51 protein-coding genes and 1 tRNA gene (2 of these 52 running past the window's edge) are annotated in these 56,385 nt (G+C 64.6%); 18 read left to right on the forward strand and 34 right to left on the reverse strand.

Features of this window, described 5'->3' with window-relative positions; translation table 11 throughout:
• From AC0QDI_RS03265 to AC0QDI_RS03285, 5 genes are all read right to left on the reverse strand, one after another.
• Positions 1-210: the beginning of a hypothetical protein gene (locus tag AC0QDI_RS03265; RefSeq protein WP_474665186.1), read on the reverse strand. It extends 687 nt beyond the left edge of the window; 210 of the gene's 897 nt are visible here — the first part of the coding sequence; it begins with the start codon at positions 208-210; the stop codon falls past the left edge of the window.
• Positions 200-1,633, reverse strand: a complete 1,434-nt coding sequence (locus AC0QDI_RS03270; RefSeq protein WP_474665188.1) for a signal peptidase I — start codon at positions 1,631-1,633, stop codon at positions 200-202. The genes AC0QDI_RS03265 and AC0QDI_RS03270 overlap by 11 nt, the downstream gene beginning before the upstream one ends.
• A 1-nt stretch (position 1,634) precedes the next feature.
• Complete coding sequence (locus tag AC0QDI_RS03275; protein ID WP_474665190.1) at positions 1,635-2,843, reverse strand: hypothetical protein; 1,209 nt, start codon at positions 2,841-2,843, stop codon at positions 1,635-1,637.
• Positions 2,844-3,195: 352 nt separating this feature from the next.
• Positions 3,196-4,665: a vWA domain-containing protein gene (locus AC0QDI_RS03280; protein WP_474665192.1), complete on the reverse strand. Its 1,470-nt coding sequence runs from the start codon at positions 4,663-4,665 to the stop codon at positions 3,196-3,198.
• Positions 4,666-4,805: 140 nt separating this feature from the next.
• The gene (locus AC0QDI_RS03285; RefSeq protein ID WP_474665194.1) at positions 4,806-5,618 is read right to left on the reverse strand and encodes a SipW-dependent-type signal peptide-containing protein; all 813 of its coding nucleotides are present in this window, start codon (positions 5,616-5,618) and stop codon (positions 4,806-4,808) included.
• A 444-nt stretch (positions 5,619-6,062) separates the two neighbouring features.
• Between AC0QDI_RS03285 and AC0QDI_RS03290 the strand changes: the two genes are divergently transcribed.
• A complete protein-coding gene (locus tag AC0QDI_RS03290; protein ID WP_474665196.1) occupies positions 6,063-6,545 on the forward strand; it encodes a DUF7344 domain-containing protein in 483 nt (160 codons plus the stop codon).
• Between the two features lie 486 nt (positions 6,546-7,031).
• Here AC0QDI_RS03290 and AC0QDI_RS03295 read toward each other — a convergent pair whose 3' ends face one another.
• Both AC0QDI_RS03295 and AC0QDI_RS03300 read right to left on the reverse strand, forming a co-directional pair.
• Positions 7,032-7,673: a DUF7344 domain-containing protein gene (locus AC0QDI_RS03295; RefSeq protein ID WP_474665197.1), complete on the reverse strand. Its 642-nt coding sequence runs from the start codon at positions 7,671-7,673 to the stop codon at positions 7,032-7,034.
• Positions 7,674-7,923: 250 nt separating this feature from the next.
• On the reverse strand, positions 7,924-8,745 hold the full coding sequence (locus AC0QDI_RS03300) for a winged helix-turn-helix transcriptional regulator (protein ID WP_474665199.1): 822 nt from the start codon (positions 8,743-8,745) through the stop codon (positions 7,924-7,926).
• Between the two features lie 174 nt (positions 8,746-8,919).
• Here AC0QDI_RS03300 and AC0QDI_RS03305 point away from each other — a divergent pair, with 174 nt between their 5' ends.
• Positions 8,920-10,038: a response regulator gene (locus AC0QDI_RS03305; protein WP_474665201.1), complete on the forward strand. Its 1,119-nt coding sequence runs from the start codon at positions 8,920-8,922 to the stop codon at positions 10,036-10,038.
• 53 nt (positions 10,039-10,091) lie between these two features.
• On the opposite strand, the gene AC0QDI_RS03310 is transcribed toward AC0QDI_RS03305, so the two are convergent.
• From AC0QDI_RS03310 to AC0QDI_RS03320, 3 genes are all read right to left on the reverse strand, one after another.
• Positions 10,092-11,819 carry a sensor histidine kinase gene (locus tag AC0QDI_RS03310; RefSeq protein ID WP_474665203.1) on the reverse strand — a complete coding sequence of 576 codons (1,728 nt, stop codon included), beginning with the start codon at positions 11,817-11,819 and terminating at the stop codon, positions 10,092-10,094.
• Positions 11,820-13,071: 1,252 nt separating this feature from the next.
• A tRNA-Val gene (locus AC0QDI_RS03315) sits at positions 13,072-13,145 on the reverse strand.
• Between the two features lie 40 nt (positions 13,146-13,185).
• Complete coding sequence (locus AC0QDI_RS03320) at positions 13,186-13,452, reverse strand: DUF7553 family protein (protein WP_474665205.1); 267 nt, start codon at positions 13,450-13,452, stop codon at positions 13,186-13,188.
• Positions 13,453-13,950: 498 nt separating this feature from the next.
• Here AC0QDI_RS03320 and AC0QDI_RS03325 point away from each other — a divergent pair, with 498 nt between their 5' ends.
• On the forward strand, positions 13,951-14,145 hold the full coding sequence (locus AC0QDI_RS03325; protein ID WP_474665206.1) for a hypothetical protein: 195 nt from the start codon (positions 13,951-13,953) through the stop codon (positions 14,143-14,145).
• A gap of 200 nt (positions 14,146-14,345) precedes the next feature.
• Here AC0QDI_RS03325 and AC0QDI_RS03330 read toward each other — a convergent pair whose 3' ends face one another.
• Entirely contained in the window at positions 14,346-14,891 is a 546-nt protein-coding gene (locus AC0QDI_RS03330) for a cob(I)yrinic acid a,c-diamide adenosyltransferase (RefSeq protein WP_474665208.1), read from the reverse strand.
• Positions 14,892-15,020: 129 nt separating this feature from the next.
• Between AC0QDI_RS03330 and AC0QDI_RS03335 the strand changes: the two genes are divergently transcribed.
• A complete protein-coding gene (locus AC0QDI_RS03335) occupies positions 15,021-15,197 on the forward strand; it encodes a DUF7838 family putative zinc beta-ribbon protein (protein ID WP_474665210.1) in 177 nt (58 codons plus the stop codon).
• Positions 15,198-15,369: 172 nt separating this feature from the next.
• Here the strand turns inward: AC0QDI_RS03335 and gcvPB are convergent, their stop codons facing one another.
• Both gcvPB and gcvPA read right to left on the reverse strand, forming a co-directional pair.
• Complete coding sequence (gene gcvPB / locus AC0QDI_RS03340) at positions 15,370-16,902, reverse strand: aminomethyl-transferring glycine dehydrogenase subunit GcvPB (RefSeq protein ID WP_474665212.1); 1,533 nt, start codon at positions 16,900-16,902, stop codon at positions 15,370-15,372.
• Complete coding sequence (gene gcvPA / locus AC0QDI_RS03345; protein WP_474665214.1) at positions 16,899-18,236, reverse strand: aminomethyl-transferring glycine dehydrogenase subunit GcvPA; 1,338 nt, start codon at positions 18,234-18,236, stop codon at positions 16,899-16,901. The genes gcvPB and gcvPA overlap by 4 nt, the downstream gene beginning before the upstream one ends.
• A 232-nt stretch (positions 18,237-18,468) precedes the next feature.
• Between gcvPA and AC0QDI_RS03350 the strand changes: the two genes are divergently transcribed.
• Complete coding sequence (locus AC0QDI_RS03350) at positions 18,469-19,248, forward strand: DUF2270 domain-containing protein (RefSeq protein ID WP_474665216.1); 780 nt, start codon at positions 18,469-18,471, stop codon at positions 19,246-19,248.
• Positions 19,249-19,264: 16 nt separating this feature from the next.
• Here AC0QDI_RS03350 and AC0QDI_RS03355 read toward each other — a convergent pair whose 3' ends face one another.
• From AC0QDI_RS03355 to AC0QDI_RS03375, 5 genes are all read right to left on the reverse strand, one after another.
• A complete protein-coding gene (locus AC0QDI_RS03355) occupies positions 19,265-20,437 on the reverse strand; it encodes an AI-2E family transporter (protein WP_474665218.1) in 1,173 nt (390 codons plus the stop codon).
• Between the two features lie 232 nt (positions 20,438-20,669).
• Positions 20,670-22,007: a hydroxymethylglutaryl-CoA synthase gene (gene hmgB / locus AC0QDI_RS03360; protein WP_474665220.1), complete on the reverse strand. Its 1,338-nt coding sequence runs from the start codon at positions 22,005-22,007 to the stop codon at positions 20,670-20,672.
• Between the two features lie 110 nt (positions 22,008-22,117).
• Entirely contained in the window at positions 22,118-24,013 is a 1,896-nt protein-coding gene (locus AC0QDI_RS03365; protein WP_474665222.1) for a COG1361 family protein, read from the reverse strand.
• 126 nt (positions 24,014-24,139) lie between these two features.
• Positions 24,140-24,718, reverse strand: coding sequence for a DUF2150 family protein (locus AC0QDI_RS03370; protein WP_474665224.1), 579 nt, complete (start codon positions 24,716-24,718; stop codon positions 24,140-24,142).
• A 169-nt stretch (positions 24,719-24,887) separates the two neighbouring features.
• Positions 24,888-25,739 (reverse strand): TatD family hydrolase, encoded by an 852-nt coding sequence (locus AC0QDI_RS03375; RefSeq protein WP_474665226.1) that lies wholly within the window; start codon positions 25,737-25,739, stop codon positions 24,888-24,890.
• 223 nt (positions 25,740-25,962) lie between these two features.
• Here AC0QDI_RS03375 and AC0QDI_RS03380 point away from each other — a divergent pair, with 223 nt between their 5' ends.
• Complete coding sequence (locus tag AC0QDI_RS03380; RefSeq protein WP_474665228.1) at positions 25,963-27,534, forward strand: Na+/H+ antiporter NhaC family protein; 1,572 nt, start codon at positions 25,963-25,965, stop codon at positions 27,532-27,534.
• Positions 27,531-27,803: a DUF7513 family protein gene (locus AC0QDI_RS03385; RefSeq protein ID WP_474665230.1), complete on the forward strand. Its 273-nt coding sequence runs from the start codon at positions 27,531-27,533 to the stop codon at positions 27,801-27,803. Before AC0QDI_RS03380 ends, AC0QDI_RS03385 begins: the two co-directional genes overlap by 4 nt.
• A 19-nt stretch (positions 27,804-27,822) precedes the next feature.
• On the opposite strand, the gene AC0QDI_RS03390 is transcribed toward AC0QDI_RS03385, so the two are convergent.
• Positions 27,823-28,293 carry an NYN domain-containing protein gene (locus AC0QDI_RS03390; RefSeq protein WP_474665231.1) on the reverse strand — a complete coding sequence of 157 codons (471 nt, stop codon included), beginning with the start codon at positions 28,291-28,293 and terminating at the stop codon, positions 27,823-27,825.
• 293 nt (positions 28,294-28,586) lie between these two features.
• The gene (locus AC0QDI_RS03395) at positions 28,587-30,068 is read right to left on the reverse strand and encodes an aldehyde dehydrogenase family protein (protein WP_474665233.1); all 1,482 of its coding nucleotides are present in this window, start codon (positions 30,066-30,068) and stop codon (positions 28,587-28,589) included.
• A 211-nt stretch (positions 30,069-30,279) separates the two neighbouring features.
• Here AC0QDI_RS03395 and gcvT point away from each other — a divergent pair, with 211 nt between their 5' ends.
• Together gcvT and gcvH are read left to right on the forward strand one after the other, a co-directional pair.
• On the forward strand, positions 30,280-31,377 hold the full coding sequence (gcvT, locus tag AC0QDI_RS03400) for a glycine cleavage system aminomethyltransferase GcvT (RefSeq protein ID WP_474665235.1): 1,098 nt from the start codon (positions 30,280-30,282) through the stop codon (positions 31,375-31,377).
• A complete protein-coding gene (gene gcvH / locus AC0QDI_RS03405; RefSeq protein WP_474665237.1) occupies positions 31,377-31,760 on the forward strand; it encodes a glycine cleavage system protein GcvH in 384 nt (127 codons plus the stop codon). Before gcvT ends, gcvH begins: the two co-directional genes overlap by 1 nt.
• A 112-nt stretch (positions 31,761-31,872) precedes the next feature.
• Here the strand turns inward: gcvH and AC0QDI_RS03410 are convergent, their stop codons facing one another.
• Complete coding sequence (locus tag AC0QDI_RS03410; protein ID WP_098726969.1) at positions 31,873-32,583, reverse strand: helix-turn-helix domain-containing protein; 711 nt, start codon at positions 32,581-32,583, stop codon at positions 31,873-31,875.
• A 152-nt stretch (positions 32,584-32,735) separates the two neighbouring features.
• Here AC0QDI_RS03410 and AC0QDI_RS03415 point away from each other — a divergent pair, with 152 nt between their 5' ends.
• Complete coding sequence (locus tag AC0QDI_RS03415; RefSeq protein ID WP_474665239.1) at positions 32,736-33,380, forward strand: metal-dependent hydrolase; 645 nt, start codon at positions 32,736-32,738, stop codon at positions 33,378-33,380.
• A 37-nt stretch (positions 33,381-33,417) separates the two neighbouring features.
• Here AC0QDI_RS03415 and AC0QDI_RS03420 read toward each other — a convergent pair whose 3' ends face one another.
• Positions 33,418-34,179 (reverse strand): competence/damage-inducible protein A, encoded by a 762-nt coding sequence (locus AC0QDI_RS03420; protein WP_474665241.1) that lies wholly within the window; start codon positions 34,177-34,179, stop codon positions 33,418-33,420.
• A gap of 351 nt (positions 34,180-34,530) precedes the next feature.
• On the opposite strand from AC0QDI_RS03420, the gene AC0QDI_RS03425 reads away from it, so the two are divergent.
• Both AC0QDI_RS03425 and AC0QDI_RS03430 read left to right on the forward strand, forming a co-directional pair.
• Positions 34,531-35,904: a hemolysin family protein gene (locus AC0QDI_RS03425; RefSeq protein ID WP_474665243.1), complete on the forward strand. Its 1,374-nt coding sequence runs from the start codon at positions 34,531-34,533 to the stop codon at positions 35,902-35,904.
• 210 nt (positions 35,905-36,114) lie between these two features.
• The gene (locus AC0QDI_RS03430; protein WP_474665245.1) at positions 36,115-37,116 is read left to right on the forward strand and encodes a hypothetical protein; all 1,002 of its coding nucleotides are present in this window, start codon (positions 36,115-36,117) and stop codon (positions 37,114-37,116) included.
• A gap of 99 nt (positions 37,117-37,215) precedes the next feature.
• Here AC0QDI_RS03430 and AC0QDI_RS03435 read toward each other — a convergent pair whose 3' ends face one another.
• Positions 37,216-38,730 carry a glutamate-cysteine ligase family protein gene (locus AC0QDI_RS03435; RefSeq protein WP_474665247.1) on the reverse strand — a complete coding sequence of 505 codons (1,515 nt, stop codon included), beginning with the start codon at positions 38,728-38,730 and terminating at the stop codon, positions 37,216-37,218.
• Between the two features lie 172 nt (positions 38,731-38,902).
• On the opposite strand from AC0QDI_RS03435, the gene AC0QDI_RS03440 reads away from it, so the two are divergent.
• Positions 38,903-40,408 (forward strand): replication factor C large subunit, encoded by a 1,506-nt coding sequence (locus AC0QDI_RS03440; protein WP_474665249.1) that lies wholly within the window; start codon positions 38,903-38,905, stop codon positions 40,406-40,408.
• Between the two features lie 185 nt (positions 40,409-40,593).
• Positions 40,594-40,791: a hypothetical protein gene (locus AC0QDI_RS03445; protein WP_474665250.1), complete on the forward strand. Its 198-nt coding sequence runs from the start codon at positions 40,594-40,596 to the stop codon at positions 40,789-40,791.
• Between the two features lie 13 nt (positions 40,792-40,804).
• Here the strand turns inward: AC0QDI_RS03445 and bioD are convergent, their stop codons facing one another.
• The 4 genes from bioD to bioB form a co-directional block, all read right to left on the reverse strand.
• A complete protein-coding gene (gene bioD, locus AC0QDI_RS03450; protein ID WP_474665252.1) occupies positions 40,805-41,512 on the reverse strand; it encodes a dethiobiotin synthase in 708 nt (235 codons plus the stop codon).
• A complete protein-coding gene (locus AC0QDI_RS03455) occupies positions 41,509-42,723 on the reverse strand; it encodes an aminotransferase class I/II-fold pyridoxal phosphate-dependent enzyme (protein WP_474665254.1) in 1,215 nt (404 codons plus the stop codon). Before AC0QDI_RS03455 ends, bioD begins: the two co-directional genes overlap by 4 nt.
• Positions 42,724-42,875: 152 nt before the next feature.
• Positions 42,876-44,048 (reverse strand): transcriptional regulator, encoded by a 1,173-nt coding sequence (locus AC0QDI_RS03460; protein ID WP_474665256.1) that lies wholly within the window; start codon positions 44,046-44,048, stop codon positions 42,876-42,878.
• 29 nt (positions 44,049-44,077) lie between these two features.
• Positions 44,078-45,181 carry a biotin synthase BioB gene (gene bioB / locus AC0QDI_RS03465; RefSeq protein ID WP_474665258.1) on the reverse strand — a complete coding sequence of 368 codons (1,104 nt, stop codon included), beginning with the start codon at positions 45,179-45,181 and terminating at the stop codon, positions 44,078-44,080.
• Between the two features lie 200 nt (positions 45,182-45,381).
• On the opposite strand from bioB, the gene AC0QDI_RS03470 reads away from it, so the two are divergent.
• Positions 45,382-46,281, forward strand: a complete 900-nt coding sequence (locus AC0QDI_RS03470; RefSeq protein WP_474665260.1) for a haloalkane dehalogenase — start codon at positions 45,382-45,384, stop codon at positions 46,279-46,281.
• A 21-nt stretch (positions 46,282-46,302) separates the two neighbouring features.
• Here the strand turns inward: AC0QDI_RS03470 and AC0QDI_RS03475 are convergent, their stop codons facing one another.
• The gene (locus AC0QDI_RS03475; RefSeq protein WP_474665262.1) at positions 46,303-46,434 is read right to left on the reverse strand and encodes a hypothetical protein; all 132 of its coding nucleotides are present in this window, start codon (positions 46,432-46,434) and stop codon (positions 46,303-46,305) included.
• Between the two features lie 219 nt (positions 46,435-46,653).
• Between AC0QDI_RS03475 and AC0QDI_RS03480 the strand changes: the two genes are divergently transcribed.
• A complete protein-coding gene (locus tag AC0QDI_RS03480; protein ID WP_474665264.1) occupies positions 46,654-47,478 on the forward strand; it encodes a hypothetical protein in 825 nt (274 codons plus the stop codon).
• A 101-nt stretch (positions 47,479-47,579) separates the two neighbouring features.
• Here AC0QDI_RS03480 and AC0QDI_RS03485 read toward each other — a convergent pair whose 3' ends face one another.
• The 3 genes from AC0QDI_RS03485 to sucC all read right to left on the reverse strand — a co-directional run bounded on the left by AC0QDI_RS03485 (position 47,580) and on the right by sucC (position 49,952).
• Positions 47,580-47,732, reverse strand: coding sequence for a hypothetical protein (locus tag AC0QDI_RS03485; protein WP_474665266.1), 153 nt, complete (start codon positions 47,730-47,732; stop codon positions 47,580-47,582).
• A 199-nt stretch (positions 47,733-47,931) separates the two neighbouring features.
• Positions 47,932-48,804 carry a succinate--CoA ligase subunit alpha gene (gene sucD, locus AC0QDI_RS03490; protein ID WP_474665268.1) on the reverse strand — a complete coding sequence of 291 codons (873 nt, stop codon included), beginning with the start codon at positions 48,802-48,804 and terminating at the stop codon, positions 47,932-47,934.
• On the reverse strand, positions 48,801-49,952 hold the full coding sequence (gene sucC / locus AC0QDI_RS03495; RefSeq protein ID WP_474665269.1) for an ADP-forming succinate--CoA ligase subunit beta: 1,152 nt from the start codon (positions 49,950-49,952) through the stop codon (positions 48,801-48,803). The genes sucD and sucC overlap by 4 nt, the downstream gene beginning before the upstream one ends.
• Positions 49,953-50,372: 420 nt before the next feature.
• Between sucC and AC0QDI_RS03500 the strand changes: the two genes are divergently transcribed.
• Positions 50,373-51,245, forward strand: a complete 873-nt coding sequence (locus AC0QDI_RS03500; RefSeq protein ID WP_474665271.1) for a UbiA family prenyltransferase — start codon at positions 50,373-50,375, stop codon at positions 51,243-51,245.
• Positions 51,246-51,258: 13 nt separating this feature from the next.
• On the opposite strand, the gene AC0QDI_RS03505 is transcribed toward AC0QDI_RS03500, so the two are convergent.
• Positions 51,259-51,948: an RNA ligase partner protein gene (locus AC0QDI_RS03505; protein ID WP_474665273.1), complete on the reverse strand. Its 690-nt coding sequence runs from the start codon at positions 51,946-51,948 to the stop codon at positions 51,259-51,261.
• A 127-nt stretch (positions 51,949-52,075) separates the two neighbouring features.
• Here AC0QDI_RS03505 and AC0QDI_RS03510 point away from each other — a divergent pair, with 127 nt between their 5' ends.
• Entirely contained in the window at positions 52,076-53,215 is a 1,140-nt protein-coding gene (locus AC0QDI_RS03510; protein ID WP_474665274.1) for an RNA ligase, read from the forward strand.
• A gap of 140 nt (positions 53,216-53,355) precedes the next feature.
• Here AC0QDI_RS03510 and AC0QDI_RS03515 read toward each other — a convergent pair whose 3' ends face one another.
• Both AC0QDI_RS03515 and AC0QDI_RS03520 read right to left on the reverse strand, forming a co-directional pair.
• Complete coding sequence (locus tag AC0QDI_RS03515; RefSeq protein ID WP_474665276.1) at positions 53,356-55,119, reverse strand: sensor histidine kinase; 1,764 nt, start codon at positions 55,117-55,119, stop codon at positions 53,356-53,358.
• Positions 55,120-55,203: 84 nt separating this feature from the next.
• A protein-coding gene (locus tag AC0QDI_RS03520; protein WP_474665278.1) for a sensor histidine kinase crosses the window boundary here: on the reverse strand, positions 55,204-56,385 show its 3' portion. It continues 648 nt past the right edge of the window; the window shows 1,182 of its 1,830 coding nt (coding positions 649-1,830); its start codon lies beyond the right edge, outside the window; it ends in the stop codon at positions 55,204-55,206.

The raw sequence follows: 56,385 nt of genomic DNA on the forward strand, positions 1-56,385 counted from the left end.
CTCTGCGTCGTGAGGGCCGCGGTCGTCAGGGGGACCACGAGCGTCACCGCCGGGCGGGCCACCCGCGTACTCGTCAATTGAAACGTTGCCGGCGACGGTGACCTCGAGTTCTTCGGTGTCGGTGAACGCGCCCGTGGTGTAGCCGACGCTCAGAGCGCTGCCGACGAACACGATCGCAACCAGCGTCGCAACGATGGGCTTACTCGTCATCGGTATCACCGCTAGGTCCGCCGCCGTCGATCGCATCGCCGCGGACGGCCGTCCCCGTCCCGGGGCTCGGTGCGTCAGCCTCGATCTGGTTCGAGGAATCGACTCGCGTGACTGCCGATGATTCGTCCGTATCGGGCCATTCGAACGTCGACGGGGACGGTCCGTTCTGCGGTCTCTCCCCAGCCGTGGCGACGTCGTGATCGTCTGCTTCACCGCGAGTCGCAACCGGTTCGACCACGTCGTCCGAGTCGGACGCGTCCGAATCAGTCGAGGTCGACGGTCCCGAGTCGTTCGGGTCCGTCCCGTCCAGGTCCGACCCGTCGGGGAGCCTCGAGCGCGCCGCGAGTGCGAGGACGAGCGTCGTCGCCGAACCGGTGAACACCGTCATCGAGACGACCCCGGGCGCTCCGGTTCGAAGGACGGTCGTATAGATCGTCCACCCGCTGTACCCCACGAGAACCGCCAGAACACCGACCGAATACAGTAGGTCCGATTTCGTGACGACGTATCGGTCCGTCGACTGCGACGCCGGTGGCGGATCCGTCGGCTGGGTCGAATTGCCACCTTCCGTCGCGGTCGATCCGCCCTCTCGAGAGCCGTCGATCCCGGTTTCGGACGGTTCGACCCTGCCGTCCGATCGGGGACCGGCCGACGCTTCTGGTTCGTCCGAGTCGTCGCTCCGACGCTTCGAACGAAGTTCCCAGGCCTCGGAGAGGACGAACGAGACGAGCGGGAGCGCGACGAGCAATCCGAATCCGACCGGCGTGTTGACGAAGGTGATCACGTGACCGATCGCGGGGATCGTAACGGTCACCCGACCGATGAGTTGGTCGCCGGCAATCGCGGTCTGGTCTGGATCCTCGTTCGCGTCTCCTTTCGTTCGGAACTGCACGTCGTTGCCGGAGTCGTCGACCTCGATCACACGGTGGGTCGTGGGACTTTCGCCCTCGGAGCGCTGGTAGGTGATCACGTCGCCCTCTTCGACCGCGTCCGGTTCGACGCCGGCGACGAGGACGACGTCTCCGGTTGAGATCGAGGGCTCCATACTGCCGGAGAGCACGACGAAGCTGTGCTCAGCGCCGGCGACCTGCGGAACGGCGTACGCGACGAACGGCAAAACGAGCGCGACGAGGAGAATCAGACCGCCGATCCGCGCCGCCGGCCAGATCATCGATCGAAGCTCTCCGAGTCCTCGAGGTGTGGCCGAGTCGGCCGATCCGTCGGTTTCGGTCGGTTCATCGGCCTCGATCTCGGTCGCCCCGTCGACACCGGACGGCCGCGGCCCATCGGTCGACCCCTCCGGCGGATCCGCACTCGCCTCGGCGGTGTCGACCGGCAGCGGTTCGTCGATCGATCCCACACCGTTCGCCGTTGATCGGCTCCCGTCTCGAGTCGATCCGTCGGTCGTGTCGTTGTCGTTCATGTCAGTCGCACCTCCCGTCGGCCGCACAGACCGCGACCGTCACGTGGCTGATCGCGTGGTAATCGTTCGGGGCGTCACCGGTTCCGGTCCAGCGTCGGGCGAACAGCAGTCCGCCGGACGCATCCGTCAGGTCACCCGTCGAGGCCCCGAACGGACCCCCGCCCGGGTGCCTGTACGTTTCCGTTCCGGGGCCGGGACCCGACCCCGGACCGCCGGCGATGTCGACGCGACAGAGATCGGGAGCCGACGCACCGTCGTCGGAGACGAGTTCGAACGCCACCGCAACCGTCTCGTCGCTCCCCGTCGATTCGGTGTCCGTCACTCGCAGCTCGTATTCGGCGGTTCCCTCGGTAAACGAGTAGGTGCCCGGTTCGATCGCGTTCTCCCCGATCCCCGATGGGCCGCCCGCCTCGAGTTCGAGTTTCCCGACGTCGAGACAGCACGGACACGAATCTGCGGGCGGGCAACCGGAGCCCGCCGAAAACGGCGGGGAGGACCGTCCGTCGTGTCGGCATTGATTACCGATCGCCGCGAGCGAGACGGTCGCCGACTCACCGCCGACGTAGCCCTCGAGGTCCCACTCGAGGCGAAGACACACCGGCGCGTCCGGCTGCAAGCAGTCCGTCCCGTCGGATTCGGGAGCCCCGTCGAGGGCGAGCCCGGTCGTGAGATCCTCGAAGACGTCGCGCATGGATCCGCTCGTCAGGAGTCGAGTCGGCTCACCGGTGTCGCAGTCGGCGACCGAAAGCGTGACCGTCGCGACTTCTCCGAGCGTTCCGAGCGATTCCGGACACGACCCCCGAAGCCAGATCGCCGCCGGGTTGTTCCCGTCGACGGCCGCGTGAGCCACGCGGAGTCGGACGGCACCGCGCCGGTGATCGGCGTCGTACTCGATCGGAATCCGGACCGCTCCGTCGCTGCGACCACTGTGCCCCGTCCTGGGCCCCTCGAGGACGTCCCACTGGACCTGCAAGTCGAAGGCTCCGGCCTCGAGGCCGATCCCGGCCCGCTCGGTATCGCCCAGAAACTGCTCCGCGGCGACTCCGGTTCCGATTCCGGTCGCTCCGGCGGCGCCGAGCGCGGAAAGCAGTCGCCTGCGGGAAACGAATCCCCGATTTCCGGTACCGTCGCTTCCTCGATCGGCAGCCTCGTCGTTCCCCCGATCGTCGGCTCCGTCGGTATCGGAATCGGACGCTCGCTTATCCGTCATCGTTCACCGTTCTCAGTCCGTCGCGGCGACTACCGACCGCGTTACGATTGTTCGAAATCGATTCGGATCGCTCCCGTTTCGTCCCGATCGGCTGGAGAGCGGCCTCGTCGGCGCTCAGCAGACGACGTCGTCTCCGCCGTTCGATCGTTTCGTACATGGATCCCCTTTCCATCGATTCGGTGTCGCTCTCGTCGGGTCTCTGGGTACCACTACCCGATATGTATGATCCCTATACGGGCTCGCACATCGAGTATACTGGCCCGTATACCGAGTATACCGGTTCGGAACCGGAATCTGACTGTCGGGGCCGTCGACCCAGAACGGCCGCTCATCGAGCCGTCCTCACCGTCGGTCAGTCCGCCGTCGATCCGGCGCCGTCGTTGTGCCGGCACTGCTCGCCGTAGAATCCGACGTCGAACGCGATCGAATCCGTCTGGACCTCGTTTCCGACGTCGACCGGCAGTTCCCACTCGAGACTTATACACGTCGTCACGCCCGGTTCGAAGCACGCACGTCCCTCGCCGTCGCCGGCCGCGGGCGCGCCCGCCTCGAGCTCGTCGTACTCCGTTTCCCGGTCGCCGTCGAGCGGGATCCCGAGGTCCGTCTCGAGGATTCCCGCGAGTTCCGCGAGCGTCCCTTCGAAGATGACTCGTTCGCCGGCGATGGCCTGACCGATCCGACTGAAGGCATCGATCAGTTCGTCGTCGTCTGCAGCATCGAAGTAGTGGACGTCCCACGGATTGCTCGCCATGGACTGTAACGTCGAGGCGTCCGCCGACCCGAATCCGACGGTGTAGAGTTCGGTGCCGTCGCTTTTCGCGTCGTCCGCAGCGACGACGGGATCGCCGCTCTGGTTGTGTTCTCCGTCGGACATCACGACCATGATCTTGTCGGCACCGCTCCGAGCGTTCGAACCGTTGAACAGCTCGTTTCGGGCAGTCTCCACTCCGTCCACGATGTGCGTCTGCCCGCCTCCCGACAGCCCGTTGATCGCCGATTGGACGTCGCCGTGGCTGCCGGTCAACTCCTGATCGAGCGACGCGCTGGTCGAGTAACTGACGAGACCGACGTTCGCACTGCTCCCCAGTTCGTCGATGAGCCCGTTCGCCGCGTTCGTCATCGCGCTCATCGATCCGGACATCGATCCGGACCGGTCGAGGACCAGGACGACGTCGATCTCGCCGCCGTCCGCTCCCTCACGATCCAGCTCGCAGTCGCAGTTTTCGTCGTACCAGACGCGGGTTTCGACGGCGTCGGCGAGGTCGCCCTCACCCTCGCCGCCGGTGTCGTCGACCGCCGATTCCGGTTCGGTCACCCCGTTGTCGTCGTTTGCCACCAGTTCGCCGTTCATCCAGATGTAACCCGGATTGGAACAGAGGTGGAGGCTCGTCGACAGGCAACCGGAGTCTCCGGGTTTGACGTCCTCGAGGCGGATCGGTGCGACCTCCTCGCCGTTGACCAGCATCTCACGGGCGTCTTCCCCACAGAACCCGTTCTCCAGGACGTACTCGTCCCAGTTCTCGATATCGCCGGTGTCGGGAACCTCCTCGAGGAGGTACGTCCCGGCTTCGTCCTCGAGTTCCTCCGCATCGTCGTACCCCATCTCCCGAATGTCCTCCAGACGGCCCGGGCCACCGTGGTAGGTGGTCTTGTAGTCGAGCAGGAGATCGAGCTCTCCCGATGCGAGACTGTTGTTTCCGAACATTTCATCGTCGCTAAAGTACGCGGTCGTGCCGAGGCCGACGCCGGCCGATGTGACGCCGATCGCGCCGAGTCCGCCCAGGAGCTGGCGCCGCGACAGACCGTACTTGTCTTCTGTCATGATTTGTCGCTCCCCGTCAGGGGAAAGCCCACCGGCGGAGTCGAACCGCCGCAACGGCCGGTATCGGCCGACGCAGCCTGCCGGGCAGGCGCTCGGTCCGTCACGTGGGTGAAGTGGTGCGTGATTGGGACGCGGTTCGATCAGCTACTGTACGGGTTGTTCGTGCCGTCGTTGTGACGCGACTGCTCCGCGTAGAAGCTGAATTCGAACTCGACCAGGTCGGTCTGGATTTCGTTGCCGACCTCGACCGGAATCTCCCAGTCGACGTACAGGCAGGGGTTCTCCGCGTCTTCGCCGCCGTCGAACGGTGCTTGCTCCCCCGCTTCGACGCCGTAGGCACCGTCGCCGTCGAGCAAGACGCCGTTCGACGCCGCGGCGAGCACCTCGGTGAGCGTTCCCTCGACGATCGCGTCGGTGGCCGGATCGTCGCCCTCGTAGTAGAGCGCGACTTCGATGCTGTCCGCGAGTTCGCCGGTTCCGTCCGGTTCGCCGGGATCGTTGACGTCCCCGTCGCTATCGGTCTCGGGTTCCGGTTCCGTGTACCCGTTCTCGTCGTTGGCAGTCAGCTCGCCATTGAGCCACAGGTACGCGGGGTTATCGATGATCCGGAAACAGAATTCCGCCCCGCCGCTGTCACCGGGCTTGACGTCGTCGAGCGTGAGTGAGACCGCATCGCCCTCCGCGACGTCGTCGCCGTTTTCGTCGACGACCTGCACGTCGCCGTTGATCGTTCCGCTCGTCCCGCCGGAACCGGCGCTTCCCTGATCGTAGGACAGTTCGTAGTCGACGAGCAAGTCGAGTTCGCCGGCGGTGAGCGTGTTGTCATCGAACGATTCCTCGTCGCTGAAGTACGCGGTCGTGCCGAGGCCGGCCCCCGCGGATGCGACGCCGATCACGCCGACGCCACCGAGGAGTTGCCGCCTGGACAGCGAGTGTATCTGTTTATCCGTCATGGTTGGTTCCCCGCCCGGTGTCCGCGATCGATTCCGTCGATTCGGCCCGGAGGGGCTGATTTATTCCACAGCCGTACACTCCTTATCTATGAGGTGCTTCGATGCCACTCAACGACCGATTCGAAGCGTTCTATCCCGGGTTCGGCGTCGCGAACGGGCGGTTTGATGGATCTAATCGGTCGTTATCCGGGGATAGTCGGACCGAACCGGGCGACGACCGACGGCGACGGCGCCGGTTTCGTCCCGGCCGACGGCCGACCGACTCAGTGAGGTATACCAGGTATACTCGAGCGCAGGTGCGCGGTCACGACCGGCAACACAGTCCTGCGATCCGGTATATCGCTCATACATACGGATCCCGGATCCACTCTCCCCACTAGCGGGGAGGGATACCGACAGATGTTATCGAGAACACTCGCAGTTCCGGAACGAGAGATTCATCAAGTGTTGAGCAGCGCACGCCGACGAGAAGCGCTCGAACAACTCAGAGGGGCGGGCGGTTCGATCACGGTTCGCGAACTCTCGGAACGGGTCGCGTCGGCGGAATCGGGCACGTCACCCGCCCCGCGAAACGTCCGCGAGAGCGTCTACAACTCGCTCCATCAAACGCACCTCCCGCGGCTGGACGAGCTCGGGGTCGTCGAGTACGACGACGATCGAAAGGTCGTCACGGCTCGAGACGGGGCGCGTCACATCTCGCTGTATATGGAAGTCGAGACCCCGGTCGGCCTCAGCTGGGCCGAATACTATCGGTCGCTCGGCGTCGTCGGTCTCTTCGCCGTCGTCGCGTCCCTGGGGGAGTTACCCGGCGTGGCGATCGTGGATCCGCTCCTCTGGGGGGTCGCGTTTCTCGTTCTCTTCGGATTCTCGACGGGCTATCAACTCTGGCAAAAACGCGGATCGCTACTGCGAATCCTTCGATCGTAGGCCCCTCTGATACGGACCGTTGTCAGTCCGTCCCGGAGCAACCGCGAACCGTCTCGCGATAGCACCGGGACATCGTTCCAACAGACCGTATAACTCGCCCGGCGGATCTCACTACCTCCCGCTGGACAGATCCTCGAGCAACGCCGTCCCGAAGTTATAGTACCGACTGCGGCGATGCACTCCCGTTCACCTCGCGGTTTTCGCTCCCGGCGATCGCTCACTCCGTTCGTTCACGGGTCACTTCGTTCTCCGTCTGCTCACGGGCACTCCGTGCTCGTTCGCACGGTTCGCGGGATCGAAGATCCCGCGATTCGCCGCGCGGTTCCCGCTCCCGACGGTCGCTCACGGCTCGCTTCGCTCACCGTTCGCCTCGCGGTTCTCGCTCACTCTGTTCGCTCCGAACCGCGCCGCTCCGAACCGCGCTCCAGCCGTGCGATCAGGTGTACAGGTAATTGCAGCGACCACGATACGAGTGAGCCTCGTTCGTCACCGGTCTCGACGCGCGTCGACGGCGTGGGCGCTCGAGACGAGTGCGAAGACGACCGCGACGAAGAACGCGACGGCGAATCCGGACCGGGAAACGATCGGTACCACTCCGGACCAGGCGAGACCGACACCGACCAGACAACAGGCCGCGACCGCGAGGGAGACGCTGTACCACGCGATACTGTCAGTGGCGACCGAGTCGAGATACGTCCCGAATCGTTCGGTCCGCTCAGTCCGTTCGATCAGCCCCCTGTCCCCGTCGTACTCGATAATACCCAAATCGTCCATCTTCTCCAGGTGCAACTGGTGGAGGGACGTGTACACTCGCTTTCGCTCCTTGTACGTCACGTCCTGAACCGAGGTGTCGTTCTCCCGAGCGGCAACGGAGGCGGCGAGCTCGCGGATCGGAACCGGTTCGCCCCCGTTCTCGTTCAGATACGTGATCGTGTGTCGACGCCGGCGGTTTGATAAAATCCCGAACACGTCATCGACTGACAGTGTCGACGATCCCTCCGCACCATCGCTCGACGTGGTCGACGCGTCCCCGTTCGTGTTTCGATCGTCGGTCGTCGACTCGGTTCGGTCTCCCGATCGCTCGTCCCGAGATCGCTCCGTCACCGGCTCGAGATGTGAACCTACCATTTTCCCTTTCCCTCGTGACAGTCACACGAATCGAAGCATACTAAACGCAAGCTAACCCGCCCGTAAGCTCGGAGGTGAGTCCAAGGTAAGTTACGACCTCGGGCGTCTCGCCCCCGATTGCGTATCGAACGACACAACCGACGACTACGTGCCGAACACGGGTGGAGAACCGCCGATGAGACGAACCGATACGAGCGTGGCGACCGTCACGAAAACCGCCGGTCGGCTCGTCGACGGGGACGTTCCCGCGTCAGTCGTCGACCGCCGCCTCGAGGGATTCGAGCCGAGAACGAGCCTCGAGGTACCGCGGATTCGACTTGAGCGTGTCTCGGGAGTACACCGACCGAAACAACGACAGTTTGGCGGTGACCGACGCCCGTTCGCGCTGTTCGTCGGATTCCCCGATCCGCCCTAACTGCGTCTCGATCGCCTCGATCGCGGTCTCCCGAACGATCGGTTTCCGGAGCACGTCGTCGCACTCGAGCGCGAGGAGATCGAACGTCGGTCGGTCACCGACGAGAGCGATCGTCCGACGGCGGTCGCCGACCGACTCGATCACGTCGTCGGGAGCCGCTCCCGGAAGTCCCAGTTCGAAGACGACGACGGTCGGTCCGTCTTCGAGGGCGGATTCGAGCGTTCGCCCGTCGGACGCACGCGCTACCTCGTACCGGTCGCTCAGCCACTCGCCGTACATGTCCAAAAGCCGCCGGTCACCGTCCGCGATCAGAACCGTCGGCGCGTTCGGTTCGAGGTGGCGCGTTCCCCACTCGGAGAGCGCGTCGAAGATCGGTTCCATATCTGCTCCGGCGCTCGTGAGCCGGTACTCGACCCGAAGCGGAGACTCGCTGATGACGGTCCGCTCGACCAGCTCCGCCTCGACGAGCGCCTCGAGCGTCTCGGAGAGGACTTTCCCAGAGATGTCGGGGATCACTTCCAGGAGATCATTGAATCCGCTGGGACCGTGATGGGTCAGCGCGACGACGACGACCGGATGCCATTTATTCGAGAGCAATGACAGGACATCGAGTGCCACGTGGAAATCGGCCGAGGCTTCGACCCGTGGTCGGCCCATACGTCTCGTTTCACCCCTAGCTATAAAATTGTTGTCCGAGTAAACAGTCACTAACGTATACATGGTTCAGATACTGATGCGACGACGGAATAGTCGAACATCCGTCAACCGCATTCGGAGACGAGTCGTGATCGCCTCTCGGAGATTTTCCGCTGGAGTCACGCGATCGGAGTTATGACTGCCGGGGACGAACGCGGCGTCGACCTCCTGCTGGTCGAGGACAACCCGGACGACGCCCAATTCGTCCAGCGGCTGGTGGTCAACTACCAGTCGGAGACCGAACCTCGAGAGACGACGGGGCCGCTCGTGATCGACGAACTCGATCGCGTCGATCGCCTCGGCGACGGACTCGATCGTGTGCAGCGACGGACGCCCGACGCGATCCTCCTCGATCTCATGCTGCCCGACAGCTCGGGGCTCGAGACGGTCGATCGGATGGTCGAGCACGCACCGGCGGTGCCGATCGTGGTGCTGACCGGGCACGACGAGGGCGATATCGGCGTCGAAGCGATCCAGCGCGGCGCTGAGGAGTATCTGGTCAAGGGAACGATCACCGCGACGGTGCTCGTTCGCACGCTCCGCTACGCCATCGAACGAAAGCGGAATCAGCGCGAACTCCTCGACCGAAACCATCGACTCGCGCTGTTGAACCGGATCATCAGAACGGACATCCGAAACGACGCGAGCATGATCGTCGGTCGGGGCGACCAGCTTCGGGACCGAGTCGACGCGAACGACGAAGCGGCTCTCGAGGCGTTGCTCGACGCGGCCGAGCACCTCGTCGAACTCACGGACACGTCAGCGGGCCTGATGGACGTCCTGTCGCCGGACGACCTGCAACGCGAGCCCCGCGATCTGAACGCGGTGCTCGACGCGGCGGTCACGCGAGTCCGACGGGAGTCCGACGCCCCGATCACGATCGACCGAACCGACGCGGTCGACGAGCCGATGACGGTCTACGGCTCGCCGATGCTCGAGTCGGCGTTCACGCACCTCCTGTCGACGGTCGTCGATCGCGCACACCGAGAATCGTCAGCCGTGAGCGTCAGCGTCGACGCATCGAACGACCGGGCGTCGGTGGCGATCGCCGGCGACGGGGTTCGGCTCCCCGACGCTCAGCGAGAACTATTCGTCGATCCGTCCTCCCGATACGAGGACGGAGCGAGGATGGGGATCGGACCGTATCTCGTCACGACCGTCATCGAAGACGTCGACGGCGAGATCGAAGTCGAGGACACCTGTGCCGCCGGAACGACGGTGACGACGACGTTCGAGCGGGTCGGCAGATCGTAGCGAAGCCGGCCGCTCGGAACCGGCCGCAGGGGCCGACGGTCCGCGAGTCGGCCTCACCACGACTCCGGCGTTCTCGTCCGTTCGCCATCGGGAATCGTGAACGCGATCTCGGTACCCTCCCCGGGTTCCGAATCGATCTCGATCGTCCCTCCGTGTTGTTCGACGATTTTCCTGCAGATCGCGAGCCCCATCCCGGTTCCCGACTCGGGGTCGGTGCCGGATCCCTGCGTGAAGAGATCGAAGACCCGGTCGAGTTCGTCGGGTTCGATCCCGCCACCGTCGTCGCGGACGCTGAACCGCCACGCATCGTCTCGTCGACTCGCCGTAACGCGAATCTCCGGTGAGCCGCTATCGGCGTGTGTCAGTGCGTTCTCCAGTAGATTCTGGAACAGTCGCCGGAGCAGGTGTTCGACGCCCGAAACGGTCGGCAGATCCCCGACGACGACGGTCGCGTTTCGCTCCTCGATCTCGAACCGAAGCGCCTCCAGAACGGCCGAGACGACCCGGTCGCAGTCGACCGACTCGAAGGCTGCCGCCGATGGCCCGATTCGGGAGTACCGTAACAACCCGGAGATCATCTCCTGCATGCGTCGATTGTTTCGCCGTGCGACCGCAATCAACTCCTCGCAGTCCTCGTCGACCGTCTCCTCGAGCGACTCGTCGAGCAATCGAAGGTAGTCTTCCGTCGTTCGTAACGGTGCCCGGAGGTCGTGGGAAATCGCCCCGGTAAACGCCTCGAGTTCGCGTTCCCGTCGACGTCGTTCGGTGACGTCCCTCAGGACGAGTACCCAACCGACGACGTCGTCGTGTCGTCGGAGCGGTTGGGACCGCACGTTGAGATACTCCGTTTGCCCGGCGTCCGAGGAAACCTCGACCGTCCGACTCGACGCGGTAGTCACGTCGAGCGCCGGCAGTTCAGCATCGGCCGGTCGGCCGACGATAGACGCCGACAGTCCGAGCAACGAGTACGCGGTCTCGTTCGCGTGAACGATTCGCTCGGCCGAGTCGAGAACGAGGACCCCGTCCGGAGAGCGTTCGACGACGGTCGAGTACGCGATCGGCGGGAGATCGAGGAGACGGTACCTGAACGTCGCGATTCCGAGGGCGATCGACGAAACTGCTGCCGTGGCGGGCACGAGGTTGACGCCGTCGTGGTCGAACGGTGCCACGCCGGCCGAGGTGAGGAAACTCGCGGTCATCGGCGTGACGATGGCGATCCCCAGCAGCGCTGCCTGCGGGAGATAGGAACGGCCGAGACGGACGGCTTCGTGGACGATGATTCCGAGCGCGAGCACTGCGAGGGTCAACACGTACACGTAACTGAGGACGACGTACGCGGGGCCGTTTTCCGCACGCCAGACGACTATCCCGTCGATCTCAACGATCCGCGTTTCGACGATAACGAGATCGTACGGATTCGTAAAGAGGAGCAGCAAGAACGCGACCGGAACGATAAATAACCCGACGACGACGCGGCGACGCAGCCAGTCCGTTCGATCGGTGTACGCGAGCGCGAAGAGGAGGAGCAGCGGGGCGATCAACTCGCTTCCGACGTACAGCAGTCTGTACAGCTGAAACTTCATTTCCGGGGTCGTACTCAGGAGTTTTATCGCGGAAAAGCCGGTCCAGATAGCCACTGCAACGTTCATCGTCCCGAATACGAGAAGTACCGGGCTGTGATCGTGTTCGCGTCGGCTCCTGAATGCGTACGCCCCCAGCCCGAGTGAGACGGCAGTAGCGAACAGGATCGGATAGGCGTAGACCGTGTGCTGCCACCCCATCACGTGCTGAAACGTTACTCGAGGAACATATAGGTACAGGTCGGACAGCGTGCTCTCTCCGACCGAGGCGGAGTGAGACGGTGTTCACGTCTCGAATCAGAGACTTCGGTGTGATTTCCGCTTTTCGTGGAACAGATCGCCCGCGGTGTGGTGTGACTACGGGTGATCCGGCGATGGTCGCGTCCCGGTATGTCGACGCGGCTATCAGGAAGGTACCTTCGGTACCCGAACGATTCCGAGGCGGGGGACAGGGGGTCCGGAACGGAGCAAAACCGCTGATACGGTCTGCTGTCTGTCAGTTCCCGCGCGACCGCGATCGGCCAGCGGTCGCGCCGGTAGGTCGGTACAGAAAACCGTCTGAAAGAACGGAATTACGCGCTTCACGCTGACGCGCGCTCGGCGCTCGAGTTCATCGGTTCAGTCCGAGCGCTGTCTCCGAGGAAACGGGCATCGAAATATCGCACGGGAAGCCGCGGGTCGCCAGTGCTAAGGCCCCTAACCAAACGGGGACCAGTCTTGTACATACAATACAATAAATATCGAATCAAAGCTGCCGCTCCACGTCTCCGTCTCCGAACGGCGAGCTACCGAGTTAGCTGCCACGTTCCCGTATTGAGTGGCCGAGAAACACGATCTCACGGACGCAGTGTTTCACGTCGATTGCTATGGTAACTACCTGCCAGCTCCCGAGTATGGGCGATCAGTCAACCCGATTACGTCGACCGAAGTCTCATCGAAGAGTGGTGGCAGACAGTGAAGGGAAGAGTTGACCGTATCCACAGTTCGCGGGTGGACACTCGAGCGAGCGGTAGATGTTAAATTGTATGAATAGAACACTATTACAACGACTGCGTCAGTCACGTAACGGATTGACGCCAGCCGAGGCACCAAATCAGACAGTACCGGCAAAAATAGTTCTACAACGTTGTCGTAGTTAATATTTGAATCGCCCACACGCACTCATCTGCCGACCAACCGCACGAAAAGTTCGATAAGCTCGGAATACCACTATTTTCTATCTCCTCCCAACTGAGTTCTCTTGAGGCCCGTTCTGCACCATTTCCCATACGCTACTCTGATGCACTATCTGATAGTATACCGTAGTCTTCGCGGGAGACCGTGACACTGCAACGGGGTCGACAAGATCCCTGTTGGATTGGTTATGTACTTTGCCGTCAGGTTTGTAGTGAACTTGTCGGTAGAGGGCGTGAATTCGGGAAAACCGGTCACTCGGAATCAGTCGAAAATTCGATGGGTTGGGGCGGATTTGAACCGCCGACTTCCTCCGTGTGAAGGAGGTATCATAACCAACTAGATCACCAACCCGCACGAGGGATTTCCCGTGCGTTTGACTTAAGGCTTCCTTTCAGCGGTCGTCCGCAGCCGCCCTCGAGCGGCCCACGCGGTCACGCGCGGAATCGAGCGCCCCGAAGGCCCTCGTTTCGGCTCGTCGCTCGAGGTCGGTCACGTCCTCGCGGACGCGGTCGACGCGGCCGGGTTCCGGGTCGCGCTCGCGGCCGAGAGCCGATCGGACCCGGTCCGTCACCTCGTCCGTCTGCTCCATCGCGCCGAGTCGAGCGTGCTCGGCGGCTCGTCGCAGGTAGTACAGGCTGTCGTGGAAGTGTTTGTTCATGTGGTTCTCTCCCATAGAGAGGCCGGACGAGAATATAGTTCTTTCGTAGACAACAGAATTCGAGCGTGCGGCACAACAGCGTCGGGACGGGGACTCTCGAGCCGGTGAGCGCGGTGCGAATCCGATTCGGCTCTCGAACGGCCGTGGGTCGTCCGCTCGAGTTCGAAGGCTTGCGTCCGAACGCTCGGAGTGTATGGGAACTCCAGTCCGAGCACCCAGTCTCGCACGGCTTCGCTCGACGACTCGGTTCCGACGATAACGAGCGTTGCACCCGATATCGGGCGCGTACGACCATCGTTCGTTCTAGTCACCGCCGGCGAGACGTAGGGGTGCGCGCTGAATATCGGTCTGTGATTCGTCCGAACGATCGAAATCGTCTCGACCGTCAGTAGCGGGTGCGTATTCACCGGAGCCCGGTCAGCGCGCCGTGGCGATCGGCGGCGAAATCCAATCTGTTTTGGAGGGCAGTTCAAGCAGACGGTCGTCGACTGGTAGAGTATGGCAACGAACGAGACGGCCGCTGGCTCCCGAGAGCGGAAACGGTTCATCGTGGAATGCAACGGCTGTGAGTACGAACGATCGGCAGACGGCCGCGAGGAAGCGACGCGAATCGGATCCGACCACCGACGAGAGACGGGACACGAACTCGTCGCTATCGAACTCCCACCGATGACCGAACCCGAGCGCTCATAGTCCCCGCCGTTCGTGGCCAAACTCGGGCCGCGATGGGACGATACAGAGTCGCGTCGATATCGAGTCCCAGAGCCGCCGTCTCGAGGCTAGTTATCGCGGAAATCGAAGCCGATTTGCTTCCCGTGTGCGCCTCTAGTAGCCACTGAAACGATTTACACACTGATCGTACAGTTGTCGCACGATCAGGTGTGCATTGATTTTCAGTAGCTACTAGAGTAGTCCGGCGCGTCCTCCGGTTCTCCGTCGCGAGCGTTGACCACGCGAGCGAACGTGAACAGCCCGTCCGAGAGCCGATTGAGGTACTGGACCGCGTCCTCGTTGATCTCCTCCTCGCCGGCGAGTGCGACCGCCCGCCGCTCCGCGCGTCGACAGACCGTGCGAGCGTGGTGAAGCGCCGCCCCGTGGTCGCTGCCGGTCGGAAGGATGAACGAGGTCAAGGGCTCGAGTTCGTCGTCGTACTCGTCGATCCAGTCCTCGACGATCTCGACGTGATCGGGACGGATCGCGGGGTCGTCCTCGTCCGGATCGGGATTCGCGAAGTCCGCCTGGACGACGTGGAGGTGGTTCTGGATCGCCGCCAGCCGATCGTCGATATCGTCGTGGCCGGTCGGTCGGATCGTGCCGAGCAGAGCGTTGAGTTCGTCGACGGTTCCGTAGGCCTCGATGCGGGCGCTGGACTTCGAGACGCGAGTCATGTCCCGAAGATCCGTCTGCCCGTCGTCGCCGCGACCGGTGTAGATCGACATGGTCGGATCGACGGCGGGATCGCACTTAACTTCCCTGTCACTCGACGCGCCGCGGTTCGCGTTCGCTCCGGAGGGACGGGGACTGCGGAAATCAGTACGTTAAACTCGCTTCGCTCACTACCATCACGTATGGCTCTGGAACTCGTCCACGAGTGTCCCGATTGCGGGGGCGAAAAGACGTTCTACCGCGCCGCCAGCACGACGCTCCACCTCGGGACGAAAGTCAAGTGGCACTGCCCCGACTGCGACTACGGCTTCGTCCGGATCGGCGACAACGGCACCGCCGTGGACTCGAGCACGGCATAGACTCGATTCTAAACCGATCGTCTCGACCCGCGTTTTCGTTCGAAACTTTTGCAGATGGTTCTGCCGTCGTAGAAACACTAGCGAGTCCCGTGACCGGCTGCCACAAATGGGGCGGGGATTCGATCGAATACCCGCACGGTGACCGAACGAGGACCGCGACCCGATCGATCGCTTACGAGTCGTCCGAAAGCGCCTGCCACGACAGCCGCGGATTCCGCGCGGCGCTCGTCTGGTCGATCCGACGGGCAGTAGTGCGTTCCGGCGCGGCCTCGAGCGTCGCATCGTCCTCGCCGGCGACCGCGTTGAACGCGGCGGCGAGTCGGTCGAGGGTGTCCTTGCTCTCGATTTCGGTCGGTTCGGTCATCAGGGCCTCGGGGACAATCTCGGGCCACTTGGTCGTCGGCGGGTGAACGCCGTAATCGAGCATCCGCTTTGCGACGTCGGCGGCGTCCTGTTCGCCGGCGCTGGCGACGAACTCGTGGTGGAACGGGCCGTAGGGAATATCGTACTCGATTTGCTCTGCGAGATAGTTCGCGTTGAGCACCGCGGAGGCGCTCGCGTCCGCGAGTCCCTCGTCGCCGAGACGAGCGATGTAGGCGAACGCCTTGAGGAGCACCAGCCAGTTGCCGTCGAACCCGTGGACCTTGCCGATCGTGTGTTCGGGATCGAACCGTTCGTAGACCGGATCGCCCCCTTTTGAACTCTCATCACGCTCGCGGACGCGCGGCGCGGGCAGAAACGGGGCGAGTTCCTCGACGACGCCGACCGGACCGGCACCCGGCCCGCCGCCGCCGTGGGGCGTCGCGAACGTCTTGTGGACGTTGTAGTGCATCACGTCGAAGCCCATGTCGCCCGGCCGAGCGCGGCCGAGCAGGGCGTTCAGGTTCGCCCCGTCGTAGTAGAGCAGGCCGCCGACGTCGTGGACCATCGACGCGATTTCGGTGATGTCGCGCTCGAACAGCCCGAGAGTGTTCGGGTTGGTCAGCATGAGCGCCGCGGTGCGCTCCGAGAGGGCGGCCTCGAGCGCCTCCAGATCGACCCGTCCCTCGTCGTCGCTGGGCAGGGAAACGACGTCGTAGCCGCCGAGCGCGGCGCTTGCGAAGTTGGTCCCGTGGGCGCTCTCCGGGATGATTACTTCGTCCCGGTGGCCCTCGTCGTTGTGTTCGTGGTACGCCGCTGCGACGCGGATCCCGACGAACTCGCCGGCCGCGCCGGCGGGCGGCTGGAGCGTCACCGCGTCCATCCCGCCGATCCGGCCGAGGTAGTCCTGCAGCCGGGAGAGGAGTTCGAGCGTCCCCTGAACGGACGCTTCGGACCGATCGGGGTGGACGGCCGCCGACGGCAGCGCCGCCACGTCCTCGGTGAACTTCGGGTTGTACTTCATCGTACACGACCCCAGCGGGTAGGGTCCGCTATCGATCCCGTAGATCATCTGCGAGAGCCGCGTGTAGTGGCGCGCCAGTTCGGGTTCGGAGAGCTCTGGCAGCTCGAGCGAGTCCCGCGTGAGGTCGTCGGAGAGCGGCGAACTGTCACCGTCGTCGGATCCAGCGTCGCCGCCGTCCGCGTCTCGTCCACCGATCTCGACGCACGTCAGGTCCTTCTCCGAGAGCAACGGTTCGTACTCGCCGTTCTCGACGTACCGGGCCTGGTCGTAGCGCGACTGTGCGGCGTCCGGTCCGTCTCCGTCGAATTGGTCTCCGCTCATCGTGCCACCTCCTCGAGGGCCTCGACGAATCGATCGATCCGGTCGTCGGAAACGCCGGCGATACAGACCTGAATCTCGTGGTCACCGAGGACGTGAACCGCGAAGCCGAGTCGCTCGAGGTCCTCGGCGACGGCCTGTGCAGGCTGGTCGACGCGGGCGACGAACTCCCGGACGTGGTGGCGGTCGTGGACCGGCGCTTTGACGCCGACGATGTCGTCGAGGCGCGCCGCGAGGTCCCGAGCTCGGGTGACGTCGCGTTTCGCGAGGTCGACCATCCCGGTCGGCCCGAGGACGGCGGCGTGTATCGCGGTCCGGAGCGCGACCCAAGCCTGGTTCGTACAGATATTGCTCGTCGCGCGTTCCCGGCGGATGTGCTGTTCGCGGGTCTGGAGGGTGAGCGTGAACGCACGCCGGTCGGTCGCGTCCTCGCTGACCCCGACCAGTCTGCCGGGAACCTGTCGCAGGTACTCCTCGCGCGTCGCGAAGAGACCGAGTCCCATTCCGTAGCTCGTCGGGAGGCCGAGCACGCTCGCGTCGCCGACGACGACGTCGGCACCGACGTCGACGGGCCGCTCGAGCAGGGACAGCGCGATCGGGTCCGAGCCGAGCGCGTAGAGCGCGTCGTTCTCGTCGGCGAGGTCGCCGACCGCCCCGAGGTGCTCCTCGATCGTCCCGCGCACGGTCGGGCTCTCGGCGTAGATCATCACGACCTCCTCGTCGACGGTCGCCTCGAGTCCCGCGAGGTCGACGTTTCCGTCGTCGATCGGATACTCCTCGACGGCGAGATCGGTACCGGCCACGTAGTTCTCGAGCGTGCTCCGCCGTTCCTCGCGCAGTAACTCGGGGACGAGCACGCGGTGGCCGGTCGTATCGCGGACGCGGTCGGCCAGCGTCGCGGCCTCGCCCAGCGCCGTCGCCGCGTCGTAGATCGAGCAGTTCGCGATTGCGAGGCCGGTCAGTTCGACCAGCAGCGACTGGTACTCGAACAGGGCCTGCAGGAACCCCTGGGAGATCTCGGGCTGGTACTGCGTGTACGACGTGAGAAACTCGGAGCGGTCCGCGAGGTGGTCGACCAACGACGGAACGTAGTAGCCGTAGTGGCCGCGTCCGAGCAGTTCGGTCACGTCGTCGTTGCGACCCAGAATAGACCGAACCAGCCGTCGCGTTTCCCGTTCCGTTCGCGCGTCGATGCCGAAGCGGTCCTCGAACGCGACGTCAGCCGGAATGTCGAAGAGGTCTTCGACGCTTCCCGCACCGACCGCCTCGAGCATCGCCGCGCGGTCCTCGTTCGTGTGGGGAGCGTACGGACTCCCCGTGGCGTGTGATCCGTGCATGATTAGCGGTGGTCCCGATCGATCGCTCCGGTCCGCCCCCACCCGCGTCGATTGCGTCGTTCGATCCGAGACACGATACGCGTCTCTAGCGGGCACGGGGTTATGAACGCACTCGTTTCGGACTGGCGGGCCGGTCGTCGCCGCCTCCGCGACCGTCGACCCACGACGCCCGCTCTCAACCCTGCAGGCGCTACACGGACCACTATACGCGACGCCGGTGTCGGAGGGTGGCATGGTCGACGCAGGCGACGAGACACGTGCGGACGAGAGCGAGACTCGAGACGGGGAACTCGAGGGAGACGGCGGAAAGGAACGGGACGCTCGAGACGGTCCGCTCGATCGCAGCGATCAAGAGATCGGGGCGGCGGCCGCGGGCGACACCGACTCGCTGCTCGGCGTGCTCCCCCACTTCTATCGCGGGGAAGTCAGTCAGGCCAACAGCGCCCAGGACCGGATCGATCGGACGACCGACTGGGCGATCACGCTCCTCGCCGCGTTGCTCTCGATCGTCTTCTCGAGTCGGAATATGCCCGCCTTCCTGCTCCTGATCGGGATGTTCGTCCTCTCGATTTTCCTGTTCTACGAGGTCCGCCGCTACCGGTTTTACGACCACTGGCGCGCCCGCGTCCGGTTCATCCAGGAGAACGTGTTCGCGAACGCCTTCGAGCCCGTCGGCGTCGAACATCCGGCCTGGCGCGAGGAGTTGAGCGACGATCTTCGGCACCCGACGTTCAAGGTGTCGACTCGGGAGGCCCTCTCTCGGCGCATTCGGCGCGTGTACGGGCTCCTGTTCGCGGTCGCAGGGGTCGGCTGGGCGTTCAAAGTCACGATGTTCACCCCGGAGCAACAGTGGACGGAAGCCGCCGAACTACCGGGGGTCCACGGTGCGATCGTGGCGGCAGTCCTCGGCCTCTTCTTCGCGAGCGTGATCGTACTCGGGCTGTGGCCCGGGGGACGGGAGGCGAAAGGGGAGATTCACGGCGTAAAACCCGGCGAGTGGAAAAACGAGTAACGGCGTCGGCGCTTCGTTACGAGTCGGAACGCGAGTCGTCGGGATCGGCCGCTGGCTCGATGTCGCCGCCCTCGTCCGACTCGGTTACGGAATCCGGTTCACCGGCCGACTCCGTGGGACCAGCGTCTCTTCCGTCGCCTTCAGTGACGGCGCCGGCGATCGGCTGCTCGGTACGCGCTCGAGCGAAGCAATCGATGGTGAGTTTCGCGCCGCCGAGGACGACCGGCCCGATGAACAGCCCGACGGCGCCGAATGCGATGAGGCCGCCGAAGATCCCCACGACGACGGTAGCGGAGTTGAAGGCGCTGGTATGGCCGATCAGTGCGGGACGCAGGTAGGAATCCGAGAACGTGACGAGCAGTCCGTAGATGGCCATCGCCGCGCCGGCGGTCGGCCGCCCCATCGCGACCAGGTAGGCCGCTGCCGGGATCCAGATCCCGAACGCGCCGACGAGCGGAAGCAGCGTCAGAACGAACGTCGCGACGGTGAGGAAGACGACGGCGGGGACGCCGGCGATCGCCAGCCCGACACCGAGCAGCACCGCCTGAATGGCCGCGACGGCGACGTTTCCGACGACGGAAGCCCACATGAGCTGATCAAGTCCCGTGCGAAGTTCGTCCGTAACCTCGTCGTCGATCGGTAACACCCACTGGAACCACGCGACGAGTCGGTCCCCGTCCCGCAAGAGGGCGAAGAGGACGAACAGCGTGACTGTCAGACCGATGAACATACTCGGTAAACTACCGACGAGACCGATCGCACCCGACGTGATCTCCTGAATGCCCGTCGCGATTCGCCCCTGATTCGACTCGTAGAGGTCCACGAGATCGACTGCGTACCCGTTCGTCTCGAGCATTCCCTCGATCGTTTCGACGTCGATCTCTCCCTGTCTGATAGACTCGACGACCCTGAGCGACTGTCGAACCGCGACCGAGATGACGTAGACGAGCGGGATCAACACGACGAGTAGCGTGGCGATCACCACCGTGATCGCCGCGAACGTCGGTCTGATATACTCCTCGAGTCGCCGCTGGACGGGCAGTAGAATGTACGCGAGAACGATGCCGAACAGGACGTATTGAAGATACGGGAGGAGAACGAACAGTGCGAGGAGACCACTGAGCAGCGCGAGCGCGGTCAGGCCGGGTCGCTCGACGATCCAGTCCGGAGGATCGGGACTGTCTGGCATGTGCGGGTATGCAATACCCCTATAAATTAGTCCACTGATATGATTCGCTAACAGTTTGGTTTCCGAGAACTCCGGAACAACTCACAGACGCTCCTCACGCTTCATAGCGAATGCGTAGTTCGGGCGAAGGCGTTACCACCGCAGCATCCGCGAGCGTAGCGAGCGGTTTGCGACGAGAGAGCATCGCTCTCTCGAACCATGAGGAATCCCGAGGCGGAAAAAGGTACGTTCGCTACTCCACGTATCGGTACTTCCGCTCGCCCATGCGGCCCCAGCCGTCGAAGACGAACTCCTCGGTGGGCGTCGTGAACTCCTCGACGTCGACGTCCATCTCGTGGTTGTGGGCGTCGTGGATCTCCTCGTAGTCATCCCACGACATCTCGTAGCGATCGGCGAGCTGTTCGTCGACGTTCAGGGCATCTATCTCCGCGGCCCACCCCTCTCGGATCGTCTCGGAGTGGATCTCCGCCTGTGCGCCGCTGCCGTAAGAGCCGATGAGCATCTTTTCGCCGGTCATCTCCCGGCCCTGCTCGCGAGCGTGTTTGAGGGCGCTCGCGCGGGCGACGTGGACGGAACCCGTGTACCAGTTGCCGACCTCGCGCGCGATGGTCAGGGTCGGATCGATCGTCGTGTCGTACCACTCCGCGTAGCGGTCGGTGTCCTTCAGGAGATCCATGTACTCCCGGAGCGCGTCGCGGTACTCCTCGTCGGAGTCGAACGCCTCTGGTCGGGGTTGTCGGCCGATTTCCTCGGCCAGTTCGTCCTCGATGTCCGTATTCCGGGTAATGTGGCGGAACGCGAGCAACGCCGCTTTCCGGACCATCCCCGGGAACGGCGTGTGGAACGGCGCGTAGACGAAGTCTTCCTCGTGGACCTCGCCCGCGACGCTCTCGTAGTCCTCGAGGGCCTCGCGCATCCGCGCGAGGTAGACCTGCACGGATCGTTTGCCGTCGACGGACGGGAACTGTTGGTTGGGCTTGAGGAAGTCCGTCTCGTCGGCCGAGCCGTAGCCCTGCTCGGCGGAGAGTTCGACGAGGTTCGGATCCTCGCTGATGAGCATCGCGACGGCTCCGGCCCCCTGGGTCGCCTCGCCGTCGTCACCGCGCGCGTAGAGTGCGGTGTCAGTCGCGATGACCAGCGCCGAGCGGCCGCGATTGCGGCCCGCGCGGATCCAGTTGTAGGCGTCGTCCAGGCTCTGGGTCCCCGCGATACAGGCGAACTTCCGCTCGCCTTTGTTCGCGTGATGGAAGTCGTCGTCGTACACCTGCTCGAGGCAGCCAGCGACGTACGTCGAAACCGGCTTCGAGTTGTCGAAGGCGCTCTCGGTCGCCACGTCGATTCGACCGATATCGGCCGGCTCGAGTCCTTTCCGTTCCATCAGTCGGTGGGCGGCGTTCGCCCCCATCGTGACGATGTCCTCGTAGCTATCGGGGAACGAACTCGCGTTGAGCCCGAGCCCTTTGGTGTACTTTTCCGGGGCTTCGCCCTTCTCCGGGGCGAACGTGCCGGGAAGGTCCAGTTTGAGGTTCCCGGTCCAGATCTCGACGGCGTCGATGCCGACTGCAGTCATGTCTCGTCAATACAGGTGATGGTACAAGGTATTGTCGTTCGGTGTTTCGACGATTGACGTAATAGTATGCTACTATTCGTCCTTCTATCACACAGACACGTATAATATAATTAATTTGGGGTTATCGTGCGAGTCACCGATTCGCTGTTTCCAGCGGTATCAAACACGGTGGTGATGATCGTATACTCAGAATCTCTATTATTACCAGTTGCTTGTAATCTAGTACTGACGGTACCTGTACCACCGTCGATACTATCGTCAGTGTGGCTATCGACGAGAGTGTTCGCCGTATCTCTCATTTCAAACTCGACTCGAGACAAATCGTTGTTTGGATCAGAAACACCTGTAGTGATATCGAACCGGTCGTTACCGGTTCCCGCGGCGCTGACCGTTATTTCATCGATAGATGGCGAATCTATCTCGAGAGTTATCTGTTCCTGTCCTATAGCGCCCGATTCGGTCTCATAACTAATCGTCATGTCCAGAGTCTGGCCACTCATATCAGTGACTGCGTACCAACCATCGGGTCTAAACGGCCCAATTTCTCCAATTGCAGTTTGACCGGGTTCGAACGGTTTCGTATGGGCGAATGGGTTGGAAGAATCTTTGCCAACCTGAATACCGTCGGTATCGGTGTTTGCGGTATCGACTTCTCCGATCACGCCGCCATCTGCCGTGAACAGGATTTCGCGACCCCCGCTAGCGTCATTAACGCGGGTCGGATTCGCAGGCCTGACATCATCGAGGGATATTTCGTCCAACGTTATCGTCTCATCGCCGTCGTTTTTGAGTTCGAATTCGACTCTGCTGTTGTCACTACCGGTCGATACCGGGTTGGAGGCTTCGAGATTTACGTCGGGAGCGTCGACGGAAATGGTTGCCACTGCCAGCCCGCCACCGCTTGAGACGAATACCTTTGCTTCGTCGCCGTCTGTTGCCTCAGCATCTATCGTCAGGTCGACAGTCACGTTCCCATTTTTGAACGTTGGATCAGGATCGAACGACGCATCGTCGATAACGCCGTCTGGATCCGAAAAGGAAAAGTCAGCCCGTCCGCCCTGTAGATCGGCGTACTCCTCGACACCGGCAGTCATCGTCACCGTGTTGGACGGTGCTCCTTTTACAGTTGTCTCACCACCGGAGACAGGGACATCGTTTCCAGCCACTGTTGCAGCCCTCCATTCCAGATTGAATCTCGTTCCATTTTGCTGTCCGGACGATGCTTCCTTCTCAGACCCGATATCGAAATCATCGCTACTCGTTGCCCCCTGACCGACACCAACGCGGGCGATCTCGAGGGTATACTCCCGCTGGAGTACGAGTTTTACTTCGTCGTCGGCCATCGTCTTCTGAACGGTAACCCCCGCGTTGTTCTCGAGTTCGCTTTCCCAGATCGCTTTCCGTTCAGTCGGAATCATAAGTTCTGACCCATCCTCTAGCGTTTTCGTCCGTGGCTCATCGAGGGGCTCGAGAGAAACTGATGTTACGCCAGACTGTGTCTCCGATAGATTGCCGTCGAGCAATATGAGCGTGATCCGTTCGTTTTGAACCAACTGTTGGGACCCGATCGAGACGTTTGCCCCATCATGTTGGTTGTACAGCAACGAGTGCTCGATGACAGTGCGCGGGGCATCGCTGTATTCGTTGTAGTCGGGTTCGTACGCGAGAAACCGCGTTTCGAACTCGGAGTTTTCCCCGTTTTTGGGATTGATACGAACTGTCGACGACGGAGTGACGGTCTCGAGGCTCCCAGTCGGCGCAGGTGGGTTCATCGAGAAGGTGCGAGTCGGATACTGCGTTCCAAGCGTGACGGATGCCGACTGCGACGTGTTCAGCATTCCTGCGTTCCGAACCATGTTTCGCAGTTCCTGTAGTTCGCCGTGGACCTGCTGGTTATGCTCGTACTCGAGTGCACTGTTTTCCGCAGGGACCGTGTTGACCTGATAGAGCGCGAGCGCGGCGAAAATAATAGCAAGCATCAGCACCGCCCCTATCTGGACGGTCACTGCACGCTCGTCTCTCCGCAATGACATAGCCGAGGATAGTCATGATAACGTAAACGTCTGGTGGCTACGGAACGGCGAACCCGTCGCCCGGAACAAATCTGCCGCTCGAGTCGCCGCGTATACTCGTTACTCGTCTTCTTCGACGACTTCCGGATCGCTCATCGCGCTCTGGAGGCTGTCGAGGCCGTTGATCCACTCCGTGACCAGTCCGTACTCGAGGTCCTCGGCGACGGTCATGTCGAGTTCGTTGCCGTCGATGATGAGCGTCCCGGCCTGGGCCGCGTAACCGAGTGCGGCGTCGAGGTCTTCTTCGGCCTCCGCGTCGGCCGCAGCGCCGAGATAGTCGCCGACACTGCCCTCGTCGGCGGGTCCGTTGGCGACGTACTCCTCGGCCGCGAAGAAGACGCAAACCAGACTCGTCTGGACGCCGTCGACGAGGATCAGCTTCTCCTCGTCCTCGATATTCACCTCACTGAGGACGATCTCACGAACGTCCGCGATCTCTCCGAGCGCATCCTCCTGATCGAGTTCGTCGTCGTCGTAGGCGGCGACGATCTTCGCGATCGCGATCGCCGTGTCGTCCTGCAGGTTGAGCAGGAGCCGCGCCGACGATTCGTCCTCTGGATCGATGTCTTCGTCTTTGATTCGACCGATCCAGTTCTGCCAACGTTCCTCCGAGTAGAACTCGGTCGGGGGATTGCTCATACAGACACCTACACCGGCCGCTTGAAATGCCTTTCTCTACACTAGCCACAGCGAGTGACTGTTTAGCAGGACCGAAAGAGTGCGAAATACCCGCCTACAGCCGGTCAGCTGACCCGCGAACGGATCCTCCCGCCGTTGGTTCCTCGAACGGTCAAACTGTAATCAGCGATTACTCCGGTCGCTCGAGCGTCGCTTCCGTGTCGATCCCGTAGACTCGCGTCGGCGTCTCGACGTGGGCGATGCGAACCGCGGTATCGTGCCCGTTCTCGAGCAGCCACCGAACCCGCCGCGGGACCGTCTTGGGCCCGAGGACGGCACCCGGCCGGTCCGGATCGTCGATGTAGTCGGTCTCCATCAGGAACGGCTCGCCGCGCTCGGCTGCGGTCTCGAGGCGATCCTTCTCGCACATCACGCTCGGCGTCGGCCCTTCGAGGCGGCCGCCCGCGTAGTGTTTCACGACGCGGTGGGCGGGCATGCCGGCGTCTTCGGCCCACTCCGCGACGGCCGTCAGGTCCTCGCTGGCCTCGGTGTGGAGCTGGACGGCGCACTCGAGGTCGGCCCCGTGGTCGAACGCGCGGCGCATGACCGCGTTCGAGGCGTCCCAGACGTCGTCGTCGACCTCGTAGTGTGGCCGGCCGGATTTCAGCGCTAGCGCCTCGCCCGACTCGACGTACTCGGCCGCGACATCGATTCCGGCCTGCATGAGGTCCCGGGCGTCCTCGGGCGTGAACCCGCGGTCGTCGACCAGCCGCGAAACGAGACCTGGGTGGACGCCGAGGACGGGCCACGCTCGGCCCGCGAGTTCGCTCGAGGCCTCGTCGACGATTTCGACGGTGCGCTCGAAGACCTCGCGGAAGTCCTCGCCGGTCTCGGCCTCGACGCCGAGATGCCAGGAGGGTTTGTTCACCACCAGCAGGTGGGTGCCGCCGACGCGGGCGAAGTCGCGGACGGCGTCGATGCCTCGGTGACTGTCCGGATCGAGGTGGAGGTGGTCGTCCAGCACCGGCGTCTCGTCGATCATACCCGATACTGGAGCCCCGCGCTCGAAAAGTCACTGATTTCCGGGCAGGGCGGCCGACGGACGTGGCTCGATCGCCGGAGAGATGTCGATCGGGACCGGCCATGCGTCGGCTATCCACCCGTGGGAGGTATCGGACGATGAGCGTCGGTGGTCGCACCTGTTGATAATAGTTATTATGGCGGCTGTAATTAGTGCCGCAATGTATCAATATGCGTGATCACGTATGAGCGACACTGGGGACGGGCCGGCCGGTGACGGCCCGGCGGATCAGTTCACACAGCCGGATCAAGAGAGCGGGCCGAGAGTCGAGTTCTACGGCGGCCGCGGGATGAGCGCGTTCCCGATCGCGTTTTTCATCGTCTGGGCCATCGTCCAGACCGCGCTCTGGCGGATCGGGGACACGGGCGGGCTCATCGTGGGCATCCTGGTCGGACTCATCGTCGGGATGTTCTTCGCCCGGGGTGACTGGAAGCACTACGCCAACACGATCTTCGAGGGGATGACCCAGCCCGTCGCGGTGACGGCGATCGTGGCGTGGATCTGGGCCGGCATGTTCGCCCAGTTGTTACAGGACGGCGGCTTCGTCGGCGGCCTCGTCTGGCTGGCCGACACCGCCGGCGTCGGTGCCGCCCTGTTCCCCGCGATCACGTTCGTTCTCGCCGCCGTCTTCACGACGGGGATCGGGACGGGATACGGCGCGACCGTCGCCTTCGTCGGGCTGTTCTTCCCCGCCGGCGTCTTGCTCGGTGCGAATCCCGTCCTGTTGTTCGGCGCGATCCTCTCGGGCGCGATCTTCGGCGACAACCTCGCGCCTGTTAGCGACACGACGATCGTCAGCGCGGTCACGCAGGACGCCGACATCGGCGGCGTCGTCGCCTCGAGATTCAAGTACGTCATCATCGCTGCGATCGTCGCCTTCCTCGGCTACGTCGTCGCCGGCGGGGCGATGGACGGCCTCGAGATCGGAGCCGAAGCCCAGGAGATCTTCCTCGAGGGAAGCGAGGCGATCGGCCTGATTCACGTCGTCTCGATGCTGGCCGTGATCGTCGCGGCGATCGCCGGCCGCCACATCGTCGAAGCCATCTCGTGGGGGATCGTCATCGCGGTCGCGTTCAACCTCGTTTTCGGTCTCGAGGGCCTCGGCGGCATCGTCATGTTCAACGCGCCGCCGGACGCGCCGCTGGCAGAGCCGTTGTCAGGCTTGCCGATCCTCACGGTCGTCGAGGACCCCGACGCGGTCGGCGTCGGCGGGAGCCTGATGAACGGCGTGGCCGGCTTCCTCGAACTGTCGATCCTGGTCTTGCTGATCATCGGCGCGGCTCAGATCATGATCCGCGGCGGCGCGTTCGAGGTGTTGCTCGAGTGGTCGATCGAGAACCTCGCGACGAACGTCCGCAACGCCGAACTCACGATGGTCGGCTCCGCGGCGCTGATCAACGCGATCATCACCATCAACACCGCGGCCGAGGTGGCGATCGGGCCCTACATCTCGAAGATCGGGGAGCGATTCAACCTGAACGGCTACCGGCGCGCGAACATCTTGGACGGCCAGACCGCCGCCCTGGGCTACATCTTCCCGTGGTCTGGCGGCGTGCTCGCCGGCTACAGCGCGATGCAGAACCTCCCCGACGAGTACGGCTGGTTCGAGCAGTCGATGCTCGTCACGCCGATCGACGTCGTCCCGTTCGTCTTCCAGGGCTGGCTGCTCGTCGCGGTGTTCGTCATCGCGGCGTTGACCGGGTTCGGCCGCGAGTACGTCATCGATCGCGAGAGCGAGGAGGTGGCGCGCGTATGAATTTCTTCGAGAAGTACCTCAAAGGCTGGCAGTTCCGTGCGAACCGGCCGACGCTCGATATCGGGTCCGAGATCGACATCTTCGTCGCGGAGACGAACGGGACCAGCGGCCGGGCGTACATCGGCGACACGGAACTGGTGATCGACGGCGCCGGGCCGGAGACGGTCGAGAAACAGGTGCGGGTCCGCGTGACCGAATTCGACGAGACGACGGCTACGGGCCGCGGCGAACTCCTCGAGATCGTCGGTGAGAGCTCCTACAGCGGCTGATTTCTCCAACCCCTCGCCGTCACGGCTCGAGCGTGACCGCTTCGTCGGCCGCGTTCCGAAGCGCGTCGGAGCGGCCGTGCGTCCCGGGCGCGATCGCGATCGTCTCCACGCCGACGGTACCCGCGTACTCGAGGACGGGTTTGAAGTCGGTATCTCTCGAGGCGATGGCGAGTCGGTCGATGGTGCCGTCGCCCGCGAGCGCGGTCGCGTCGACGGCGAGTTTGACGTCGACGTCGCCGCTGGTGACGATCACTTCGAAGCCGCGGGCTTCGGCGGCCTGAATGAGGCCGGGGGTCGCGTGTTCGTCGAGGTAGAGTCGGATGACGCCGACGCGGCCGAGTTCGCGGGCCGCGTCGCGCAGGTCGTCGAGGTCGACGTCGAACTCGTCGCGGAAGACGTTCGGCCCGTCGACGAAGAGGCCCACCGACGGTTCGGTGGAGGGCTGTCGGTCGCCGGAACGGGCGAGTCGGGCGCGAACGCGGTCGAACATACCCGTGCTTTCCGCGGCCGTGAGATAGATGTGACGAAACGCCGTGTGGGTCTTCAAACGGAGCATCCGGCGGAAAAGGAGACGGACGGAGCACCCTGCTATCGCGTCACCGATGAGGGCCACATCTACCCCACCGATTCGCTTCCTCGGTTCAGCGAAAAGAGCGGGCGCTAAGCCCCCGTTCTCGAGGAGCGAGGCGAAGCCGAGCGAGTCGGGCGGGGAAGACAGCGCCCGCACGACAGCGGCCCGCGGTTCATCGGTAGCTCACTTCGTTCGCCCTCGCTGCCGGTCGATCACTCGAAGACGAAGTAATCCCGTTCCTCGCCCTGGACCGAGATCCACTTCGGCTCCGTGAGTTCCCGGAGGATCCACTCGCCGTGGTACCGGCCGAGCCCCGATTGCTTGACCCCGCCGAAGGGAGCGTTGTGGTCCTCGTTGATCGGCTGGTCGTTGATGTGGACCATGCCGGCTTCGATGCGGTCGGCGAGGTCGCGGGCGCGATCCCCGTCCTCGCAGAAGACCGACGCCGAGAGGCCGTACTCGGTGTCGTTGGCCAGTTCGATCGCCTCCTCGTCGTCAGAGAAGGGGATCACGGGCGCGACGGGACCGAAGTGCTCGTTACAGGCCGTCGGCATGTCGTTCGTACAGTCCGAGAGGACGGTCGGCTCGACGAACAGGCCGTCGGCCTCGCCGCCGGTCTCGAGGGTGGCACCGGCCTCGAGCGTCCCGTCGATGAACTCGACCAGCTCGTCGCGCTGAGTCTCGTTCTGGACCGGGCCGAACGTCACGTCCTCGTTCTCGGAGGGGTCGCCGATCACGAGCGACTCGGCGTGGTCGACGAGCAAGTCGACGTACTCGTCGTACAGCGACTCGTGGACGAGGTGGCGGTTGATCGAGATGCAGACCTGTCCCTGATGGAAGAAGGAACCGAACGCGCCGGCGCGGGCGGCTCGCTCGAGGTCGGCCTCGTCGGTGACGACGAAGGGCGCGTTGCCCCCCAGCTCGAGGGCGGGCAACGCGAGGCTCTCGCCGGCGTTTTCGGCGACGCCCTTGCCGACGGCCGTCGAGCCGGTAAAGGAGATGACGCGCGGCGTCGGGTGGCCGGTCATCCGATCGCCGATCGCCGAGCCGCGGCCGGTGACGACGTTGACGACGCCGTCGGGGACGCCGGCCGCCTCGCAGAGCTTCGCGATGAGCAGCCCGCCGGTGATCGGGGTGTCCGTCGCCGGCTTCAGGACGACGGTGTTACCCAGCGCGATCGCGGGTGCGAGGGCCCGAAGCGAGAGGTGCAGCGGGAAGTTCCACGGCGAGATGATACCGACGACGCCGACCGGCTCGTGGACGATGTGATTGTCCTTGTCCTCGATCGACGAGGACGGCCGAACCTCCTCTTCGGGCGGCTCGAGCTCCAGCGCCATCTCCACGTCGCCGGTCGCGGTCGCGAACTCGCCCATCGCGCGGTAGCCCGGCGTTCCGGCCTCCGTCGCGAGCAGGCCGGCGATCTCCTCGAAGTGCGAGTTGAGTTCGTCCAGCAGGTTCTGGACGATCTCGTTGCGCTCCTCCCGAGGAGTCGCCGCCCAGTCGGATTGGGCGGCCTCGGCCGCCTCGTATGCGGCGTCGACGTCGGCTTCGGTTCCCGCCGGTACTTCCGTAAAGACTTCCTGTTTCGCCGGGTTCTCCACCGGAATCGTCTCACTGCCGGTGGCGTCACGCCACTCGCCGTCGATGTACAATTGATTCCAGTCGGCCCGTGGCTCGAGTTTCGGAGAACTCATTCGACGGCATCTAGGTTAGTTTTAGGCATATACCTTCGGCAACCGGAGACGATAGTCCGTGCTGTTGTAACGACAACCGGTTACTTTCGCGAAGAACACGCGGCTGTCGTGCGATCAACTGTGCAGTAACTGTCAGTGCTACGATAACGGGGATCCCCAGTGGGTCCGACCGACGAAAAGACATTACTACTCCGCGGCAGATATCTCGAGTATGCCGCTTCAGACGCCGCCGTTACGTGGGTTACACGACGAGCGCGGAGCGAAGTTCACGGAGTTTGGCGGCTGGGATATGCCGGTCGAGTTCGATTCGATTCGAACCGAGCACGCCGCCGTCCGGGAGGACGTGGGGATCTTCGACGTCTCGCACATGGGCCAGATTCACGTCACCGGCCCGGACGCGACGGCGTTGATGCAACGCCTGACGTCGAACGACGTCTCCCGGCTCGCGGTCGGCGACTCCCAGTACGCCGCGATCACCGACGAGGACGGGATCATCGTCGACGACACCGTCGTCTATCGGCTCCCCGATGAAGACGGGCGGGCGACGTACCTGTTCGTCCCCAACGCCGGCACCGACGAGACGACCCACGAACGGTGGCTCAGCTACCGCAACGAGTGGGACCTCGAGGCGACCGTCGACAACCGGACCGACGAGTACGCGATGTTCGCCGTGCAGGGCCCGAACGCCGTCGACCTGGTCGAAAGCGTCGCCGAGGAGTCGGTGAGCGACCTCGAGCGGTTCGAAGCCCGGTACGCGACGATCGACGGGATCGACTGCTGGACCGCCCGGACGGGGTACACCGGCGAGGACGGGTTCGAGTTGATCGTCCCCTGGGCGGCGGCCGAGGAGATCTGGACGAGCCTGGAGTGCCAGCCCTGCGGGCTCGGCGCGCGCGACACGCTCCGTATCGAAGCCGGCTTGCTCCTCGCCGGCCAGGATTTCGACCCGGACACCAACCCGCGGACGCCGTACGAGGCCGGCATCGGCTTTACCGTCGCCCTCGAGACCGAGTTCGTCGGGCGGGATGCCTTAGCGGAGATCGAGGCGGCGGGCGTCGAGGAGCGACTCGTCGGCTTCCAGTTGATCGATCGCGGCGTCCCCCGACACGGCTACGACATCACCACGACGGAGAGCCGGGTCATCGGCACCGTCACCAGCGGGACGATGAGCCCGACCCTCGAGCGACCGATCGGCCTCGGCTACGTGCCGGTCGAATACGCCGAACCGGGGACGACGCTGCAGGTGGTCGTCCGCGGGCAGTCCAAGAAAGCAAGAGTTGAAACCACACCCTTCATCGACACAGTATAATGAGCTTCGACGTTCCCGACGATAGACGGTACCTGGAATCGCACGAGTGGGCACTCGAGACCGACGGCGTCGTCCGCGTGGGCATCTCCGACTTCGCACAGGACGAACTCGGCGACGTGGTCTTCGTCGAACTCCCGGACGAGGGCGACGAGCTCGAGCAGGGGGGCGAGTTCGGCGTCGTCGAATCGATCAAGGCGGTCTCCGACCTCTACGCGCCCGTCGGCGGCGAGGTCGTCGCGATCAACGACGACCTGTTCGACGCCCCCGAACTCGTCAACGAGGACCCCTTCGGCGAGGGCTGGATGCTCGAGATCGAGGCCGACGACCTCGACGAACTCGCGGGCCTCCTCGACGCGGACGAATACGAGGCCCAGATCGCCTGAACGCGGTTGCGATAGTAGACCCGTTTCAGCGACTAGGCCATCTGTCGAGAATCCGGATGACGCCCCCCGAAACTCTCGATTGAGCAGTCCCTCACACGACAGAATATCTGGACTACTCGAGCGTCACGAGGTGCTCGAGCACGTCGTCGAGCGGTGCCGACGTGACGGCCAGCGAGTAGCCGTCGATTCGCGCGAGTTCCCGCGCGTGGTCCCAGAGGTCCTCCTCCTCGAGTCCGTGGAGGATCACGGCGTTCGGCGTCGGGTTGATCATCCGGAGGGCGATGCCGACGCCCTCCCCGCGCGTGACGTTGGTGAACACGAGTACGCGGCTCGTGCTCTGGCCGTAGAGCCGGAAGAACTCCTCGCTCGAGAGGCGAGTGATGGCCTCGATGCTGTCGATGACCGTGTGGCCGCTGACCTGATCGGTGCCGCTCGAGGCTACTTCGGTCGCCTCGAGGTCGTCGTACAGTCGCGTGAGGGGAAGCGAGGTGGCGTACTCCCGGAGGTCGTAGACGATATCGCTGTCGAAGCCCGCCGAGAGGACTCGACCGTACTGTCTGATGCGCTCGCCGCCGCGTTGCTCGTCGATCTCGAGCAATCCCTCGACGAGTCGGCCGACGACGCCGATGCCGGGACTCTCCCGGCGGCCGCTCTCGTAGTCGGAGATGACCGACGACGAGACGTCGAGTTCGGCCGCGAGATCGGTCTGTGAGACGCTGAAGTCGGTGCGCCACTTCCGGAGCGTGGCCCCGGGATCCTCGCTCAGCGTGATCTCCCCGGCGATTTTCTCCGCGAGTTCCCGTTTCGGTCCGCGTCCGCTCATACGCGACGGTCGGGCGGTCGATCCAAGTAGCTACCGGAGACGGGTCGATCGCTCGCGCAGCGGAGTTGACGACCGAGGCCAGTACGGCCGGTCGACAGCGTCTCGTCTCGAGCCCCCAACAGCCAAGTCCTCGCGGTTCGAGTCGGCGGAGTATGCCATCGACCGTCGTCCACGTCGCGTTCGCGGGGCTGCTCGGTGTCGCCTTGCTCGGCGACGAGTTCGACACTCGAGCGATTCTGATCGTGATGGGGTGTGCTGCGCTGCTCGATCTGGATACGCTGATCGGCGTCGTCGTCCCCGGAACGCACCGCGCCGCGTTGCACAACGTCTGGATCGTGCTCGTTCCCGCCGCCCTGTTGCTGTGGGACAGCACGATCCGCGAGAAATCGGTCGTCCGAGAACGGTGGGGGGAGTACGGTCACCGCGTCGCGTGGACCACGCTCGCCGCGTTGCTGTTCGCTCACATCCTGTTCGACGCGTTCTTCAACGGCGTCAATCTCTTCTGGCCGCTTCACGACCGGTTCTACGATCTGTCCGGATCGCTGCTCGTGACCGATCAGCGCGGACTCGTCCAGACGTTCGTCGAACTCGATCCCGGCGGCGTCGCCGAGTCGACGGCCCGCGGGACGACCGAGAACACCCACTACAGGACCGGCTTCGATCCGACCCGCGACGAGCCGTCGGCGGGAGTCGAGCGGATCTTCCCCGTCGCAGCGACCGGCGAACGGTTCGTCCTCGCCCTCGCCGGATTCGCGACGGTTTTCGTTCGGATCGCCGAGGATCGGCGGTCGGAGTGAGAGAAGAACGTGAAATCCGAGACGTCGCTCGAGGCGGCTACTCCGCCGCCCCTTCGCTCGAGGACGGGGGGTCGGTCGTCTCGACGTGCTCCCGCAGCCACCCGATCGCCGCCTCGACCGTCTCGAGATCGGTACTCGAGACGCGGATCCGGCCGGGCCGGTTCTCGCTTCGCGGATAGCTCCCGACCGCGACGTCGAACCTGTCGCTGACTCCCTCGAGGACCTCGTGGAGTGATCCCTCGGGTGCCGGCGTGTACAGCGTTCGAGCGACGGCATCGCCCTGAAATTCGCCGGCGACCGCCTCGAACATGGCTTTCATCTCGTCGGGAATGCCGGCGAAGACGTAGACGTTCTCGACGATACAGCCGGGAGCCCACCCCTCGTCGACGACGATCGGCGTCGCGCCCTCGGGGATCGAAGCCGCGGCGTCGATATCGAGCTGGAGGTCGTACTCCTCGACCATCTCGGGGTTCTCGTCGCGGAACGCGGCCGCTTTCTCGACTAATCGCTCTCGGATCTCGCCGTGGACGACGAACTCCCGCTCTAAGCCGTCGGCGACGGCTTCGACGGTCACGTCGTCGGGCGTGCCGCCGATACCGCCGGTAACGATCACGGCGCCGAACTCGTCGCTCCACCGGGCGACGTAGTCGGCGATGAGCTCCCGGTCGTCGGGGATCGTCAGGATTCGCGTCACGGAGCTGCCGCGCTCGGTGATCCGCTCTGCCAGCCACGACGCGTTGGTGTTGGTGGTCGACCCAGCGAGAATTTCGTCGCCGACGGTGACGATCGCGACGTTCATGGGTCGCTTTCGAGTTCCGGGCAGTTATCGGCTCCGGGACCCGACCGGCGAGTAGCTCCGGTTGCTGGCCGGCGGCGGAACGGTCGATCGATTCCCGAAACCACCTCGATCACGCTCTCGTGCGCGCGCTCTCGCCGATCGCCAGCGCCACGGTTTTGTAACTCGTGTGCCAACTGACCGTATGGTCGTACTTACCGGCGGCGGGACTGCGGTCTCGTCCTCGCCGCCGAGCGATGGTCGCCGTCCCATCGGGTCGACGGTGGGAGTTCATTTACGCCGTACTCGAGCACAGAGCGGACCCGACGCGACGGTGACGGCACGGCGTCGCTCGCAGTCGCCGGGGTGGAACCGATGGTAGAAGTGGATCTCGCGTTCTCGTTCGGGCGGCTCCTCTTCGCTCTCTTCCTGGTCTTTCTGAACGGCTTTTTCGTCGCCGCGGAGTTCGCGTACGTCCGGATCCGGCCGACGCAGATTCAGACCCTCGTCGACGAGGGCCGGTCGTCGGCGAAGCTCGTCCAGGAGGCCGAGGAGAACCTGGACGACTACCTCGCGACCACCCAGTTGGGGATCACGATCGCCTCGCTGGGACTGGGGTGGGTCGGCGAACCGGCCATCGCCTCGCTGCTCGAGCCCGTACTGGGGCCGGTGCTTCCCGCCGGCACGCTTCACCTGGTTTCCATCGCGATCGGGTTCAGTATCATCACGTTCCTGCACGTCGTCTTCGGTGAGCTGGCCCCGAAGACCCTCGCCATCGCGGACGCCGAGCGGATCGCACTGCTCGTCGCCGCGCCGATGAAATTCTTCTACTACATCTTCATCCCGGGAATCATCGTGTTCAACGGGACGGCGAACTTCTTTACGCGACTCATCGGCGTCGCACCGGCCTCCGAGCGCGACGAGAGCCACACGCCGAAGGAGATCATGCGCATCGTCTCGCAGTCGGGCGACCAGGGAGCCGTCGACACGGACGAGGTCGAGATGATCGAGGCCGTCTTCGATCTGGGCGACACGATCGCCCGCGAAGTGATGGTCCCCCGGCCGGACGTCGTCACAGTTCGCGCCGGGATGCCCCTCTCGGAACTCCGGAGCGTCGCCGCGAGCGGGACCTACACCCGGTTCCCCGTCGTCGACGAAACGACCGACGAACCGGTCATCGGCTTCGTCCACGCGAAAGACGTCCTCAAAGCGATCGAGGCCGCGGGCGGAACCAGTGGGAAGTCCGACGAGGAATCGGTCGACGAGCCGACCGCTCGCGACCTCGCTCGAGAGGTCCTCATCGTCCCCGAAACCCGCCGAATCGACGCGATACTGACCGATTTCCGCCGGGAGAACGTCCAGATGGCCGTCGTCATCGACGAGTGGGGCGCATTCGAGGGGATCCTAACGATCGAAGACGTCATCGAGGAGGTCGTCGGCGAGATTCAAGACGAGTTCGACGTGGCATCGATGGAGCCCTCGATCGAGGAACTCGCCGACGGCCGCTACGAGATGGACGGCGGCGTTCCGCTAGGGGCGGTGAACGACACCCTCGGGACGACGTTCGAAAGCGACGCGTTCGACACCATCGGCGGACTGGTCCTGAGCCGTCTCGGCCGCTCGCCCGAGGTCGGCGACGCGATCGAGGCCGACGGCTACGAGGTGACCGTCGACGACGTGGAGGGGACCAGGATATCGAGCGTGACCATCAGCGCGACCGTCCCGGAGGCCGAGGAGTCCTCGGACTGAAACGGACTGCTGTCAGTCGGTTTCGGCGCACACGCGGGACGGTCGCAGTCGCGTCGGGGAACCGTTTCAACTAGTTGTCTGACCACTCGGCCACGGTTTTCGCCTCGAGCTGACTCACAGTCGATCCGACCAGTCACGTCCGGATCGGTGACTGTAATCAAACATAACATATTTCCTACACTTTATGGTGCGGGACGGAGTGGCCCAGATATGGACCGCCGAACACTCATCGCCTCCGCGGGACTCGGAGTTGGACTCACGGGCTGTCTCAACGTGAACGGCAACGAAACGGACGGCGGAAACGGAACGAACGACGGCTCCGACCGGCCGGATTCCGGGACCGACTCGGAGGCGAACGGTACCGGGGGAGGGACCGATGGTTCGGCAGACGACGGCGGCGCAGAGAACGATAGTTCGGACGGCGAGACGGACGCGGGAGACGAGAATGCGGACGACGAGACGGAGAACGAGAGTGACGATTCGAACGGCGAGACGGCGCGAAACGTGACGTTCGAGTCCTGTTCTCGAGCGACGGTTACCGGGACGTTCGAAGCCGGCGACGTCGCCTACGCGAGTACGGGGTTCTACGCCGACGATGGCCTCTTCGGCGACACCATCCTCGAGGACGGCGTCACCTTCGGCGAGGACGTCGCCGCCCCGTTCTCGGGCACGGTCGTCTTCGAGATCGCGGACGGATCGAACGTGCGTGCAGGGGCCGACGAGATCACCGTCGAGGTGCCGGACTACGGCAGTACCGGTACCGTCCTCTCGTCGCTGACGACGCGGAAAGCGGACTACCAGCGGGTGTCTGCTACGCACGAGAACCCGCGCGCAAACGAGTGTCTCAGCGAGATCGAGCCCGACGGCGGCGACGATAGTAGCGGCGATGAGAGCGATAACGGCGGCGATTCGACGTTCGAAATCGGTCCGATCGAGACGAACGCGCCGATCGACTCCGGCGAGTTCCTCGAGGTGAGCGTGACGGTCGAGAACACCGGTGGGGCGGCCGGCACGCAGGACCTCGAACTCCTCGTCGGTACCAGCGCGGAACTGGTCGAACGCCGTTCGGTGTCGCTCGATGCCGGCGAGCGGACGGTCCTCTCGACGGGGTACGAAACGCCCGTCATCGCGAACGATCACGAGTTTCCCGTTCGGGTCGAGTCCGACGACGATGCGGCCGAGCGGTCCGTTCTCGTCCACGCAAGGGGGTGACAGAGCGGAGGGGGAGTGAGACGCCATCCGGTTGCGACGCGTTCGCTTGCAGTACGCACCGACAAAATTTCCGGGCTGAAGCGCCGGTCGTCGCCCGATTCAGGACCACCGGACGAGCGGCTCGTCGGTCCCGGCTCGACGGATGTAGTCGGCTTGCATTTCGTGCACGGCGTCGTCGAATCGTTTGCCAGCGTCGAGATAGTCCGCGACGCGGGCCAGTTTCCATCGGCTCGGAGTCGTTCGATCGATCCAGCGTGCCTCGATCGGCCCGACGTACTCCTCGATAGTCGCCGACGAAACTCCCTGCTCGCGGAGGCCGCGACGAGCGAACTCGAAGAGTTCGTCGTAGATCACGGTCGGATCGGTCGTTCGATCACCGTCCGCGGTGATCCACGCCATCTCGGCGTCGAGCCCGTCTTCGACGGCGGCGTAAAAGCTGCGTTCGGCGGCGTCTCGATCGAGGCTCGAGAGCGGATGGTCGGCCGTACACAAGCCGCGGACCAGCCCCGCGACCAGGATCTGGAAGCCGACGTTCTCTGCGACGGTCGGCTGCGTGGGAAGCGGTCGGTATTCGATGCGAACCGACCACTGGTCCCCCTGCGCGACCGGCTGTCCGCCGATGACGGCGCGGAGCCACCGCCAGTACGTTCCCCGCTTGTGATCGAGCTCCCAGAACTGGGCCGCGAACGTCTCGCGAGCCCCGTCCCCGAGCCACTCGCGGAGGAACGGTGCACACGTCTCATCGGCAACGAGCCGATCGACCGTATCGACCGTCCGCTGTATTTCGTTCGGGAAGCGAACTTTCTCCCAGCCGTGATTGACGGACTGCTCGAACACCGGAACACGGAGTTCGTGATAGGTTTCCTCGAGTAAGCGGGACGGATCGTCGATCTCGTACAGATCCGGCGGGAGCAGCGGCGAGTTCGTCGCGAGCGCGAGCACCGGACCGAGCGTCCCGATCGCGGTGTTGTAGTAGCGCGGAAACGCCTCGACGTCGGGAATCTGGACGTGGGGCTGGATCGAGGTCGCCAGCGATTCGAACAGGATCGACGGAAACGCGCGCTCGACGCCCGGAACCGAGAGGGTGACCGATCCGCCGGCTCGCGCCAGAATGTCGTTGTCGATCGCACAGTATCGCGGCGACCGCGTCATGTTGTCCGCGATCGTCATCCCCTCGCTCTCGCGAACAGCTGTAAGGTAGTCGTCGCTGCCGTCCGGCGGCGGAGTCGTCCACATCGCATCCAACACGACCTCGAGCCCTGCGCGGTCGGCGGCGCGCTGGACGGCTCGATAGTCCCGCCGGAGCGTCGCCGCCTGCGTTTCGATTCCGTCGCCGTCGAACGAGTTCGGATCGGTGTGAAGCTCGACGTTGTGACGGCCGAGCTCCTTCTCACAGCGGCTCTCGAACAGGGAGTCCGGAACGGGAGCGAGGCGGTCTTGATCGTCGACCACGTAGGCCTCGAGTTCGATGCCGAGTCCGAAGCTGGGGTTGTCGAGTCGCCCCGCCCGAAGGGCGTCGGCGAGACGAGCGGCCTGCTCGTCGACGCGCCGGTCGAACTCGGTTCGCGTCTCCTCGCGGAGCGATCGCGTGACGAGGTCGATGAACGCCGCCATCATCGAAACACAGCGGGGCCAGTCGCTTAGAGGTGGGGTGCGGGACTGTCTGCTCGAGTGGTGGTTCTCGAGGCTAAACGCGGGTCATCGGTACTCCATCTCGACCTGAAAACGGTCGACGAGGAGTGACGCTCCGCAATCCCTAAACGCGACTCGCACTAACCTGTCTCCAATGACCGACTGGACGGAGACGTACCGCCCGACGACGCTGTCGGAGGTACGCGGCAACAACAAGGCCCGCGACAAACTCGAGGAGTGGGCCCAGAGCTGGGACGACCACCGGAAGTCGGTGATCGTCCACGGCAGCCCCGGCGTCGGGAAGACCTCCGCCGCCCACGCGCTGGCCAGCGATATGGGCTGGTCCGTCATGGAACTCAACGCCAGCGACAGCCGGGGAGCCGACGTCATCGAGAAGATCGCCGGCGAGGCCGCCAAGAGCGGGACCCTCACCGCGGGCGAGGCGGGCCGCCGACTGGTCATCCTCGACGAGGCGGACAACTTCCACGGCAACGCGGATTACGGCGGCTCTCGAGAGGTCACCCGGGTCGTCAAGGACGCGAACCAGCCGATCGTGCTCGTGGCCAACGAGTTCTACGAGATGAGCAATTCGCTGCGCAACGCCTGCAAGACCATCGAGTTCCGGGACGTCTCGAAGCGCTCGATCGTCCCCGTCCTGCGGGACATCTGCCGGCGCGAAGGCGTCGAATTCGAGGAGGAAGCGCTCGAGAAGATCGCCGAATCGACGAGCGGCGACCTGCGCTCGGCCGTCAACGACCTGCAGGCGGTCGCCGAGGAGACCGAGCGACTGACCGTCGACGACGTCGTCACGAGCGAGCGCGACACCACCGAGGGCATCTTCGACTTCCTCGACGAACTCATCAAGGAGAAAGACGCCGAAGGGGCGCTGCGAGCGTCCTACGACGTCGACGAGACGCCCGACGAACTGCTCAACTGGATCGAGGATAACGTTCCGAAAGACTACGAGGGTGGGGAACTGGCCGACGCCTACGGCTTCCTCTCGAACGCCGACCGGTGGCTCGGTCGGGTGCGCGCGACGCAGGATTACTCCTACTGGCGCTACGCGACCGACAACATGACCGCGGGCGTCGCCGCCTCGCGCCGCGGCGACAAAGGCGGGTGGACTCGGTACGGCCCGCCGAGCTACTGGTCGAAGCTCGGTCGAACCAAGGGAACGCGGAACACCCGCGATTCGATCGCCGAACGCATCGCCGAACGGGAAGGCGCGAGCGTCGGGACGGTCCGCCGGGAAGTCCTCCCCTTCCTCTCGGCGATGACCCACCACTGCAAGAACCGCGATCTGACCGTTCGGATGGCGGCGGCCTACGATCTCGACGAATCAGAGGTTTCGTTCGTCACCGGCAGCGGGAAGGATACCAACAAGGTCCAATCGATCGTGGAGGACGCCGCGGAGCTTAAAGCCGACGCGGCGGTCGAACACTCGGGTGACGCATTCTTCCAGGCCGACCGCTCGAGTGATGAGAGTACCGCGGCCACTACCGATACCGAGGCCGGAGATGACGGCGACGAGTCGGACGAGCAACGGCCACTCGCAACGACGGAGTCGAGCGACGGGACCGACACCGAGTCGACATCGGATACCGCGTCAGCGGACGACGAACCTGACGAAGATCAGTCGGGACTGAACGACTTCTTCTGAGCGGGGCTCGTCCCTCGACGCTCGTCGGCGACCCCGGTTCTGACGCACGGAAGTAGTATCGTGAGAGGGAAAACAGGACGGCGAATACTATGAGCCGGTTTTATTCGCCGCGAATATATCTATACATAGATTGATCGACACTATTACGGTGGTGAACGATGAGAGGTTCTCATGGTGACCCACGAGTGACAGACCCACGCAGCTGCCCGCTCTGTGCGGAAACGTACGACGACAAGACCGGCCTCCGTGTCCATCTCGAGGTGGAGCACCGAAAATCCGAAGTGGTCTCCTCCCTGATCGAACTCGACGCGGCGGGCGCTAACATTTCGTCCAACTACGAGTCGACGACGGTCGACGAGGAGCGACCGGCACCGTCGGCCTGATCGCGCGGTTCGATCACCAGCCTTCTACCGGGAGCCGATCGCGGAACGCCGGTGACAGTGCATCGCCGACGCCGGCAGCGAGGGTCCCTGGTTCGCTATCGCCGTCGCTCGCATCCGCGTCGAGCGGCGGGACCGTCTCCACCGGATAGCCGGTCATCCGCTCGAGTTCGGCGGGGTTCGTCCGTTCCGCCGTCGTCTCGCCGGCGTACTCGTTGACGATAACGCCGCAGACGTCAATTCCGCGGGCCTCGAGGGCGTCGATCGAGAGCGCGGTGTGGTTCAGGGTCCCGAGCCCCGAGCGCGCGACGACGACCGCCGCGGCCTCGAGGTCGGCGACGAGATCGATCACCTCCCGATCGCCGGCCAGCGGAACCCGCAGGCCGCCGATTCCTTCCACGATCAGGACCGACGTCGCCTCGATCTCGCGCTCGCACGCCGCCCGGATCGTTTCGTACTCGAGTTCCTCGTCGGCGACGTCGGCGGCGACTCTGGGGGCCAGCGCCGGTTCGAGATAGCGGGGGCAGGTCGCGGCCTCGGGATCCCCACAGGCCGCGGCGACGAACCCCGCGTCGTCATCCGGCGGGTGGCCGGTCTGGGCGGGTTTGATGGCCCGCGCATCGCGTCCCGCCTCACGGAGCAGGCGCGTGAGTCCGGCCGTGATAACCGTCTTCCCGACGCCCGTCCCGGTTCCGACGACGGCGATCGGCTTCGTCGCGATCACAACAGCCCCACCTCCTCGCCCGCCGCGCGGAACGCCTCGAGACAATCGACGATATCGTCACGGTCGTGGGTCGCCATCGGGGCGACGCGGATCCGACTGGTCCCATCCGGGACCGTGGGCGGCCGGATCGCCGGCGCGATGACGTCACGGTCGCGGATTCCCTCGGCGAGGGCCATCGCGTCCGCGCGTTCGCCGACGATCACCGGGAGGATCTGGGAGTCTCCCCGGACCGCGAACCCCATCGACTCCAGGCCGTCGCGAAGGTGGGCGACGTTCTCCCAGAGCCGCTCGCGCACGTCGCCGTGTCGAGCGACGTGTAGCGCCTCGCTCGCGGCCGCCGCGGCCGGCGGCGCGAGACCGGTCGAGAAAACGAACGAGCGCGCGTCGTTGCACAGGCACTCGATCAGTTCCGCGCTGCCGGCGACGTATCCGCCCTGGCTGGCCAGCGCCTTTGAGAGCGTCCCCATCTGGATCTGGACCCGGTCCTCGAGTCCTTCGGCCTGTACGACGCCACCGCCGCCGGCGTACAGACCGGTCGCGTGGGCCTCGTCGACCATCACCCACGCGCCGAACGCCTCCGCGGCGTCACAGATCGCCCGCAGCGGTGCGACGGTGCCGTCCATGCTGAACACCGAATCGGTGACGATCAGCCACGATTCCTCGGCCGGCTCGCGACCGTCACGGCTCGCTCGCTCCTCGAGCACCGACCGCAGGCTCTCGGCGTCGCAGTGGTCGTAGACGACCGTCTCGGCGTCCGCGAGCCGACAGGCGTCGATGATGCTCGCGTGGTTTAACTCGTCCGAGAAGACGACGTCCGGCTCGAGCGCGGTGATCGTCCCGACGTTCGCGGCGTAGCCCGAGGAAAAGGCGAGCGCGCGGTCGGTACCCTTGGTCTCGGCGAGCAACCGCTCGAGATCGCGATGGACCATCGTGTCGCCGGTCACGAGCCGGCTCGCGCCGGCGCCCGTGCCAACGGTCGCTGCGGCCTGCCGGGCCGCGTCCTGGACGCGCTGGTCGTCGGTCAGCCCGAGGTAGTTGTTGGAGGCGAAGACCAGCGCCTCACTCGCCTCGAGTACGGGCAACTCGCCGCCCGAGGGCTCGGCGAAGTAGCCTCGCTCGGCGACCCGATCGACGGGGGAGAGGGCGCGTTTCAAATCGTTTGCCTCGAGCGTCTCGAGTCGGTCCTCGAGGTCGAACCCGCGGTCGGCCATTCGGCTAAACGAACTCAGCGCCACGGTTTCACTCTCACGGTTCCGATCGGTCGGTGAATTCGGCAGAGATGGGGCTCGAGCCGGCCGGTGCGTGACGGTCTCCGAATCATCGTATCTCGTCTCCCATGAAAAGACAGTCCGCTCGCTATCGATCAGAACCCCGGCATCAGGTCGGCGGGACCGAAGACGCCGTACTCGCCGGTTCGGTTCCGTCGCACGCCGGCTTTCAGGTAGCCGAGCGCGGGCCCGTTGACGTTCGCCTCCATGCTCGTCTCGTCGCCGAGCCGGAAGCTGTTGGTCGCCGTCTCGCCGTCGAAGGTCGTCCCAGTCACGCGGACCGTCGTCGTCGTCGGCTTCTCGTCGTTGCGCACGTCGAGGATCCCGCCGACCGAAACGTCCTCGGCGTCGCAGACGCCGGCGCGCTCGAGCAACACGTCGTCGGCGTGCTCCATGTCTTCGAACTCGATGACGCCGTCGTGGTCGTCGATGATCGCCTCGATCTCCTCGTCGGAGAGGTTCCGGGCAGTCTCGATGTCGTACTCGGGGAGGTGGGCGATGTCTTCCCGGACGGTGCCGCGGTTGTCCTCGTAGCCCGATTTGAGGCCGACGCCCCAGTGGATGTCGACGTCGGTTACCTCGACGAACGACTGGGCGGCGAGCGCGGCCGCGCCGGTCAGCAGGCCTGGCGTCGCGCCCGCACCGCAGATGAACGTGATTCCGGCGTCGTCGAACTCCTCGCTGCGGTCGTCGAGCATGTCGATCACGCGCGAGCGCTTGAGTACGTCGACCATGACCCCGGAGTAGTCGCCCTCGGCGAACCGGTCGGCCGTCCGCGGGATGAAGTCGTGTTCGTAGTTCGGCAGCGCGAGCAGGACCGCGTCGATCCGTTCGCCGTGGTCGATGATCTCTTGGATCGGGTCCTCGCTGGGCCGGGCCTGACTCGAGGCGACGACGCCTCTGTCTTCGCCGTGTTGTTTGACGCCGCCCTCGCTGTCGGCGGCGGTGGCGGCCGGACCGCCGTCAGAGCGAAGCTCTGACGAGGATCGTGAACCGTCCTCGGAACGCTTCGCGTCCCGATGTGGATCGCGCTCACTTCGCTCGCGCTCACCTTCGGTTCGCTCACCGCCGTCGGTCGCGACTTCGTTGTCTATGTTCCCCTCCGTCGCCGCCAGCAGTTCGTCGACGTCGAGGCCGTCGAAATCGAACGCGACGCCGTGGCGGTCGCACGCCGCGACGGGCGTTAGCGCGTTCTTGTGCTGGCTCACTTCGAGCGCTCGTCGGCCGATGCCTCCGGTTCCGAGTACCGCAAACGTGATTTCGTCCATGGTGTCGATGTGCTGTGTTCGTCGTGTCGTCAGTCGTCGCTCGGTTCTGTACCTGTACTCGCCGTCTCGGTCGACGACTCCGCGGCCCCGCTGTGGCGGGCCTTGACTGCCTCCGGATCGAAGTCGTTCGTGTCCGTATTGGGCTCCAGCCCTGCGCGCTCGACGATCTCTAAGTCCTCGCCGGGCGACTGACCTTCAGTCGTCAGGTAGTCGCCCGTGAGGATGCCGTCAGCGCCGGCCTCGAGGGGCAGGTGCTGTTCGTCCGGCTCGAGATTTACCTCGCGGCCGCCGGTCAGGCGGACGCGTGCGTCGGGGTGGAGCAGCTTGTACACCGCGACCGTCTCGACGATTTCTTCCGTACTGATGTCGACGCCCTGCTCGGCCAGCGGCGTTCCCGCAACGGGGTTGAGAACGTTCACCGGGAGCGAGGAGACGCCGATGTCCTGCAGGGCGATTGCCGCTTCGACCCGGTCGGTCGGCGTCTCGCCCATGCCGAGGATGACGCCGGCACAGAGGTCCATCCCGGCCGCCTTGGCGACCTCGAGCGTCTCCACCCGATCCTCGAAGCTGTGGGAGCCGACGATTTCGGGGAAGTAGTTCGGGGAGGTCTCGATGTTGTGATTGTAGTGATTGATCCCCTCGTCGGCGAGGATCGCGGCCTCCTCCTCGGTGAGGATTCCCAGCGAGGCGTCGACCTCGAGATCGCACTCGTCGCGGACGAGTCGAATTGACTCGAGGACTTCCTCCCACTCCTCGGGACGGCGTTCCTTCGAGACGCCCTTCTCGGCGACGACGATCCCGAAGCGCTGGGCACCGTCGCGTTCGGCTCGCTTTGCGGCCTCGAGGATCTTCTCGGGGCCGAGGAAGCCGTAGGTGTCGATGCCGGTATCGAAGTGGACCGATTGCGCACAGAACCCGCAGTCCTCGGCGCAGTTGCCCGCCTTCGCGTTGACGATCGAGCAGGCGTCGACCGTGCCGTCGCCGAAGTGATCGCGTACGGCCGCGCCGGCCTCTGCGAGCGCATCGACCGGCTGGGCTAGCAGCGCGAGCCCGTCCGTTCGATCGAGTTGCTCGCCGGCCAGCACCCGCTCGAGTGCGTCGTCGACCGTCTCGTTTCCAGTCTCGTAAACCACGACTCTAGACTCAGTTGACGACATTATAATGGTTTTGGATAGTCGTGGCCGTTGTCGGGTGCTCCTCGATCAGTCCCCTTCGGGTGACTTCGGCGCATAGCCGAGCGGAGTTTACGTCCGAAACTATCGGTTCGAACGATGCTTACAGCGTTTACGTCGATTCCCCAACCTTTGAATAGTGGTATGTAATATCACGACGTATGGTCGTTCGTGTTCCAACGGAGCGATTCGAGGACGTGCCGGATTTCGACTACGAACCGCAGTACGTCGATGTCGGCGAGTTACGGATGGCGTACGTGGAAACCGGCGGTAGTGCGGACGGCGGCGAAGCCGAGGAGACGTTCCTCTGTCTGCACGGCGAACCCACGTGGTCGTTCCTCTACCGGAAGATGATGCCCACGCTGGCCGAGCGCGGCCGCGTGATCGTCCCCGACCTGATCGGTTGTGGACGCTCCGACCGGTACGAGGACCGCGACGAGTACTCCGTCGAGATGCATTACGACGCGCTGAAGACGTTCGTCGAGGAGCTCGACCTGACGAACGTCACGCTCGTCTGCCAGGACTGGGGTGGCGTCCTCGGACTCTCGCTCGCGACCCACGAGTCCGACCGATTCGCGCGCATCGTCCCGATGAACACCGGCGTCCCCGACGGGACGCAGGAGATGAGCGACCGGTGGCACGAGTTCTCCGAGATGGTCGCGACCGCCGACGACCTCGACATCGGCAGACTGGTCGAAAACGGTTGCTACCGTGACCTCTCCGATGACGTGGTCGACGCCTACCGCGCACCGTTCCCCGACGAGCGGTACATGGCCGCCGCGCGGACGTTCCCCGGCCTCGTCCCCACGTCGCCCGACGACCCCGGAGCCGACCTGATGGCCGAAACCCAGGAACTCCTCGGCGAGTGGGAGAAACCGGCGTTCGTGCTGTTCGCGAAGGAGGATCCGATCACGTCCCACGACCGCGATCCGCTTCGACACCACATCCCGACTGCGACGGAGCAACCCGACGTCTGGATCGACGAGGCGGCCCACTTCCTGCAGGAGGACGCCGGCGAAGAGATCGCCGAGCACATCGTCGACTTCGTCGACCGAACCTGACTCGAGGCCCGGAGCAGACTGTCACCGGGGCGTCTCCGCATCCCGTTTCTCGGTCGTCTCTGCAGTCGCGTTCACGAGGGTGCCCTCGCGCTCGCCCGTCGCCTCCGTGTGCGCGATCGCGGGCGGCGAGAAGGACCGTTTCCGGAATCTCACCGACAGTCGACGTATGGTGGAGACCCGAACCAGACCCTTGAACGACGGTTTTCCGAATCGGCGGCTTCGACGACGATCCACTGGTCGATTGTCAACCTCTCCGGCCGTCGATCCCCGCCGATGGCCAGCACACTAATACGTCATCAATTTCATCTCACGCGATTGAAAAAATTCCAAAAATTAAAGTCGCGTGATAATCGACTAGCAGAGAAGAGTTTCATGACTGATAGTACGACAGACACGCAGTCGGCCGACGGCGGGTTCGACGTGGGCTCGAGCGTCGACGATCTCTTCGGGGAGATCGAGTCGGACGGGGAGTCGGGGGGCGACCAGCGAGCCGAGACCGACGACGGGGACGGCTCCGACGCCGTCGAAGATCGGACGGCCGCCGACGTCTTCGACCAGCTTCGGACGGACGCCGGCGACGGGAGCGGTGCCGACGACATCCTCGCGGACGAGAGTCCGGACGACATCATCGCGAGCGCGGACGAGCCGGATCCCGAGCCGGAAGCGACGGTCGACGCGGACCTGCTGGCCGACGACGACGAACTCGCGGATCTCCTGCTCACCGGTCGGTCCAAGGAGACCGACGGGGAGTTCCTCTGGATCGATCCCGCGGCCGATGCGGGGGCGGACGACGTCGAGGCGGGCCACGGGAACCCACTCGAGGAGAGCACAGACGCGACGCCAGCCTGGGAATCCGACGACGTGGCCGACGATACGGCTGCTGTCGAGCAACCCGACGCGGACGAGTCGATCACGGACGACACTGACGGCGACGTCGACGAATCCCCCTCCCCGAACGAGACCGAAGCGACGCCCGAACCCGACACGTCGTCGACACCCGATATTATCTCCGACGACGGTTCCGAGACGATCGCGGACTCGGACGACGACGGTGAGTCCGGTCTCGAGGGGGACGAAACCGCGCCGGAACCCGCCGGCGACGGAGACGACGAGGAGGAGCCCGACCGTGCGGACGCGGACGACGCACCCTCCGGTCCTCTCTCCAGAGTCCGTGCGACGCTGGGCGGACTCTTTTAGTTGCCGCGCTATCCCTCACGGCAATTCGCGGGCGACCGGTAGGCGTTCGTTCTCCGCTCTCGACGTTCGTTCTCCGCGCTCGACTGTTTCGTATCAGAGCGTTACAGATCGGGATGCCACACGATGTCGGCCCGCCGAACCGTATACGGGCGCTCGCCGCACGCGGGACAGCGCGTCCCGCCACCGGGATCATCGGCCCGCTCCGGAATCGTGTGCTCGTCCCCGCAGTCGTCGCACTCGAGCCAGACAGGCATACGTGACACTGACGGGTGACGCGGCCATGATCGTGCTGCGGGAGAGCGACGGGGTGACCGTATCGAACCGGAACGGCGACGGGTGTCGTGAGTCGAGACGCGAGTTCGCTCGAGTCGCCGAAACGAGATGAATCGGAGGGAAATAGGAGAGAAACGGCCCGATGCGTCGGTCACGGGCCGACTCGAGAGCGAGATGGCGTTACTCGAGGAAGCCTTCGATGTGGTCTGCGACTTCCGCGGGAGTGTCGCCGACGGGGACGCCGGCGTCGTTGAGCGCCGAAATCTTGCTCTCGGCGGTTCCGGTTCCGGAGCCGGAGACGATCGCACCGGCGTGGCCCATTCGCTTGCCCGGCGGCGCGGTGCGGCCGGCGATGAAGCCGGCGACCGGCGTGTCGACGTAGTCGTCGATGAACGCGGCGGCCTCTTCCTCGTCCTCGCCGCCGATCTCGCCGCACATGACGATGGCGTCGGTATCGGGGTCGTCCTCGAACAGCTCGAGGGCGTCGACGAAGTCGGTACCGATGATCGGGTCGCCGCCGATACCGATGGCGGTGGTCTGACCGATACCGCGGTTGGTCAGGCTATCGACGACCTGGTAGGTCAGCGTCCCCGAGCGGGAGACCAGACCGACGTTCCCCTCGGAGAAGATGTTGCCGGGGAGAATGCCCAGTTTGGCCTCGCCGGGCGTAATGAGGCCGGGACAGTTCGGACCGATGAGTCGCGTGTCCGTCTCGGAGAGGCGCTTGTTGACCCGCGCCATGTCCTGGGTCGGAATGCCCTCCGTGATCGCGACCGCGAGGTCGAGATCCGAATCGAGGGACTCGAAGACGGCGTCGCCGGCGAACGCCGGCGGGACGAAGATCACGGACGTGTCCGCGTTCTCCTCGTCGACCGCTTCGTGGACCGTATCGTACACCGGCACGCCGCTGACCTCCTGGCCGCCCTTGCCGGGGACCGCGCCGGCGACGACGTTGGTGCCGTACTCCATCATCTGTTCGGCGTGGAACTTGCCTTCCCCGCCGGTGATGCCCTGTACCACGACGCGCGTGTCGTCGTCGACTAGTACACTCATTGGTCGTTCACCTCCCCAGCGTACTCGACAGCACGCTGAACCGCGGACTCGAGGGTCTGTTCGACCGTCACGAGATCCTCGTTGAGAATTTCCATACCTTCCTCCCAGTTCGTCCCGGCCAGTCGCACGACGACCGGCTTGGGGATCTCGTCGAACTGCTCGAGCGCCTCGTTGATCCCGCGGGCGACCTCGTCGCCGCGCGTGATTCCGCCGAAGATGTTGAAGACGACCGAATCGACGTTGTCGTCCGAGAACACCATGTCGAGCGCGTTCGCGATGCGGGCGGCCTTCGCGCCGCCGCCGACGTCCAGGAAGTTGGCGGGTTTGCCGCCGTAGTGGTCGACCAGATCCAGCGTCGTCATCACGAGACCGGCGCCGTTGCCGATGATGCCGACGTTGCCGTCGAGGCGGACGTAGTCGAAGCCGTACTCGTCGGCTTTCTGCTCGAGTTCGTCGCCGCCGGCGGCCGCCTCTTCCATCTCGGCGAGCTCGGGCTGGCGGAACAGCGCGTCCTCGTCGATGTTCATCACGGCGTCGGCCGCGATGACCTCGTTATCGCTGGTGACCATCAGCGGGTTGATCTCGGCGTCGGCGCCGTCCTTGTCGTCCCAGAGCTGATAGAGCGTGGTGAGGACGCTCGAGACGTCGCGCGCGATAGACCGGTCGACACCGGCGTCGTAGACGGCCTTGCGGGCCTGGTAGGGATGCATCCCGAAGGCGGGATCGATATGTTCGCGGGCGATCGCGTCGGGATCCTCCTCGGCGACCTCCTCGATGTTGACGCCTCCCTTGGTCGAGACCATCGCGACGGGTTTGCCCTCGCCGCGGTCCATCGTGATCCCGACGTAGAGTTCGTTCGTGAAGTCGACCGCTTCCTCGACGAGGACGCGATCCACGTGATACCCCTTCAGATCCATTCCGAGGATGGACTCGGCCGCCTCGCGGGCCTCGTCCGCGTCGTCGACGAGTTTGATCCCGCCGGCTTTCCCCCGGCCGCCGACCTGTACCTGCGCCTTGACCGCGACTGGATAGCCGATCTCCTCGGCCGCGGCGACGACGCCGTCGACGTCGGACGCGAGCTGCGAGTCCGGCGTCGGAACCCCGGCATCGGCGAAGACCTGCTTCGCCTGGTACTCGTGTAATTTCATACCATTCGAACGGCCGTTCCGACCTTGCTTAAATCCTGCCAGTTTCCACTCGGCACCGGGTATCCATCGACGTGTATCAACGACACGACCGATGTTAGTCCCGTAGCGTGTCCTCGTTCGCCACGTTTGTGTGGATTTTAAATCGAAGCGGGGAGAGAGACAATCACGCGTCCGAACTCGAACCCACAACGGCGTCACGAGTGGCCGATCTTCAATCCCATCATCGACCGTCCGTTCGAGACTGACGGTGAAACGCCTTGGACTCAGGCATGAGAGGTGTAAACGTGCTCCACGACACACGCTGCGATATACTGGCATCGCGAGCGACGGGGGGTCGAGCAGTTCGACGTCGACTCGAGGGGCGACCTCCAGCAGAGCATTCAATGCTCGCCTCTCCAAACGACGCGTAGAGGCCACCCTGTGACCACCCCTACCGCGACTCGTCGACAGTCGGGGTGGCTGTCGTCGATAACGGCCGTGCTGCGGTTTCTGGTCCACAGTAACCTCTTTATCTCGCTGGCAACGGTCAGCGTGGCCGTCACGACGCTGCTCCTCGCTGACCTCCCGCTCGAGCCCCTGCCGCTGTTCATCGTCTTCGCGGCGACGATGTTCGTCTACACCGTCAACCGGTTCACCGATCTCGAGGAAGACGAGCGGAACGTCCCGCGACGCGCGGCGTTTACGAAGCGGTACGGCCGCCTCTGGCTGACGGCTGGGATCGTCCTCTACGTCGCTGCGATCGGGATCGCCGTCGCACTCGGTCTCTCGGGGGCCGCGTACCTGTTCCTCCCGCTCGCAGTCGCGCTGATCTACTCCCTCGGCGGCGTCAAACGGACCTTCCTCGTGAAGAACCTCGTCGTCGGCCTCGCATGGGGCGCGATTCCGCTGGGCGTCGGTTACTACTACGATCGACTCGGCTCGCTTGAGATCCTGTTCCTGTTCGCCTACGTGACGGTCATGATCACCATCGCCGCGGCGGTCTTCGACGTAAAGGACATCGAGGGCGACCGCGAGGAAGGAATTCCGACCGTTCCGAACTTGTTCGGCCCGCGGGCGACGCGAGCGGGGTCGCTGGTGGCGACGGTCGCCGTCGCCGCCGCGGTCGTCGCCCTCGCGGCGACTGGCGCGATACCGCGCGAGTTCCTCGTCGTGCTCGCGATGAACGCCTACGTCTGCGCGTACGTTCCCTTCGCGACGCCCGATCGCGGCCCGCTCTACTACGGGTTCGTCGTGGACGGTGAACACGTCTTTCTGGCCGCCGTCGTCTGCGCGCTCGAGTGGCTGGTCTGGTGACTCACACCCCGCCTCAGTCGTCGTCTGCGACGCCGGTCGCCCGCAGGTACTCCTCGAGCAGCGTCGGAAACTGCCCCCCGCGGACGTACCGGAGGCCGAACTCGTCGGCCCAGGAGATGATGCCCCGATCCTCGGTGACGACGCCGGCGTCTAACTCTCGAGCGAGAACCAGCAGGTCGAAGTCCTCGCGGGAGTCGAGCACGCCCCGCCGGAGCGCCCGACGGTACTTGTCGCGCATGTCCGAGAGAATGCGGTCGGCGTCGGTCATGTACGCCTCGCGCCCGTCATCGGCGTTCGAGCCGCCGGCGAGCGCTTCGGGATCGAGCTGTTCGACCTCGCGGATCGCCTTCTCCGAGACGCGGAGGCCGCGGTCCACGCGGTCGCTCATCTCGTCGATGAAGTTGTAGACGATGTTCGCCGGAATCGTGACGCCGTACCGGTCTGGACTCTTGCGAACGACCCACGTGTCGAGCCGCGAGAACACCGCCTCGTCGACGTCTCGATCGCGCAGCATCGTCGCGAGTTCGTCGTGGATCGACGGCGGCACGTAACAGGAGATGTTGAGTTCGAGCCGCGCGGTCGAGACGAGATCGAGCAGGCGGCCCACGGCGTCCTCGAGCGATTCGTCGTCCCGACGGATCTCCTCGGTGATGAACAGCGACGTGTCGAGGACGAACCGTTGACGCGGCAGTTCACCGGGCATAGTCGTCAGTTGGACGGGAGTCCACATAGACCTCATCCCGCGATCGATTCGGCGCGGCGGACGGCCGAAGCGATCGACGATCGGTGATCGACCGGGTGTTTTTCATCGGCAACGTGGTCGACGACGTATGGACCGCGACGAATACCTCGAGCGGCTCGGGGCGACCACGGACGCGACCGCCGACCTCTTCGAGCACTTCGAGCAGCGGTCGGCGGCCGGCCGAACACACCACGTGCTCACCGCGACTCGCCACGGCGTGGAGCGTGGAACCGTCATCGTCGAGGAGAGCGACGTCGTCGTTCGCGGCTATCCGAGCGTTCCGCGGATCCTCGTTCTCGACCCCGGCATTCCCTCGTTTTTCGAGGCGACCGAGACGATCGCGATCGAGGAGAAACTCGACGGATTCAACGTCCGGATCGCAGCCGTTGGAGCGGGGTCCGAGGAGCCTCTCGCGTTCACCAGAAGCGGCTACGTCTGCCCGTTTACGACGGCGCGGGCGCGCGAGCGCCTCCCGCTCGAGGAGTTCTTTTCGAGCCATCCGACGGAAGTCCTCTGTGCCGAACTGATCGGACCGGAGACGCCGTACACGACCCACGACTACGAGGGCGTCGACACCCACGAGTTCCGGGTGATCGACATCCGTGACCGCGAGTCCGGCGAGCCCCTTTCCGTCGCCGATCGGCGGTCCCGCTGCGAGGAGTACGGGTTCGGACAACCGCGACTCTTCGGTCGGACGGCGCCGTCGACCGCACGTGCGACGGTCGAAGCGGCGATCGACGAACTCGATGCGGCGGGACGGGAGGGCATCGTCCTGAAATCGGCTGACGGGCAGTCGATGGTCAAGTACACGACCGAATCACAGCACCACGAGGAGCTCGCGTACGCGTTCTCGCTTCCCTTCGACCACGGCCGCGACTTCGTCTTTTCCCGAATCGTTCGGGACGCGTTTCAGGCGGCCGAGTTGGACGGAACGGATGCTCGGCTCAGAGCGCGGGCGCACGCGCTCGGCGAATCCATACTCGAGCCGATGGTCTCGACCATTCGGGACGTGGCGGACGGCGAAACCGTCGGTGAACGACACACGGTCAGGGGCGATCCCGACTCGATCGACGCGCTTCTCGAGCACCTGCGCGAGCAATCGCTGACGCTCGAGTTCGAGTCCGATCGACGGGAAGACGGTGAGCGCGTCGTCGAGTTCGTGAAGGTGGCCGAATCGAGTCGGGACCGGATCCGGTACTATCTGGACGGGGGAACGCGGGACGAATGACGGGAGAAGCGGGACGGATCGCGAGTTCCGTCCGCTATGGTAGCCACTGAAAGTCACTGCACACCTGTTCGCGCGACGGCTGTGCGATCAGTGTGTGAATCAGTTTAGTTGTTACTATAGGAGAATTCCCGACGAGTGATTCAGTCCCGCGGTGACCCGGCCTCGATATCGGCACCGGAAACGGGATCCGCCGGGCTCGAAGCGGGGGCCGAATCGACCCCGCGGAATTCGAATCTGGCACCGCCGGTCTCGCTTTCGGTGCTGGTGCTCGTCCAGCCGTGGGCCGTCGAAATCCGGTCGACGATCGAGAGTCCGAACCCCGTTCCCTCCTCGTCCGTCGTGTACCCGTCTTCGAACGCTCGATCCCGCCGGCAGGCCGGAATGCCGATGCCGTCGTCCTCGACGTAAAACCCCTCGAAAGAGCCGTCCGCGGAGTCGTCGATGGTCCCCACTCGAATCTCGAGGCCGGCACCGTCCGCGCTCTCCGTCCCGTGGTCGATCGAATTGCGAAACAGGTTCTCGAGCAACCGCGTCACCCGCGTCCGGTCCGCGACGATCGAGACGTCCGCCTCGATGACGATCGACGCCGATCCGGTCTCGACGCCGTTCCAGGCCGTTTCGGCGACCGTGTCGAGCGCAACGGGCTCCGGATCGGTGACCGCCGCCCCCTCGCGGGCGAGCGTGAGGACGTCCTCGATTATCGTTTCCATCCGCTCGTGAGAGCGTTCGATTTCGTCGAAATACTCGTCGTTATCGGCCGTTTCTGACGCGAACTCGAGGTGGTTTCTGGCGACTGTTAGCGGGTTCAGAAGGTCGTTCGAGATGACGCTGGCGAACTGCTCGAGACGGGAGTTCGATTCCTCGAGTTTCGATTCGCGGTTCGTCCGGTCGGTGATGTCGCGGGCGATCAGGAGCCAGCCGACGTGTCGATTTTGGTCGTCGTCGATCGGCGTCCCCGTCAGCAGGAAATGAGAGGAGTCGATCGTCGCCCGGGAGGCCGTCCGTTCCCCGCCGGCGGTGAGGGTCTCGTAGCGGTCACAGAAGTCCGTTCCGGCGAACAACGGTTGGAACGGGCGACCGATGAGAGAAGCCGTATCGTCGCCGGCGCGATCGAGCAGCCGGCGGCCTTCGGGGTTGATATCGATGAGGCGGTCGGTATCGTCGATGACGAAGATAGCGTCGGAGACGCTGTCGAACACTCGATCCCGGGCGATGGGCATGAGATCCAACAGTCGGTACCGAACGACGGCGACCGTAAACAGGACCCCCGACGCGATACCACCGATCGGCATCGGATCGATCGCAACGAGGTCGAGCACGTAGATTCCGTGTGCGAGCCACGGTGCCACCGCCGCACCGAGGAGGGCGAAACTCTGTCCGCGATACACCGCCCGCGATCGATACAGGAACTCGAGGATCATCGCGGTAGTGGCGGCGTTCACTGCGTACACGTACCCGAGGTAGAGCACGGCTGCGGGGCCGAACTCGTAGGTGATCGGTATCGGTCCCGCCGTGGCCGGCTCCAGCGTCGTATACAAGAGATTGCCTGGATTGGTGTACGCCAAGAGCACGAGAGCCACCGACGGAATCGCGAGCGCGCCGACGATCCGCGGCCGAAGCAAGCGTTCCCGCCCGGTGTACTCGAGGACGAACAGGAGTTTCATCAGCGAGACGAGCGCGAGACCGACCGACACCGTTCGGAGCGAGAGCGAGGCGACCGTGACGCTATCGGTGACGAGAAAGAGCGAGACCGATCCGTTCCAGATCGCGAGTCCGCCCAGCAGCGACAGGAGCGACGGCGCGCCGGTTCGATTCCGATACCGCCAGAGGAAGGCGCTCGCCACGACGGCCGTGAGCGTGGCGAGCAGATAGATCGTCTGAGTGATCGACAGGGGATCCGCCACGCCCGATAGCGAGCCCGAATCAAGTAATAGGCACCGGCCATTGGTGTCGCTCGAACGACCGATCGACTGACCGACGGCGTCGGTTCAGGACGGCGTCGTGTCCGATGACTGTCCGTCGGACGCCCGCGCGGGAACTCCGAGTGTCTCGGACGAATCGTCCGCGGCGGACTCGCTGGTACCGTCGGAATCGACGCCGGTGAACTCGAACCTGGCACCGCCGCGCTCGCTCTCACCGGCGGTGACGGTCCAGCCGTGAGCGGTCGCGATTCCCTGGACGATGCTCAGTCCGAATCCGGTTCCCTCCGCGTCGGTCGTGTAGCCGTCCTTGAAGACGTCTTCGCCGTCGTCGGGCAGTCCCCGACCGTCGTCTGCAACGTAGAACCCCATCGATCCACCGCCCTCGCCCGCGGCGATGGGACCCACCTCGACCTCGAGCGACGACCCGATCGGGTCCGCGCCGCCGTCCGTTCCGTCCGTTGTCCCGTGTTCGACGGCGTCCTGACGAGCCTGTGAATCAGGGTTCGTCGAGCCGTGTTCGACGGCGTTTCGAAACAGGTTCTCGAGCAGGCGTGTCACCCGCTTCGCGTCGGCGAGAATCGTCATATCGGCCGTCACGGAAAGGGTAGCATCGCCGGTGTCGACGCTCTCCCAAGCTTGCTCGGCGAGCTCGGCGAGTGAGACCGGTTCGGGATCGGTGACCGCCGAGCCCTCCCGGGCGAGCGCGAGCACGTCCTCGATGATCGTCTCCATTCGGTCGTGTGATCGATCGATCTCGTCGAAATACGAGGCCGGATCGTCGGCCTCGCGAGCGAGATCGAGGTAGCCGTCCGCGACGTTCAGCGGGTTTCGAAGGTCGTGGGAAACGATGTTTGCAAACTGTTCCAGCCGCTCGTTCTGTTGCTCGAGGCGTTCCTCGTGGCGTTTCCGTTCGGTAATGTCGCGAATGATGAGCAGCCAGCCGACGTGGCGCTCCCGCCTGTCCTCGATCGGTGTCGACCGGACGTGGTAGGCGACGGTATCGAGCGAAAACTCCCGCTCCGATTCGACGGGGGCGGACGTGATCTCGTCGTACTGTTCTTCTAACACGGGATAGCCGGCGATCAACGAGTGGACGTCGGTTCCGATCACGGATCGGTCGGCACCCTCGAACAGGTTCCGCGCGGCGGGGTTAATATCGATAATCCGGTCGTCCGTGTCGATAACGAAGACGCCGTCAGTCACGGTATCGATGACGCGATCGCGGGCGATCGGGACGACGTCGGCCAG

The sequence above is a fragment of the Natrinema sp. LJW11 genome (assembly GCF_056135975.1).

What these genes read in the sequence shown, in the direction of transcription:
- AC0QDI_RS03455 (WP_474665254.1), bottom strand. Translation starts at nt 42,723, where the DNA reads ATGGCCGACCGCGGGTTCGACCTCGAGGACCGACTCGAGACGCTCGAG.
- gcvH (WP_474665237.1), top strand. Translation starts at nt 31,377, where the DNA reads ATGAGCTTCGACGTTCCCGACGATAGACGGTACCTGGAATCGCACGAG.
- AC0QDI_RS03440 (WP_474665249.1), top strand. Translation starts at nt 38,903, where the DNA reads ATGACCGACTGGACGGAGACGTACCGCCCGACGACGCTGTCGGAGGTA.
- AC0QDI_RS03295 (WP_474665197.1), bottom strand. Translation starts at nt 7,673, where the DNA reads ATGGTAGGTTCACATCTCGAGCCGGTGACGGAGCGATCTCGGGACGAG.
- sucD (WP_474665268.1), bottom strand. Translation starts at nt 48,804, where the DNA reads ATGAGTGTACTAGTCGACGACGACACGCGCGTCGTGGTACAGGGCATC.
- AC0QDI_RS03380 (WP_474665228.1), top strand. Translation starts at nt 25,963, where the DNA reads ATGAGCGACACTGGGGACGGGCCGGCCGGTGACGGCCCGGCGGATCAG.
- AC0QDI_RS03510 (WP_474665274.1), top strand. Translation starts at nt 52,076, where the DNA reads ATGGACCGCGACGAATACCTCGAGCGGCTCGGGGCGACCACGGACGCG.
- AC0QDI_RS03330 (WP_474665208.1), bottom strand. Translation starts at nt 14,891, where the DNA reads ATGTCGATCTACACCGGTCGCGGCGACGACGGGCAGACGGATCTTCGG.
- AC0QDI_RS03485 (WP_474665266.1), bottom strand. Translation starts at nt 47,732, where the DNA reads ATGCCTGTCTGGCTCGAGTGCGACGACTGCGGGGACGAGCACACGATT.
- gcvPB (WP_474665212.1), bottom strand. Translation starts at nt 16,902, where the DNA reads ATGAGCGGAGACCAATTCGACGGAGACGGACCGGACGCCGCACAGTCG.
- sucC (WP_474665269.1), bottom strand. Translation starts at nt 49,952, where the DNA reads ATGAAATTACACGAGTACCAGGCGAAGCAGGTCTTCGCCGATGCCGGG.
- AC0QDI_RS03390 (WP_474665231.1), bottom strand. Translation starts at nt 28,293, where the DNA reads ATGTTCGACCGCGTTCGCGCCCGACTCGCCCGTTCCGGCGACCGACAG.
- AC0QDI_RS03275 (WP_474665190.1), bottom strand. Translation starts at nt 2,843, where the DNA reads ATGACGGATAAGCGAGCGTCCGATTCCGATACCGACGGAGCCGACGAT.
- hmgB (WP_474665220.1), bottom strand. Translation starts at nt 22,007, where the DNA reads ATGACTGCAGTCGGCATCGACGCCGTCGAGATCTGGACCGGGAACCTC.
- AC0QDI_RS03355 (WP_474665218.1), bottom strand. Translation starts at nt 20,437, where the DNA reads ATGCCAGACAGTCCCGATCCTCCGGACTGGATCGTCGAGCGACCCGGC.
- AC0QDI_RS03320 (WP_474665205.1), bottom strand. Translation starts at nt 13,452, where the DNA reads ATGAACAAACACTTCCACGACAGCCTGTACTACCTGCGACGAGCCGCC.
- AC0QDI_RS03460 (WP_474665256.1), bottom strand. Translation starts at nt 44,048, where the DNA reads ATGGACGAAATCACGTTTGCGGTACTCGGAACCGGAGGCATCGGCCGA.
- AC0QDI_RS03285 (WP_474665194.1), bottom strand. Translation starts at nt 5,618, where the DNA reads ATGACGGATAAACAGATACACTCGCTGTCCAGGCGGCAACTCCTCGGT.
- AC0QDI_RS03420 (WP_474665241.1), bottom strand. Translation starts at nt 34,179, where the DNA reads ATGAACGTCGCGATCGTCACCGTCGGCGACGAAATTCTCGCTGGGTCG.
- AC0QDI_RS03370 (WP_474665224.1), bottom strand. Translation starts at nt 24,718, where the DNA reads ATGAGCAATCCCCCGACCGAGTTCTACTCGGAGGAACGTTGGCAGAAC.
- AC0QDI_RS03335 (WP_474665210.1), top strand. Translation starts at nt 15,021, where the DNA reads ATGGCTCTGGAACTCGTCCACGAGTGTCCCGATTGCGGGGGCGAAAAG.
- AC0QDI_RS03505 (WP_474665273.1), bottom strand. Translation starts at nt 51,948, where the DNA reads ATGCCCGGTGAACTGCCGCGTCAACGGTTCGTCCTCGACACGTCGCTG.
- AC0QDI_RS03470 (WP_474665260.1), top strand. Translation starts at nt 45,382, where the DNA reads ATGGTCGTTCGTGTTCCAACGGAGCGATTCGAGGACGTGCCGGATTTC.
- AC0QDI_RS03425 (WP_474665243.1), top strand. Translation starts at nt 34,531, where the DNA reads ATGGTAGAAGTGGATCTCGCGTTCTCGTTCGGGCGGCTCCTCTTCGCT.
- AC0QDI_RS03480 (WP_474665264.1), top strand. Translation starts at nt 46,654, where the DNA reads ATGACTGATAGTACGACAGACACGCAGTCGGCCGACGGCGGGTTCGAC.
- AC0QDI_RS03325 (WP_474665206.1), top strand. Translation starts at nt 13,951, where the DNA reads ATGGCAACGAACGAGACGGCCGCTGGCTCCCGAGAGCGGAAACGGTTC.
- AC0QDI_RS03350 (WP_474665216.1), top strand. Translation starts at nt 18,469, where the DNA reads ATGGTCGACGCAGGCGACGAGACACGTGCGGACGAGAGCGAGACTCGA.
- AC0QDI_RS03300 (WP_474665199.1), bottom strand. Translation starts at nt 8,745, where the DNA reads ATGGGCCGACCACGGGTCGAAGCCTCGGCCGATTTCCACGTGGCACTC.
- gcvT (WP_474665235.1), top strand. Translation starts at nt 30,280, where the DNA reads ATGCCGCTTCAGACGCCGCCGTTACGTGGGTTACACGACGAGCGCGGA.
- AC0QDI_RS03385 (WP_474665230.1), top strand. Translation starts at nt 27,531, where the DNA reads ATGAATTTCTTCGAGAAGTACCTCAAAGGCTGGCAGTTCCGTGCGAAC.
- AC0QDI_RS03415 (WP_474665239.1), top strand. Translation starts at nt 32,736, where the DNA reads ATGCCATCGACCGTCGTCCACGTCGCGTTCGCGGGGCTGCTCGGTGTC.
- AC0QDI_RS03375 (WP_474665226.1), bottom strand. Translation starts at nt 25,739, where the DNA reads ATGATCGACGAGACGCCGGTGCTGGACGACCACCTCCACCTCGATCCG.
- AC0QDI_RS03395 (WP_474665233.1), bottom strand. Translation starts at nt 30,068, where the DNA reads ATGAGTTCTCCGAAACTCGAGCCACGGGCCGACTGGAATCAATTGTAC.
- AC0QDI_RS03430 (WP_474665245.1), top strand. Translation starts at nt 36,115, where the DNA reads ATGGACCGCCGAACACTCATCGCCTCCGCGGGACTCGGAGTTGGACTC.
- AC0QDI_RS03305 (WP_474665201.1), top strand. Translation starts at nt 8,920, where the DNA reads ATGACTGCCGGGGACGAACGCGGCGTCGACCTCCTGCTGGTCGAGGAC.
- gcvPA (WP_474665214.1), bottom strand. Translation starts at nt 18,236, where the DNA reads ATGCACGGATCACACGCCACGGGGAGTCCGTACGCTCCCCACACGAAC.
- AC0QDI_RS03435 (WP_474665247.1), bottom strand. Translation starts at nt 38,730, where the DNA reads ATGGCGGCGTTCATCGACCTCGTCACGCGATCGCTCCGCGAGGAGACG.
- AC0QDI_RS03280 (WP_474665192.1), bottom strand. Translation starts at nt 4,665, where the DNA reads ATGACAGAAGACAAGTACGGTCTGTCGCGGCGCCAGCTCCTGGGCGGA.
- AC0QDI_RS03410 (WP_098726969.1), bottom strand. Translation starts at nt 32,583, where the DNA reads ATGAGCGGACGCGGACCGAAACGGGAACTCGCGGAGAAAATCGCCGGG.
- AC0QDI_RS03310 (WP_474665203.1), bottom strand. Translation starts at nt 11,819, where the DNA reads ATGGGGTGGCAGCACACGGTCTACGCCTATCCGATCCTGTTCGCTACT.
- AC0QDI_RS03270 (WP_474665188.1), bottom strand. Translation starts at nt 1,633, where the DNA reads ATGAACGACAACGACACGACCGACGGATCGACTCGAGACGGGAGCCGA.